Origin of the sequence: Marinomonas posidonica (genome assembly GCF_043643765.1) — a bacterium.
GTDB lineage: Bacteria > Pseudomonadota > Gammaproteobacteria > Pseudomonadales > Marinomonadaceae > Marinomonas > Marinomonas posidonica_A.
Window position 1 is genome coordinate 264,947 of record NZ_JBHZSP010000001.1, and the last position, 57,671, is coordinate 322,617.

A 57,671-nucleotide genomic window follows, 5' to 3' on the forward strand; every position below is an offset into this window, starting at 1 on the left:
ACCCTAACCCTCCCCTTGAAAAGGGGAGGGGATAAGAGATTTGGTTTGGTTGTCGCTGGTTTTTGTCTGAGGTTGCTTGACTAACCCCATCCTAGCCTTCCCCTTGAAGACATAAGGGGAAGGGATTGAAAAAAAATTCGGGCAAAGCAAAACCCTACCCTAGCCTTCCCCTTGGAAAGGGGAGGGAATTAAAACGGCATTGGCGCGACAAACGCGACCCAGGCTCCCGTAAAAGGATGGCGAAATTCCAGTCGATAGGCATGCAGTAATAATCTGGCGTCCGAGCTGGTATACTCAGGGTCGTAGAATTCGTCGCCTATGATGCTGTGACCTAGGCTTTGCATGTGGACGCGCAGTTGGTGTGAGCGGCCGGTGTGAGGGGTTAAGCGAACTCGAGTGGTGTTGTCTTGGTAATCGAGGATGTGCCAAAAGGTGATGGAGTCTTTGCTCCATTCGTCGGTGCAGACAATTTGTCGAGGGCGGTTGGGCCAATCACAGCGCAATGGTTTGCGTACTTCGCCGCGTTGGCCTTGAAGACGACCGCGCAGCAGGGCGCGGTATTCTTTTTTCACTTCTCGCTCACGAAAGTGGGCGTACATGCGCTTTTGGCATTCGTGAGTTTTGGCGACCAGAATCAAGCCGGAAGTGGCTTCGTCCAGTCGGTGAATGGCAAAGGCTTCGCCAAAGTGTTGTTCGGCACGATACAGGATAGAGTCCTGTTTGTCTGGGCCACGACCGGGCACAGACAAACAGTTCGCTGGTTTGTTTATGACGGCAAACCAGTCATCTTCGTACAGTATCTCCAACAAAGCGTTGTTGTCGATCACTGAGCTTATTCCGGTTTCGTCGTTAAGATGATGCGAATCGCGTCGAGGCGAATCTGGTGTTCATCAATTCGTACTAGACCTTCTTGCATGTTGTGTTCTAAGGCTTCGATGTCTTCGTCACGAATCAAGCTGTTGTAGGCTTTGAGTTCGCGCAGACGGTCGATTTCGTTTTCACAGCGATGCTGATAAGCGGTTTTAGCAGTGTGCACAATCGGACGCGCTTGGTCTTGGGCATTCAGCTGGTGCGCTTGTAATACTTCGATCAAGTCTTTACGTAATGCCGCAACCCATTGTTCGGCGACACGGTTCGGTACGCCTTTCAATTTTTCGGCCCATTTGTCTGCGGTAAACTGCTGATGTAGGAATTTGCCGTTGGAATCTGACAATTGCCACATAGGCGTCATAGGTAATGACTGTGCCAGTTTAAGACGAGGGTGCGCGGTGGCTTCAATCACGAACATACTTTCGATCAACACGGTACCTTCTGGAAGAGCGGCGATCGGTAAGATTGCGGACGTCAGTTTGCCGGAATCGAAGCCTTGGACTTCGTCCATTAACATGGTGATCAGCGGGTGTTCCCAGGTGGCAAAGGCCACATTTTCTCGTTGGCTGGCTTGGCGGCGATCCAACATCAGCATTTTACCTTCTTCTTCAATGCCAGGTAGTGCTTCCAGCATCATGTCGGTAGAAGGGCGGATAAACCAAGCGGCGGTGTCGGTATCGTCATTTTGGCAATCTGCGTAAATGTTAAAAGCATGAGTCACTTGTTCAATGTAGTGATGCAAGCCTTTGTTGGCTTGATGATTGATCTGATCAATCAACTGACGTGCTTGCTCAGGACGACAAGAACTCATTTCTAACAAACGGTTACGGCCTTCGTCCATTTGCTTGAGCAAGGCTTCGTGATAAACGTGTGCTTCTTGCAATAAATCACTGTCGTCATCTTGTCCGTGTAAGTAAGCGTGCAAACTGTCGCGGAAGGCTTCTTCGACTTTGTCGCCGGAACCTGTGGTACGGCAAAACGCATTGAGAGCATGGTGATACCAGTTAAACAGGCGTTCTTGAACACTGTTTTTTAAATAGGGAACGTGAATTTGTACGTCGTTTAATTGGCCTAAACGGTCCAAACGACCAATACGCTGTTCCAATAAATCTGGGTGTTCTGGTAAATCGTACATGACCAGATGATGGCTGAACTGGAAGTTCCGACCTTCACTGCCAATTTCTGAACACACGAGGATTTGCGCGCCGTCTTCGTCTGCGAAGTAAGCCGCTGCACGGTCACGATGGATCAGTGGCATTTGTTCGTGGAAGTCAGCACTTTGGAAACCAGCAAAGGTCAGTTGGTCGTTTAACCATTGTGCCATGTCGGCGCTATGACAGATGACTAAGACTTTGTCCGCCTGGCACTCAAGGAATTCTTTTAGCCAAATCCAACGTGGATCTTTTTCCCAATGACCATCAGCCACGTCGTGCTCTGGTTGCACGTGGTGGGAGGCGGAAGCAAACAATTCATTGTTTTCCAATGGGTAGGAATGTAGGTAGCGATTTGGGAATCCACCCACCGCAGCACGGGTATTACGGAACATTTCACGGCCTGTTCCATGACGGTCAATCAACCAGCTGATGGCTTCTTGAGCGGCTTCAATGTGTTGTGCACCTTGGCTTTTCTCAAGTTGGGTAAACCAGTCTTTGTTTTGCACTTCGCTTAGGTAGTGGCTAAATGCGGCATGCCAATCTTTGGCCGCTAGGCCATGATTTTCTTGGCTATATGGCAATAAGATTGCGGCCAATTCTGCTGCTTGTTTGAATTCCTGCTGTTGTGCTTGGTAACGTTCAAAACTGTGGTAATGATCTGGGTCCAAGAGCTGTAAGCGCGAAAAGTGTTCGCGTTCACCGGTTTGTTCTGGGGTGGCGCTGAGCAGCAGCAAGGATTCTGAATTGGCGGCTAAACGTGACACCACCTGATAGCCAATGCTCGGTGTTTCAGGGTGCCAAGCAAGGTGATGCGCCTCATCGACAATGACCATGTCCCATTCGGCATCGAGCATGTGTTGCGCGGCTTTCGGGTGTTGGCTCGCCCAATCGATCGGAGCAATGACGAACGGTTGTTGTTCAAACGGGTTGTCATCGCCCTCCATGAAGTCTTCGTAGACAGACTCGTTGATCAAGGAGAATGGTTGGTGGAAGCGACGCAGCATTTCCACTAGCCATTGATGTTGTAAATTGGTTGGCGTCAAAATTAAGGCGCGCTTACACAAGCCATTTAATAGGCGTTGATGAAGGATTAAACCTGCTTCTAAGGTTTTCCCCATGCCCACTTCGTCGCACAACAACGCGCGTGCTTTTGAACGATTGGCAATGTCGTGAGCTAGGTAAATCTGGTGCGGTAACAGTTCGGCCTTTAGGCCCATTAAACCGCGTACCGGAGATGCCGCGTTCGCTGCTTGATGTTCTAAGGTGTGACGACGCAGGTCAAACCACATGCGACGCGCAGGGGACAAGGCGAGCAGTGAATCGATTTCGTTTTTATCGTTACGCGGGAATTGAATAATGGACTCTTCTAACCAGTCATCTTGATCACTAATACGGTATTCGATCAAGCCATCGATCTCTTCGACTTCTAACACGGTGAAGGTGTCATCTTGGAAGTGAAGTTGGTCACCAATCGTCAGTGTGCGTCGCACAAGACTGGTTTGATCGTGTGAGTATTGACGGTCTGTTTCTGCATCAGGGAAGTGCAGAGTAAAAGATTTGGCTTGTTTTTCGACTATCATGCCAACGCCGAGATCAGGCTCGTTGCGGCTACTCCATCTTTGTCCAGTTTGGTACATGGTTATACGTTGTCCGGTTCTATTAAAGTTAAGCTACCTTGGCAGAGGTCCGTCAGGGCGGCTTGTTGCTCTGGCCAAGTTCGTTCAATGACAGCAAGATCGAGAATGATGCTGTCACTGTATGTTTTATCAGTGACTTCGATGTCGCTTTGTTCTAACCAGTACTCGACCTTGCCTAGTAAAGGGTAGGCGATTTTTAGCTGAACAGGGCGACGTGGGTAGATATTTTCATATTCGGTTTGGGTCAATGCTTCTTGAACCGCTTGGCTGTAAGCTCTGGCCAATCCACCGGCACCCAATTTGATGCCCCCAAAATAGCGTGTCACCACTAGAGTAATTTCACCAAAATCAGAGTGTTGCAAGACGTTTAACATGGGCTTTCCAGCCGTGCCTTTTGGCTCACCATCGTCGCTTTGATCCCATAGGTGAACGTTATTCGGTGCACCGGCGACAAAAGCCCAACAGTTGTGATTGGCATCCGGAAACTCGTTACGAATCTCGGCAATAAATTGCTTCGCCGCATCGCGACCTCGGGTACGACACACAGTGGTAATAAATTGGCTGTTTTTGATTTCCAATTCAAAGCGTTGTCTGTGTGTTGGGCTGAGATAATAATCCATGTAAACTTGCTTGCTTGTTGTTTTCGCTATAAAAAACGGTATTAAGGTAAGACCAATCAATGAATGATAGTCTAGTCTCTTCGCCGTCTCCATGACATGGTGCAAATGTCTTTATTTTGATTAGTAGGTTTATTTTTTTATGACAGATTGGCTTTGGCAATCCGTTTGGGCTTTTTCAGGCTTTTTCACAGGCACCTTGTTGGCGTCTATTATTGCGGCGCTTATTGTACAGGCTATGCGCCGTCAGTGGCAGCAGTCACATGCAAAAATTCAGCAACAAAATGAAGAATTACAACGACTTTTAGGCCAATCCAAGGATCAACTGCATTATTTGGAAAAAGAGTCTATTACCTTAGAGCAACAATTTGCGGCAGCGCAGCAAGTATGGCAAGAAAAAGAGGCGTTCTATCGGGAGCAGAAAAAGCAGAATGAGGTGGAGTTTAAGCAGCTGGCGCAAGATATTATGAGTCAGCAAGGCATGAAATTAGCGAAAGAAAACGAGCGTCAGTTGGGCTCTTTGTTGACGCCACTTGGCACTCAGATTCAGAAATTTCAGGAACGAGTGGAAAAAAGCTATGAAGCCGAAGCTCGTGAGCGTTTTTCTCTCGCCAAAGAAATTAAAAACCTGCAACAACTCAACCAGAAAATCAGTGACGACGCGGTGAATCTGACCCATGCTTTGAAAGGTCAGAATAAATTACAAGGTGGTTGGGGGGAGGTCATCTTAGAGCGTATTTTGGAACGCTCTGGGTTGGAAAAAGGCCGAGAATATCAGGTTCAGGCGTCTTATCAGACGGAAGACGGTCGTCGTTTACAGCCGGATGTAGTGATTCATTTGCCTGATAATAAACAAATCGTAGTGGATTCGAAGATGGTGTTGGTCAGTTATCTGGCTTACATGGAAGCCGAGGTAGAGGAAGAGCGTCAACGGGCCTTGAAGCAGCATTTGGACGCGGTGCGCCGTCATATGAAAGAGCTGAGTGCCAAGTCGTATCAAGATTTGCTGGGTGTGTCATCGTTGGATTTTGTGCTCTTGTTCATCCCTATCGAAGCGGCATTTGGTTTGGCATTGCAGGCGGACAACGGTCTATTTAGTGAAGCGTTTGAACATAATATCATCATTGTGGGGCCGTCTAATTTACTGGCGACTTTGCGTACAGTACAAAACATTTGGCGTAATGAAAAACAAAGCCAAAATGCCATTGAGATTGCTCGTCAGGCCGGTGCTATGTATGACAAGTTCTCTGGCTTTGTACAGGATATGGATGACATTGGTAATAAACTGGATGCGGTGAATCGCAGTCATGATGCGGCATTGAAAAAATTAAGCACGGGTCGGGGCAATTTGTTAGCCCGAGCGGAAAAGTTGAAGGTGATGGGGGCGAAAACCACAAAAGTCTTGCCGGAAGCGCACCTCAATCAGGCCTTAGAAAGTTCCGGTGATGAGGCGCGCAACGAGGACTAGATTACGCCTTCTTAGACGAATAAATCCAATGCACGCTGGCGTGTTGAATGTAGCTGGTGTTGCTAAGGATAAATAAAATTTGCTGGCTGGCCGCGGCTTGTTGTTCCGAGGTGAGTTTGTCGGCCAGAGCGATGATTTCGATATCGAGCTGTTTGTTTAGGTAATGCAAACGGGTATTGTCGATATCCAAGTAAGCTTTTTGCTCTCTCAATAAGTAACCTAAGTCCGCGAGAATTTGTTGTCTTGAGGGCAACTTTAAATGAGGCGGTTTGCCCGTTGTTTCTTTACGAAAACTGTCGGTTTGGATGGTATCGTCCGTGTCCACATGCACCATGACATCGGCCACTTGTGGATGAGCTTGTTTGATGGTGTAAGCCACAAGATCACCAAGATAATGGCCTTCACTCACTGTAGCGTGGCTGGGCACGTGGATGTGCATATCGAGGTAAATCTTTCCTGCCATGGAACGAGCGCGCATATCGTGCGGTGCCATGACATTTTTTAAACCATTTGCTGTCTCTTTGATTTGTGCCATCAGCTTTGGATCAGGGGCGGTGTCGACCAATTCGGCGAGGTTTTCCCAGATCATGCCAATGGCCATTTTGCCGATTAATAAGGCGACAAAAATGGACGCCGCCATATCAGCCCAAGGTAAGCCTAAATATATTCCCACCAAGCCTGCTAATACCGCGACAGAGGAGAGCGCATCACTGCGACTGTGCCATGCATTGGCGACCAGCATTTTGCTCTGAATCTGCTCACCAGCGTGTTTGGTGTAATGGAAAATGGCTTCTTTCACAACAATGGTTAGCAGAATAGCGGCCAGGCCATACCAGGTGAATTGTGCATTATGGCTGTCGTTCGTAATGGCGTCTAAGGCAATGCCAACGGCGACCAACATGAGGACAAATCCAAGTAACACGGTAGTGAGTGTTTCAAATCTTAGGTGGCCGTAAGGGTGGTTTTCATCCGGTCCACGGCGCGCGTTGGCTGAGGTAACGTAAACAAAAACGTCGGTGACTAGATCGGAGAGAGAGTGAATGCCGTCTGCGAGTAGGGCTTGTGACTGGGAAAAGTGCCCAGCGATAATTTTGGCGAAGCCCAATAAGGCATCCCAAACCGCGCCAACCAGAGTCACTTTTTTGGCTATCTTTTGTTCTTGCAGGAGTTTTGACATTTATCCACTCTAGGGTTTGAAAAAATGGTTTTTAAGGCGGCAATAGGTTGTGTTGTTATTGTGCTATTTAAGGTGCGATACCAGCTTATCTGGCTTGGCGAACTTTCTCCCCAAGCTTATCCACGATATCTGTGGAAAAGCCTAGGGAGGCCAGAGATTACTTGATCTCGAACCATAAACAGAACGACTCGAAAAACTCGCGCATGGTCAGTGACATCAGGGAAAAGTTAGCGTCCATGTCAGACAAACCGCCACCTTGAGAATCGTTGAAGGCGGCTTCTTTCAAGGCATCGTCAAATTTGATCTTACGTAAGGTCAGATCATCATGCAGAACAAAGCTCATTTTGTCAGTCCAGCGTAACGCCAAATTTTTTACCGACATGCCTTGTTCAAGGTGACGAGTCACGTCTTCGGAAAGTGGCTCTAAGGCTTTAAAGCGGATGCTGGCTTTGTCTTCAGAGCTGTCTTGGATTTCACATTCTTCGCCAGTTTCAAGACTCGCCGGTACTTCGTTTTTGGTCAGCCAATCGGTCATTAGGCTGGCTGGTGACACTTGCGCTTGTAGCGGTGTCATTGGGAAGCTGCCTAAGGTGGTTTGTAGGTGCTTGAAAAGCAATTCTGTCATGCTGGCATTGGTACTGTTGAGCACCACGATCTTGGCTTTAAGATCGATATAAGCCCAAATGTCAGAGCGTTTGGAAAAGGCTTTTGGACGCAGGGTGAAGACGAGTTCGTCTTTCATGTCGGCTTTTTCTTTGCGGCCCACTTTACGACCTTCGATTAACTCGATTTCCGCCACTTTGGCTTCCAGTTCTTCACGAACCACGGCGGATGGCAAGACTTTTTCTTCTTTGCCTGCACGGAACAGTAAGCAGCGATCACTGGCTAGACTCCATTGCTCACTGTTACGAATCAGTGGTAACCAGCCGAAAGAGAATTCTTCCTGCGAACCGCATTCTTGTAACGGAAATTCTGGTATTTTTTTAATTAGCTCATTGGTATCCAGTGACTCCGTGTCACTTAATTGGAATATTTGGGCATTTTTAAACCACATAGTTAATCTCTCACAGCTTCTTTAAAGTGTTTTCGACACACAGATAAGTAACGATCATTGCCGCCAATTTCTACCTGAGCCCCTTCTTTCACAGGAATTCCTTGCTCATTAACCCGTATTACCATAGTGGCTTTACTGCCACAATGACACACGGTTTTTAATTCAATCAGTTTATCAGACCACGCTAATAAAGCTTGGCTGCCTGCGAATAACTCGCCTTGAAAATCAGTGCGAATACCGAAGGCTAAAACCGGAATGCCCATTTTATCGACCACTTCGGACAAAGCATAAACTTGTTGTTTGGTTAAAAACTGAGCCTCATCAATTAGAATACAACTTAGACGCTGTTTGGCGCTTTCGTTTTTAATCAGTTCAGTGATGTTTGTTTTATTATCAAACAAGCTAGCTTGAGCGGAAATCCCAATGCGTGAAGCGATCTTGCCGGTTTCAAATCGGTCGTCAATGGAGGCGGTTAATAATAAAACCTGCATGCCTCTTTCTTGATAATTATGGGCAGATTGAAGCAGTACGGTGGATTTTCCTGCATTCATCGCTGAATAATAAAAATAGAGTTTTGCCATATAACGCTGTGTCGTTGCCAATTGTATAAAATGGGCCGGACAGTATAGCAAAACTCTAATATGAATGGCGGGTTTTCTATGAGGTGTCTATTTTGGGCTTTGCAGAGGACGTTTTTTCAGCTGTTTGGCGCCGTTTTGAATTTGTTGGAGTAACCATTCAGAGCGTTTTAATCCGCTCATTTCACACAGTTGATCGAGTGTGTTGATGGCTTCTTGTTCGATGACCAGCTCTAAACGCTTTAAGCCCAGTTTCTTTTCTTTTTGACGTTGTGCGCGTTTATTCAGTTTTAGCTGGTCTTTTCGGTTTAATGTGCTGGTTCTTGGTCGGCCTGGGGTTTTGCCAAACAGGTCGATAGTATTACGGTCGGTGGACGCTTTAGCCATGTTGTTTTCGGTTATGTCGAGTGGTTCTTGAAAGGGCACTGACCAACATGCTTATGCTCAGTGCCCATTAAATTTAGTTTTGTGCTGTTTGCTTCTCGGCTTGTTTTTGTGCCATCTGGTTGGTGGCAATAAAGTCCAACAGAATCTCAGACGCTTCCTTTGCGTAAGTGTCTTCTTCACTGGCTTCAATGTCATCAACAGATGCCACTGGCTCTAGCCCTAATGCTTTAAGGCGGCTGTTCTCACGATCCAAGTCACGTTGCTCATTTTCTTCGCGCTGATGAATACGAGTATTTTCATTAAGCGAGATGGTTTTGTATTTTTCCACCTGTTGCTTGAAATGGTCAATTTGATCATTAAGGGCAATGAAGTTGGGATCTTTTGCCATTCTTGCTTCATGACGAGGGGTCAAAATCGGCAAGTAAGCAGGCATGTTCCAATATACTGGGTAGCGTGTTTCATGGATTTTGTCCCAGGGTAGTGGGTTGTCCAATGCGCTCTCACCAACAGATTCTTTATCGATTAAAGAAGGGAAGGCAATGTCTGGCATGACGCCCTTGTGTTGCGTACTTTCGCCTGACACACGATAAAACTTAGCTTGGGTGATTTTAAGCTGACCTTTGTCTAGTTCTTGCAGTACTTGAACTGTGCCTTTACCAAAGGTCTGGTCGCCCAGAATAAGCGCTCGACCATAGTCTTGTAATGCTCCGGCGACGATCTCGGAGGCGGAAGCACTCATACGGTTAACCAATACCGCCATCGGCCCACTGTAGGTGATGCTTGGGTCAGAATCACCCAATGGGGTGACACGACCGCTTTGGTCGCGAATCTGTACGGTTGGTCCAGACGGAATGAATAAACCCGCTAAGGCGTTGGCTTCTTGTAACGAGCCACCACCATTGTTGCGTAGGTCTAAAATCAGCGCAGAAATGTCTTCTTTTTGCAGTTCTTCAATCAGCTTTTTGGTGTCTCGGGTGGAGCTTTTGTAGTCTTTCTCGCCCGCTTGAATAGCGGCAAAATCCGAGTAGAAAGTGGGGAGCGAAATGACTCCGACCTTGTAGGTTTCACCGCCGCGTTCGACTTCGACGATTTCTTTTTTGGCAGACTGATCTTCCAGTTTGACTTTTTTGCGCACGATGTCGATGACTTTACTGGTTTGTGTGTCCCCTTTGCTTGGGGTGATTTCCAGTCGCACTGTGGTATCGCGTTCGCCACGAATCATATCCACAACATCGTCAAGACGCATGCCGACTACATCAATCATAGGGCCATCTTCTTGACCAACGGCAATGATTCTATCATTCGGCGCTAATTCGCTTTGTGTGGCGGCTGGGCCACCAGGTACTAGGCGTACTACCTTGGTGTAATCATCGTCCATCTGTAAGACAGCACCAATGCCTTCTAGTGACAAGCTCATGTTGATGTTGAAGGTTTCCGAAGCTCGTGGTGCGAAATAGCTCGTGTGTGGGTCTAATGCCGCGGTCACAGCATTGGCAAAAGTTTGGAATACATCAACTGCGTTGGTTTGATCCACTTGCTTTAGTTGGTTCTTATAACGACGTTCTAGGACTGAGACAATTTTGTCTTCGTCTTCGCCATTCATTTTCAGAATCAAAGCACGGTTTTTCAAACGCTTACGCCAGTAATCGTCCAGTTCAGCTTGTGAGTTGGCCCAATGCTGATTGTCTGGGTCGGCGTTTAAGCTTTCATCAATGGTGTAATCAAAAGATTTGACCATGTCTGGTAAGTTGGCTTGTAGGCTTTTTACGCGATCTTCGAAACGTTTTAGGTACAGGTTGTAAATGGTGTAGGCCACTTGGGTATCACCATTACGAAGGGCGTCATCGAATTCATAGCGATACTTTTCTAGGTTATCAATGTCACTTTGTAAAAAGAAACTCTTGGTTGGATCCATGGCATCGATATAATAGTCGAATGCTTTTGTTGAAATGGTGTCGTCGATCTGAGGTCGGTTGTAGTGAATGCCTTCTAGCATTTCTACTAACTCTTTAGAAACTTTATCGTACTCGTGAGGAGGTTGTAACTCCTGATAGGCGGATACGGGGGTGACGGCAAAAGAATAGCCTGTAAGTAGGCAAAGTAGTAAGCGTTTTAGGTTCATCCGGTGTCGTATCTCTCTGTCTATTTTGTACATCATTGGTAAAATCATATTAGACACAGGGCGTTAAGGCTAGCCTAAGTGTTAAAAAGTCACTTTTAAAGCATTTTGCTTATGGAAAAATATGGAATATTCACAATTTAATGATTCATTGTTGTCCTTTCTTCAAGCGTCACCCACGCCTTTCCATGCGACAGATAGCATGCGTGCGGCTTTGCTTGCAGAAGGTTATGTTGAGCTAATTGAAGAAGATAATTGGGTTATTGAAGACAGTGGGAAGTATTTTGTTACTCGTAATGAGTCTTCCTTGATTGCGTTTACGACGCCAGTGTTGGACGTGAGTCAAACAGGCTGGCGGATGATTGGGGCGCATACGGATAGCCCATGTTTGAAATTGAAACCGAATGCGCATGTGGATCGCTTTGGTTATCATCAGCTCGGTGTTGAAGTATACGGCGGCGTATTACTGCATACTTGGCTGGATCGTGATTTGTCGATTGCCGGTCGTGTTACGGTAAAAACAGCAGCGGGCGATATTGTCAGTCGTTTGGTGGATTTTAAAGAACCGATCGCCGTAGTGCCGAATTTAGCCATTCACCTAAATCGCAAAGTGAATGAAGGCTTTTCGGTCAACCCGCAAGAGGAAATCTTACCTATCTTGTGTGGTGCCGATAACGAGTTCGACCTTCATCAATTGTTGATTGCTCAGCTGGGACAGCAGCATCCTGATTTGTCGGTTGCACAGGTGTTGGATTTTGAATTAAGCCTTTATGATACTCAGCCAGCGGCGTTGGTTGGTTTGCACAAAGAGTATATTTGCTCCGCCAGGCTGGATAATTTGTTGAGCTGTTACGTGGGGTTACAAGCCTTGTTAAGTTCTAGCAATGAGCGTCCTAGTCTGCTGATCTGTACCGATCACGAAGAGATAGGCAGTTTGTCGGCGTGTGGTGCCAATGGGCCTTTCTTGGACGATGTGTTAAGGCGTTTGTCGCCCAATCCTGAGCAATTTGTACAAGCCATCCAGCGCTCTATGTTGGTGTCGGCGGATAATGCTCATGCCTTGCACCCTAACTATGCAAACCGACACGATAACAACCATGCGCCAGCGATTAACAAAGGCGCGGTGATTAAGGTCAATGCGAATCAACGTTATGCGACCAACAGTGAAACAGCGAGTATTTATCGTGATGTTGCAGCACAAGAAAATTTCGATGTGCAAACCTTTGTTGTTCGCAGCGATATGGGGTGCGGCAGCACAATCGGACCGATTACCTCAGGTGAAATCGGTGTACCAACCATTGATATCGGTTTGCCAACCTTTGGTATGCACTCGATTCGAGAATTGGCTGGTAGTCATGATGCATTTGGTCTGTATAAGGTGCTGGCGCGCTTTACCAAACGGGATAAGTTGATGACCCGCTAAGACAGAGCATCACTAAGTCAGCCTGCTGAAAACAGCTGGTGGGACGAGCCATTAGGTCGGTGTCAGACAAGAAGCATAAAAAAACCACCACATAGAATGCGGTGGTTTTTTTTGAGCCAAATACAGGGCTTTAGTTTTGAGCAACCAACCATTTATCAAGTTGTTTGATCTTATCTTCTGTTAAGTCACCTGTTGCTTCTAACAGACTAAGTTGTTTTAGAACAAAGTTGTAACGGTATTGCTCATAAGTGTTTTGAGCATCGTACAGGTTGGATTGTGCTGCCAAAAGTTCGACTAAATTACGTGTACCAACATCGTAACCTGCCTGAGTCGCTTCTAAGGCACTGTTACGAGAGCGGATTAACTGTTGCTGAGCGGCAATTTGTGCTACTGCTGTCTGTAAATCAAGGTATAAACTACGAATGTTTAGCTCGATAGACTGCAAGGTGCTGGCTTTTTGTTCGATCGCAGACTCCGCTTCTGCTGACGCTTGGCGAACCGAAGCGTTAATGGCTCCACCACTGTATAATGGAATGCTGATGCCAAGAGAGACTGCAGTTGTATTAGTTGCGCCGCTATCAAGCGTACTGACACTGTAGTCATTGTCAGTGCGAGACAAAGAACCTGTGATAGCCACTGTTGGCGTACGACCATTAGCTTTTTGAATGCTGATATTATTTTCCGCACTGTCCACTGCTAGGTCTAAGATTTTCAGTTCTTTGTTGTCTTTTTGTGCTTTTGCGATCAAGGTATCAACGGTCATGTCAGGGTCTAAACGAATAGGGTAGTCTGCAGACAAGGTCGGAATACTGTTAATGACACGCCCTGTTCTTTGGTACAAGGCTTTTTGTGCATAGGCCACACTTGAGCGTGCACTTAACTCTGTAACTCGTACTGAATCGTATTCGGCTTGAGCATCTTGCAGGTCTGTGATTGAGGCTAAGCCTACTTCGTATTGTTTCTTAGCACGATCCAATTGACTTGCCGTACTTTTCACTAAAGCTTCGGTGGTTTGTAACGTAGACTGAGCAATAAGCAGATTGAAATATTCGTTCAGTGTGGTTAACGCCAGATCTTCTTCAGAATTTTCGTAGCTAACGCCGGCACTGAATGAGCTTATTTCGACCGCATCAACAGCATAGCCAAGTGCTGGAGAGTAGATAGGGTAATTCAATTCTAATGCCAGTGAGTTTGAATTATTGTCGTATTCGGTCGAAGGACTGTCTACATTGGTATAACCTAAGCTACCACTGAAACTGATTTGCGGGTAAAGATTACCCTTGGTGACCGTGACGCCTTCTTTTTGTGCTTGGTAGGTGGCTGCGGCAGCACGTAAGCCTGGATCATTTTGTTTTGCCAGTTTATAGACTTCGTAAATACTTTCGGCTTGAACGGCTGTACTGCTCAAAACAGCAGCCGTGATTAAAGATGAGATAATATGCTTTTTCATAGATTTCTGTAGGCTCATAGTATGAAATTTAGTTATAATACTAGCGTAACTTCTGACCTTGTGGCAGTGCCATTTTCGCTATATCTATTATGACTACTGACCATATCATAACGAAATGCTTTGAATAGGCTTCTAATGTGGAAACTTATTGCAAGCCACTGACTTCCTTGTCTTTCATAAGGCATTATTTTTTCACTTCGATTGTATAAGTGATGACTTTTTCTTGTTGCGGTGCCAGTTTGCCTTCGATAAGTAAGCCATTTGCAGAGTTTTTAGTGATTTGATTGGCTTTGATAATATCAACAATACCATTGGTGTTCTGCTGCAAGGAAAACTTCGCCATTCTTGTGTCATGATTTTTCACTGTCAGTTGCCAAACTTGGCGACTAGGTAATTGCTTAGAAGAGGCGTTAAGTAAGGTTAGATGACCACTGATGGCTAGGCTTTTATTGGTTATCACCTCTTGAGTTTGACCTGCGCGCATCTGATTAAGACTGACTTGATTCGCTGGAATTAAGAGTGGACCTTGCTGCCAGAAAGTTTTGTAAAGCCCCGGCATGCTGTCTTTCTTTAGGGTAAAAGAGTGTTGATTGTAGAAGTTAAGGGTAATAGAACCATCTTGTCCGCTGTGGGTGAACTGGGTCGCTTTGTGACGTTGATCTTGTATTTTCAAGGTATCGCTGGGTAGAGCGTATAAAGTGCTGGAATAGGGAGACAATTCGACCTGGTTGGCTAAGGGGAATACCACTTCATTGTCTTGATAACGTACTTGTGGTGCTGCTGAATCGAGCATCATAGTGGCTCGTTCTGTTTTGAATTGTGGGCTAGGTTGCTGGTGAGAGTAATGCAGCAAGCTAGCATCTAACACCAATGCTTGGTTGGATTGATTGGTAATTAAGGCTTGTTGAGTCAAGGTTACCTTATTGTCACTAAAAATTAGGTTCAGTTGCGGTGTCCACGATAGTAGATTTGTCTGGTAACTGATGGGCAGCTTGTTTGCATTTTGTACTGGTGCTTTATGGGATTCGAGTGGAATCAAGTAGAAATCACTCATTGGTAGGGTGACAGGTCGATTATTGAGACTTAGAGTAAAACTTTGCTTAGCTTGATTGACCTGAGTGAGTAAGCCGGTGTAGTTGAGGTCTCTGTGTTTATGCTCTACACGAATTTTTCTGTCCACTTGGTTGATCCATTGTCGTTGAGACGCATCGCCAAGGTATTTAATGGGACTGAACTCTGTGGCCAATGGTAAGACACTGCCAGTGACTGGAGGTAAGGTCAGAGTGTTGTTGTCTTCGACAATTTGGCTGTTTTGTAGGCCAATGACGGCTTTAATTGGCTCAGCCAGCACAGGCTGACACAAAGCGCTTAGTATTAAACTTGTCATCATTTGAGTGTGTGATTTATGCATAACTCAGCATCCTTCTCTTGTTTTAACATCTTATGATCGTGCCGTCTGCTTACCCATGTTAACCTAATAGCAACGAAATATTGTTGGAAATATAGGTCATTTGTGTGGATAAAACATTACTGATTATTGACGGTATGAATTTGATTAGACGACTGTATGCGGCGCTGGAAGCCGAGCAAGATGCGGTTCGTCGGGTTGAGCGTACCCAGAGTATTGCGATTGATGCGTTAAGTAAGTTAGCGCATCAATTTGAGCCTGATTATGCCGTTGTGGTGTTTGATTCAAACGGTAAAACTTGGCGGCATGAGGTTTATCCTGAATACAAATTGGGCCGCGTTCCTATGGATGACGCTTTATTGGAAGCGTTAGACGATTTTGCCCGAGTGTTCCGTTTTAATCGTTTTCCCTGTCTGCGCATGGAGGGGTGGGAAGCGGACGATTTGATTGCCACCTTGGCGGTTAAAGCTTCCCAGCACAAGGTGACCTCTTATATTGTCTCAACCGATAAGGGATTTACTCAATTATTGGGTGATGAGTGCATACTTCAGTATGACTATTTTGCCAAGTTGGGTTACAACAAAGCTTGGGTACCTGGTAAATATGGTGTTCAGGCAGAGCAATTGATGGATTATTGGGCCTTAGTGGGGGATACCACCAATCGTATTCCAGGGGTAAAAGGCATTGGCCCTAAAACGGCATTGAGCATTATTGCGGATGCCCCGACCATTGAAGACATTTATGCCAATCTGTCGCATTTTCCTGAACGTATTCAAAAGCTCCTCGCTGGTGGCTATGAACAGTGCTTGTTGTCGCGCTCTTTAGTGTCGTTAAAGACGGATGTGTCATTGGGGTTTTCTTTATCGAAACTCAAGTACCAACCAAAAAGTGAAGTTTAACGAACCGCTTGCTTGAGTTCGGTCAGACGACTATTCACCACGTCAAACAACTGGTTGATGATCTGGCTAGCGTCTTGAAACAAACTGTCTGGATCCCTCTGACTTAGCGTATCTTGCTCCACACTGTGTTTTATTTCTCGAATGAATTGCTGCAAAACGTGATTGCTGTTTGTGGGCAGTAATTGGCTTAATTTAGCATGATGTTCTGTGATTTTTTCTAAGGTAAAAATAAGTTGTAGCTTTTTATCTGAACTCAGTTCCTGCTTACTGGCGACTTGTACGCTTAGGGCGCGAATTTGACCTAGGGCTTCGGCCAACTCGGGTAGCGTTTTAACCAATTGCTGTGAGGTCTGACGTACTGCTTTCTGGCGGCTGGTGGTGAGAGCAAACTCATCCGCAAGATCCCACAAAGCTTCTAGTTGGCGGTTGATTAAGCTTGTATGCAGCTGGAAACTCTGGCTGCTTTGAATATTGTCTTTTTGTAATAGCTTTAGCCATTGCTTATGGGCATATTGAAGGCTGAGTTGTGTTGGATAACCGTATTTTTTTTCGAAACTCAGTATCGCTTCGTATTGAGTTTGAATGTCATTTTCAACCTGAGTTAATTTGTCTTTAAAGTCTAGGTTACCATTTAAAAAACCACTGTGCATGCCCCTGTGTTGTTGGGTCAGTTTGATCAGTTCAATAAAGTAATGGACGCCTTGAATGCCTTCTACCGTCCGCTTTTTTGCATGGTTTTCACTGTAAAAGTGTCTGATAAGTGCCAGACCGACAATCGTAAAGCTGGTAATAAAGAGCAGGATGATTACATTCATTACAAAGTTTCCTTTTGATCTAAGCGGGATGAAAGCCACTCCAGATATTTGACCATGTCCTTCGCATCTTGACTGGCCTTACTGTGTTGTTCACTAACGTTGCTAATACTTTTCAGTCGATCTGACATCTTGTTGTTGGTTTGTTGAAACTCACTAATGCCTTGCATAGATTGCTTGACTTCTCGTTGAGTGGACTGGGCCGCGTCGTAAATGGCGGAAAGGGCTGAATGTGCTTCTCCTGATCCTTGTGAGGCAAGATCAGCGAAGTTGATTAATTTTAAGCTGGTTTGTTCAGAGGCGTGCACTTGAGTGGCAATGGAGTTCACCATTAAGCCAATATCTTGAGCCGCTAGTTCGGTGTTAGCCGCCAGTTCTCTTACTTCGTTTGCGACAACGGCAAAGCCACGACCAGCTTCACCAGCTCGAGCAGATTCAATGGCGGCATTAAGGGACAATAAGTTAATCTTCGAGGTGATTTGTTCTATGGTGGCAACGAAACCTTTGATTTTCTCTGTGGTTTGAATAAGTTCCTGCATTTGGGCTTGGTTTTCTGAGACGGTGGCTTGCATGCTGGTAATTTGTTGACCGAGATTCGCCAGCGCGACTTGTCCATTCTCTGAATGATGGTGTGTTTGGTGTGCCATGTCTAACGTCGTTTGTATACGAGCCAAGATCTCATCAATGGCGTTACTCATTGCCGCACTTTCTTTTACTAAGGTATCCAGCGCCTGATGCTCTTCGACTGCTCCTTGAGCGACCATGTTAGACGAATTTTGTAACTCATTTGCTGTGTATTGGGTTTCTTGCGAGCAACTGTTGAGTAGATGTTGTTTACGATTAAGGTGGCGCAGCAGGTTATTAATCTGACTGGCAAGGTGGTTGAATTCTTTATCATTGTGGGACAGTTCTAACGTGTAGTTAGAGTCGAGAGTCTGCAAATGCCGGTTGAGTTCTTTGATGCGTTGCTGAGTTAAGTGGTTGGCAGACATAGCAAAGTACATCAACAAACTGGTGCTGATTAACGTGATTGTCTGAGCTTGTGGTTGCAGAAAAGATAAATACAGGGCAGAGATAGCCAACGCGCCGAGTAGAAACATAATCGTAAGGCGAGCGTAATAGGGAAGAGCGGTGATGAGTATGGTTCCTGGTTTCAGTAGCATGTTGGTCCCTCATTGTCATGATAGAGTGTTTATCGAAGCAATAAACAGACCAGCAAGGCTGAATGTGAATTCATTTAGTGCGAAATAAGGCTTCTATATGAAACATAAAGAGGCGCTGTGGCGGTTTTTAGTGCGAGTTTATGCGCTAATTTATTATGATTGAGAGTGAACCAAGCTTACTTTGTGCTCTTTGAAGGAGGTAGAGCCTCTGTAAATGAGTGATGAGACGCAGCTAAATGCGCTTTATTTTTGTGCGCGACTGGATCATGAGGGGCGATATTGAGCACACAAAAACCAATGGACTGGTTTGTACCCTCTTCACATAGCGAAATATCTGCTCAAGAACGGAAAAGATGATCGCAGCCCCTTACTCATCCTAGTCGAGATGCTTATAATAGGCCCATCTTTGTAGAAAGCGGATAATTGAGAACATTATGTCTGAGGTAAGAACACGTATTGCCCCGTCACCAACGGGTGATCCTCATGTTGGTACGGCCTATATTGCATTATTTAATATGGCGTTTGCACGCAAAATGGGCGGTAAGTTTATTTTGCGTATTGAAGACACCGACCAGACTCGTAGTACGCCTGAATCAGAAAAAATGATTCTCGATGCTTTGCGTTGGTTGGGATTGGATTGGGCAGAAGGTCCAGACGTTGGTGGTGAATACGGTCCTTATCGTCAAAGTGAACGTGGTGACATTTATGGTCAATACGCCCGTGAGCTGGTCGAAAAAGGCCACGCATTTTATGCTTTTGAAACACCGGAAGAGCTGGATCAAATGCGTACTGAGCAAAAAGAACAAGGTCTGCCGCAAAAATACGATGGGCGAGCACTGACACTGTCTGATGAAGAAGTGCAGGCCAAATTGGATGCTGGTGTGCCATACGTTATTCGTATGAAGGTACCAGAAGACGGCGTGTGTGTTGTACAAGACATGTTGCGTGGCACCATTGAAATTGACTGGGCTCAAGTGGACATGCAGGTGCTACTGAAAGCTGATGGTATGCCAACATATCACCTAGCGAATGTTGTGGATGATCATCTAATGAAGATCACTCACGTGATTCGTGGTGAGGAATGGATCAACTCTGCGCCTAAGCACATTTTGCTGTATCAATACTTCGGTTGGAACATGCCAACATTATGTCACATGCCTTTGTTGCGTAATCCTGATAAATCTAAGCTGTCAAAACGTAAAAACCCGACCAGCATTTTGTATTACCAACGTATGGGTTACATGGCGGAAGCCGTGATCAACTACCTGGGGCGTATGGGGTGGTCGATGCCAGATGAGCGTGAAAAATTCTCATTGGATGATATGATTGAGCATTTTGATATTCAGCGCGTTTCACTTGGTGGCCCTGTATTTGATGTGGAAAAGCTAAGCTGGTTGAATGGCATGTGGATACGCGAAGATCTGACTCCAGAAAGCTTTGCGCAGAAGTATGTAGAATGGGCTTTGAACCCTGAATACTTGATGAAAATCTTACCCTTGGTCATACCGCGAGTAGAGACTTTCTCGGACGTGGCGGATGTGGCGGGTTTCTTCTTGAAAGGTTTACTGCCACTGACCAAAGAAGACTTTGCTAGCATCAAGATGGAAGAGGAAACCCTTCGCAAAGCCATGCAGTTTGCTTTATGGCGTTTAGAGGCATTAAACAAGTGGGAAAAAGACAACATCTTTAACGAAATGAAATCGTTGGCGCAAGCGATGGAAATCAAGCCGAAAGATTTCTTCGCCCCTTTGTTTGTGGCCATTTCAGGCAGCACGGCTTCCGTATCGGTATTTGATGCTATGGCCATTTTGGGGTCGGACATTTCCCGAGCTCGTATGCGCACCGCAGTAAATGCACTTGGTGGACCCTCTAAGAAAGAAACTAAGCGTTGGGAGAAAGAATACGCCGCTTTATAGGCAGAAGGCGATTCCATTAAAGGGGGGCGAGATTAATATCATCGTCTTATTACTCTTAGAACGCAGCAAAAAAACCGGCCATTGGCCGGTTTTTTTGTTTCTATAGAAAATGTGAGATCAGTATTATTTCGTAGTGAAAACGCTGGTTTTACTGTCTAGGCTAGAGACTTGGTTATGGATGTCTCTGGTATTGCCTTCAATGCTGTTGATGAAGCTATTGTCACGTTGAAGCTGTTGCGCAATCTTATCCATTTCTTCACTCATATGAATAGCGGTTTTAGCGACTTCTTGAATAGATCGTGCCATTTCAATAGAAGAGGAAGAGCTGGTTTGTGCGTTTTGCTCGATTTCACGAATAGCCAGTTCGGCTTTTTCACTGAAATCTTCGATAGCATGTAGATTCTCTTGACCATTTTTCATGGTTTCAATGGCATTTTGAGTAGAAGACTGAATAGTGCTAACAATGTCCGTGATTTTCGCTGTGGCATCGACTGTTTTCTCTGCCAATGAGCGTACTTCATCAGCAACAACTGAGAACCCACGACCAGCTTCACCCGCACGAGCGGCCTCAATGGCAGCGTTCAAAGCGAGTAGATTCGTTTGGTTGGCAAGGTCATTGATCATCGCAATCACATTATCAATGTCTTTTGATAATTGACCAAGTTCGTTTAGCTGTTCGCTGGTTTTGTTCACTACTTGGATCGTTGTTGATAGGTTCGAAATCGCTCCATTGATAGTTTCAGCCCCTAATTTAGCCGACTCATAAGTATTTTGAGACTGTGAGCTTAAATCCTCTGTGGTATGAGAAATGCTCGAAATTGTCGTTGAGATTTCTTCTGTCGCTGCCGCAAGGGAGTTGGTTTGTTCGCTCACAGAACGGTTACTTTGGGCAATGTTTGTTACGGATGTGTTCAGCTCAGTGACCATGCCACTGACGTCTCGGGTCGTTGTGACAACATCGCCGATAACTGCCCCTAAGCCTGTGGTCATTTCATTGACTGAGCTACATAATGAATCAAATTCATCGTTACGTTTGTTATTCACCGTTAAGCGTGCCGTTAAGTCGCCACTTTTAACCTTACCTAAATCTGAGATGATTTGACTTAGGGTTTTCTTCACGTTGCTGCCAATACTTGCCATCATTAAAGCCGCAATGATCGCGACAGCAATACTGACAATGATGACACTAATGCTGGCTTGTTGTGAGCTTGTTGAGGCTTGTTGGCGCGCTTCCGTAACAGCTTGTTGCATGTAATTGGCGGCCGCTAAACGAGTCTCATTGAAGTTCTTTTTCGCTGAGCCGAAAGCGTCTTGCATTTGACTAAGGACTTGATTTTCTTGGTCAAAATTTCCCACGGCCGTGAAGTATTGGTTGATTACTTCACCAAAGCGTTCTTCAAGGCCAAAATTCGTAACGCGTTTATAGAATTTTTCATATCGTTCCATAAACACTTGTTTATTTTCTGTATTTGGCTCGAAGATGTAGTTTTTTTCTGCTTCACGTACTGGTAGGAACTCTTGTTTCACCAAGCTTAAGAATGAAATTTCTTCAGTAACCTTTTCACCTAAACTGGAGATAGTACCTTTTAAACCAGAGGTACCATTAAAGCCTACTTTTTGTTTCTGAATGACAAGTTGTTTTAAGGCGGTATTGTATAGATCCAAAGAAGAAGCAATTTGAGTTAGGTTGTCTTTGGCGCCTTTATCTTGAAGCAATTCAAGGTCTTTGTTCAGAATGACGGTGAAGTCTTCGTAATTGGTATCAAGTGTTGTGATAAAAGCATCAAAGCTTGAATCATCAATACTGGAAAGTGACTCGTATTCTTCCATTAAAATAATGGTGAGTGAGGAGAGATCTTTATCGACTGTCGTAAGTCGGTCAAATTGTGACGAGGATGTCTCTTGTACATTTAATCCCTGCAATGCGACGGCGGTAACTACCACAAAGCCAAGAACTGCTGCTATCAAGAGAGAGAGTAACTTGGTGCGAAAACTTAGATTTGCCAACATATGATATCCTGCATTTATTATTATTCATCAAACAGATATTTATCCTTAAAATCTTACGGTCCTGTCTAAACCATTTCAATTAAAGTCATCTAAATAGCTGTCTAACTATATTATTGCTTCCTTTATCGTTTTTGCAATCTTATTAAGGGCTTTATAAGGAATTTATCTCTTAAATATCATGCGGGCTGAGCCAAATGTCTGCTTGGTTTTGTCCAATATAAGTAATAGTGCCAGAATATCGTGCAACACCCGACGAGCTGAATTCAAATTTATACACACGTTTAATCATCAAATTACCCTGATGCCAGCAAGGCCACCATTTTATGCCGGCAATGCTTTGGTCTAGCAGTTGTAAGTTATAGGACTCACAATGTTGTTTCGCGGACAGCGTTGCGTGTTCTCGAATGGCGATGTTACGCCACCATGCATAAACAATGCTGGCGAATACAAGAACGATGATGATGTCGGTTAGCTGAAGATTCATAATAGTGGGTTCTTTAAATAGGAATGTCCAACATGATAACGAAATTATGGAATTAAGATAACCATAAGCTGGAATGGGCTTATTGGAAAGAAAAGGGTTTTGTTTTTACTGAATAACGGATGGCGTTTATGTCGCCTAGGTTTAAGCTTAAATCGGAAGCCTATCCTGATTATGACGGCCTAGATAGAAATAAATACGTGGCTACCTCCAAGCAGGAGAGAAAGGAGAGGTAGCCACGTTCTTTACGCAACGAAGAGCAAGTCGTATAATAACCTCATTGCTACTAAGTAAAATTTGGGCATTCGGGGCAGCGAATGTGTGGGAATCCAAATTGAGTCGTTTACTTAATATCAATGGCCAGTCAGTTGGTTATTATGCGGCCTCCACAGCTCTTTCAGCGTAAAGCTGGATAACCCACTGCTCAATACGTTCGTCAGTGAGTTCAAATTGTTGGTCTTCGTCAATGGCGAGACCAATGAAACTTTCTTTATTTTCAACACAAGCTCGTGATGCTTCAAATTCGTAACCTTCGGTTGACCATTGGCCAATGAACGTGGCTTTGGTTGGTAATAGCTTTTCATACAACCACCCCATCGCATCAACAAAATAATCACCGTAACCAAATTGGTCACCTAAGCCGTATAAGGCAACCGTGGTGTTCTCAAGAGAGAGTTCAGCAAGCTGATCTTCTATGTCTTCCCAGTCAGATTGGATACCGCCAAAGTCCCATGTAGGGATGCCAAGTATTAAGGTGGCGTAGTCTTGTAACTGGCTGACTTCAATGTCTTTGATATTGAAGATATCAACCTGTTCACCCAATTCTTCCCATTGTTTTGCAATCTTGTTTCCGACTTCTTCTGTGTTATTGGTGTCGGTACCGTAAATTAGGGCTATTGATGCTTGAGCCATTTTGTAATCTATTCCTATTTCTTAATGAATTTGGCCGTAATGATGACTACTGACGCCAAAATGTTTAATAAAAGCGGCTTCAAACTGATCTTCAGAAAAGCCACTTTCTGCCACGATGTGAGATTTAGCCGTTGGATCTTGTCTTAATCTCGCCGCAGCGTATTTTATCTTGCTTTGAGTGCAATAGCTTTCAATTGATTGTCCAACAATCAAATAGAAACCAATCATCAATGCTTCAGTATTCAAACCCGTTAAGGTGGCCAGTTTTTGGACCGTAATCTTGTCGTGTTCTGGTGCTTCAATCAGATTCTGGGCATGAAACAATTTACTCTGGCAATCTTCACAGCGAGAGAGGTGGCTGAGCATTTGTAATTGCTCAATCAAAGTAAAAATAACCGAATAAATATGACCTGCTAGGCTAATGGCGTGGCCGTTATGAGTTAAAACAGGTTCAATAGTTTGTTTTGTTTTGCTGGTCATTGGCAGACTAATGGTTGTGCCGTTATCCGATAGGGCTGTTTGCATAGAAGAAAAATGCTGGATGATTTGATCTTCCGTTTCACCTAATATAGAAGCCAATAAACTTGGGCTAATGCAAATTTGCAGTAGACTTTGTTGCTGGTCTTTTGTCATCTCGAAATGACCACTAATTGGGCTTGCTTGGTAGCGTATTTGTACGGATTGAATGTCTTCAACTGAACGAATGGCTTGAGTGCCAAGAAACGAAAAATACAATCCAGTCTGAGCTTCTTCTTGCAAGGTAACGTCTTGTTGAGCCTGTATGTGGTGGTTCAATAAGGTTAAGTTCGGCAGTAAAGACAATAGATGCTTATGACCAGATAAGACATCAGCAACAGGTTCTTTTACCTGCCCTTGGTTGTCGTAAATATCTTGCATGTGAATTTGCATCTCATCGTGCCTCTAACCTGATAATGGTTATCATTAAAGAGGTTTTTTTGAATGAATGCAAGTGATTCTCATTAAATATTTTATATAAATTTTCGCGACCTGATATTTTTCCTCCATAACCAACTTAGAAAGCTTTATACAGAGGGCTATTTTAAATAGTCAGCTCTATTAAGGCCGTATTTTTGCATCTTTTGGTTCAAGGTTCGTCTTGGGAGTTGCAGTTGCTCTAGCACTTGTTGGATATTACCTTCTTGCTGATTTAGGCTGGCTTCGATCAAACTGCGCTCATATTCTTGTACTTTGACGCTTAAGGGTAATGGCGTTAGTGTGTCGATCTGTTCCTGTGCTTGGTAGCCCGCCAAAATTTTAGCAATACTGGTGTTGGCTTCTAGGGCGTAGCGGAGGGCGACGTTCCTTAACTCTCGAACGTTTCCAGGCCAGCCATAGAGCGTCAGAGTCTCCAGATCAATGGGGCTGAGAGGCCGAAATTCGCCACCTCTTTCTTCAATGGCTTCTCGACAAAAATGTTCGAATAATAAGGGAATATCTGAACCCCTATGTCTGAGTTCGGGTAAGTGTATTTGCGATACATTTAAGCGAAAGAATAAGTCTTGTCGAAAGTCTGCTGTGTTTTGTAAGTCTTGTTTTGCGGCCGCGACCACTCGAAGATTAATACTGATAGTCTGGTTACTGCCAATGCGTTCGACTTGGTTCTCTTGTAACACTCGCAACAGTTTAATCTGCATAGCAAGGGGCATGCTTTCAATTTCATCGAGAAATAGGGTGCCGCCACTGGCTAATTCTAATTTGCCAATGCGTTGCTTGTGGGCACTGGTGAAGGCACCCGCTTCATGGCCGAAGAGTTCACTTTCAAATAGGTCAGCTGGGATTGCCGCACAGTTAATGGCGACAAAAGGTTTTTCTCGACGTGGGCTGGTGTCGTGTAATGCCTTCGCGACCAGTTCTTTACCGCACCCTGTTTTACCATAGACAATCACATGGGCGTCAATGTTGGCAAAGGTTTGAATTTGATGTCGTACTCGCACGATCTGTTCATCTTGGCCAATGATGGACTCTTCTAAGCCGTGCAGATCACCGAGATATTGGCTTTGATTCGCCATCTGTAACTGTGTTTTTCGAGCTTGTTTGGCTTTTTCAACAGTCTGGATTAAGCGATTTGGGTCGAATGGTTTTTCTAGGAAATCAAACGCTCCGTCGCGCAGGGCATTGACGGCTGTATCAATATCACCGTGTCCAGTGATTAAAATAAAGGGTAATGATGGATCTTGTGCAAGACATTGGTTCATTAACGTCAGGCCATCCATTGGTGACATGCGAATGTCACTGACCACAATACAAGCTTGTTCGGGTTGAAATTGATCGAGTAAGGTTTGGGCTTGGTGAAACTCTCTGACGTCATAATCAGAAAGCCTTAGCCATTGCGCCGTAGTCGAACGTACTATCTCGTCGTCATCGAGTAACCATATTTCAATTGAAAAAGTGTCGTTTTGCATTTTATGCCTTTAATAAACGTAATCGGAAAACCAATTCTGCCGCATCATTATAACTTGCTTGCAATTTACCGTTCATGTCTTTGGCTAGGTTGGCGCTGATTGCCATACCCAAGCCCAAGCCTTTGCCAATGGGTTTGGTGGTGAAAAAGGGTTCGAATATATGTGCTAGTTTGTCTTTCTCAATACCAGGACCATTGTCTTTAAACTGCATTTCTATATAGCGATCATCGGAACTCAATGAAATGTCGATGGCAGGTGTGATGTTGGCCTCAGCACACGCTTGGATAGTGTTGCTGATTAAATTTGAGAAGATCTGTTCGAGCCGGCTCGGCTCGGCTAAGACTAAGTCATTTCCATGGCTGTGTAATTGATGGGTGAGGTGGTGCGCTTCTTCACCTAGGTGATGAAGTGCGCTTTGAAAGCATTGATTAATAGATGTCGGTGTCAGTTGTTCTGGACGGCGATAAGCAAAAACCTTTAATTCGCTGGTGAGTTTTTGCATTCTCACCACCAGTGATTCCAGGTCAGAGACAACCTTTAGTGCTTGTTCTGAGTCTTGTCGTTTTAGCAGTAATTCGGCGGTATAGGTGAGTGTACGAATGCCTGTTAAGGGTTGATTCAACTCATGGGCGATGGCGGTAGACATCTGACCGATGGCTGCCAATTTTTCGGTTCGAAGAAGTTCTTTTTGTGCGGCTTGAAGGGCTTGGGTTCGTTCCAATACTCTGTCTTCCAGTCTAGCATTGGCTTCAAGTAAACTGAGTTCGGCTTTTTTACGTTTGCTGATGTTCAGTAGAGTGACCAGATAACCTAACGAGTGATCCCATTGCAAAGGGGAGACGGATAGTAACGCAGGAAACGTATTGCCATCATGCTTTTGTAGAATCACCTCTTGTTCGAGGAGGTCCTCATTGTTATGAATGTCACCGCTGCTCAGTGCACTTAGAAAGCGTCGCGCCGTTTGGTTTTCAGAGCGCTCCGGTAAAAACGTCATCAGATTGTGTGAGATAAGAAGGTGGTGTGCGCCAAAGTAACGTTTGCCCATTGGGTTAACAAAGGAAATGTGACCTTGGTTAGTGAGCAGCAGCAAGCCGACATGAGTGTTTTCGATGAGCACCCGTTGTTGTAAGACGCTGTTGGCTATGAGATGTTGGTTTTCTAACTTGGAAGCAATCTTCAGTGATCTTTCTCGTCGATACAGCCAGAATACAAAGAGTAAAGTGAAAAAGCCTAAGCTCACCCAAGCCATGTTATGCGCTGTTTTTTGTATGTTGTTTAAGCTCGAAAGATAATGAATTTGCCATTTTAAATCGTCCAGTAACACATCTTGTAATAAGTAGTGCTGATCGTTTAAACGATAGGTTTTGGCATTAGTGTGATCAAGAAATTGAATGGCTTTGGGGCTATTAAGCCAGTCGCTGGTGATGACGCGGTTAAGTTTGTTGGCGACAAACACCAGATCGTTTTGGTCTGTCATGACCACAAGATCATCCAGTAGGTTCCAACGTTCAATCAAATCATTGACATTGATTTTGACAGCAATGGCTCCGGACAGTTTGCCTGTTTGGCTGTAAACTGGTGCCAGAGCTAAATGTGCAGATTGGAACGCCGTTGGACTATAACCAGAAATAAGCAGGTATTCTCCCTGATATTCTTTTAAGGTGTCACTTAGATCAGCAAGATTAAAATAGTCTTCCAGCTTGAAGTTAAGAGATTGTTCGCTGGACAGCAGTTCCTCCCCTTTAGCGGATAGGATAAACCAGTCTTGGGTTTTAGAGACATGTGTTAAGTCTTCAAGTTGTCGCTGCATTTGTTGTTTTACAGTCTGCTCATTTGGGTCTTGCATGAAAGCCAGTAAGGTAGGATTGTCTGCTAAAGCATATGGGAGGATCTGATAATTTTTGAGTTCATTGCGTAGTTCAATGACATAGTCCAGCAGTCTGTCTTGGCCCTCGTTATGCTTTTCGATAATGAGAACCTGATAGGCTAACTTGTTTACGATGAAAAACAGCAATACCATGCTAGCCAGTCCTAGGCTGACAAACAACAGTCTGTGTTTTTGAAATAATGCGATCAAGAAAAGGCTCTATTTGTTTTGGCGGTGATTTTTACCAGCACCTATCTTACTCAGGTTACCGTCAGTCGCGTTAGATAAGTGCCAAACTGCGTAACAAAGTAACGCCAATGCTGGTGGTAATCAAGGACGCCAGTGTAGTGATAACAATGATATTCGCAGCAAGAGTGGAGTTGCCGTTCATCGCTCGCACCATGATATAACTGGCAGACGCACTGGGTGCGGAAGACATTAGGAAAAGAACCCCAAGTTCCATGTCTCGATAACCCAGTAGATAGCCACCGAATGTCAGTATCACAGGAATAAATATGAGTTTTCCGATAGAGGAAAGTACAGCGCCAAATAAATCCTTACGCATTGAACTAAAGCTTAATGATGCACCTGCACAGAGTAGTGCTAGCGGTAATGTCATTTGCGCAAAGTAGTCGCCGGCTTTGTGTAAGGTGGTCGGAAGGTGAAGTCCAAAAATGGAAAATACAAAGGCGGTAACAATGGCGATGATCAAGGGGTTTTTCATAATGCCCTTGAAGATGCCTTTTAAATTGGTATTGCCGCCAAGGCCGCGAGTTAAACCAATGACCGACAATATGTTGAATAGAACAGTGACGCCGCCCAAATATACTGATGCTACGGCGAATACAGCATCGCCATAGGCATTGACGCAGTATGCTAAACCTATGATGCCCATGTTAGAACGAAACGCCCCTTGAACCAGTACGGCACGCTCTGCTTTGTCTTTGATCCAGATCGGCATGATCAGTTCTAAGGCAAGGTAGGTGACAACCACAGCCAGCATGGCATAAATAACCAGTGAAAAGTCCGTTTCACTGGTTAAGCTGGTTTTTGAAATGCTGATAAAAAGTAGGGCGGGTAAGGTGACGTTGAACACCAGTTTAGACGCAGTATCGATAAAATTGTCATTGATGATGCGAACTCGATAGAGAATGATCCCCAATGCCAAGATTAAGAATATTGGCATAGTAATGGAAAACGAGAATGCCAATACGTCTAAAAAGTTGTTCAACTTATGTCCCTTTTACTGGTTGTTTTGGTGAGGCTTAGTCGTTGTTTTCGAAACGATAACCCGCACCATACACAGAGTGAATGACATTAAGTTCAGGTGCCACGGCAGAGATTTTCTTACGCAATTTCTTAATGTGACTGTCGATAGTACGGTCACTCACCACGCGACTGTCGGCGTAGATGCTCTTCATAATGAGGTCACGGCCAAAAACGCGTCCAGGCTCTTTGATTAGTAACTGAAGCAATTGAAACTCGACTGTAGTTAGGTCGATCAGTTCGCCTTTGTAAGTCGCACGTAGGCGATCCACATCAAGATCAAATCCATCTGTGCGAGGCGATTCTTCTTGGTCAAGTTCAACGCGACGCAAGTTAGCTTTTACACGAGCAACGATTTCACGAGGGCTGAAAGGCTTACAAACGTAATCGTCAGCGCCCATTTCAAGGCCGATAAGACGGTCAATTTCTTCAGCTTTCGCTGTGACCATAATGATTGGAACACCACTGAATTGACGTACTTGTTTACAGATTTCAACACCGTCTAGGCCTGGTAGCATGAGGTCAAGCAAAATCAGGTCAACCTGATTGTTTTTAATGTAATTTACCGCCACGTCGCCACGGTCAAGATGATGATGTTCGTAACCTGCTTGTTCTAGGTAAGCTCCCATCAACTCCGCTAATTTTGGTTCATCTTCAATAATCAGAATTTTGCTCATAATGTTACTCGTTCCATATCAGTTTAAAGGGAGTTCTATTTTTATGCCTAAACCGCCAATTGGAGAATGGTAGGCGTTAATTTTACCTTGATGGCCATTTACAATGTTGGTGCAAATAGCAAGACCTAAACCGCGCCCGCCAGTGGCTCTATTACGTGAATTTTCGATGCGATAGAATTGTTCGAAGATCCGTTCTTTTTCTTCTTCGCTTACGCCTGGCGCACTGTCTTCAAATAGGATAACGGCTTTCTTGCTTTGTTTCGATAGACTTACCTTCAATTTTCCTGGGGCATTTGTGTATTTTAGTGCGTTATTGATTAAATTTGAGAAAAGTTGGTGCAAACGATCGGCATCGCCTGTCAATGTAATGGGGGTATTTTCTAAATCTTCAAATTCAATGTCTAGTCCAGCTTCATTGAATGGCAAGGTCATGGCTTGCACAGCTTGCTCAACGATGTCGTTCAGTTCTAGTTCTTCCATATCATAATTTAGACTGCCCATATCGTGCATAGACAGCTGGTTTAGATCATCAATTAAACGAGTTATGTGTATGGTTTCATGTTGCAACGATGCCAAACTTTCTGGAGTTACTTTAATGATGCCATCTTGCATCGCCTCGATTTCACCGCGTAAAATTGCGACTGGTGTTCTGAGTTCGTGAGCCGTATCGGCTACCCAGCGTTTGCGAGCTTCACGGGTATTTTCTAAGGTGCAAGCTAAGTGGTTAAAGTCGCAACTTAGGTCCGCTAATTCGTCGGTACCTTTTACTTCAATACGTGTATCAAATTGCCCAGCGGCGAGTTTTTTGGTTGCCATGCGCATAGAACACAAAGGACGACTCAACCATTGTGCTAAAGGCCATGTGAGCAAGGCGGCAATAGCCAGCATGAAAGCAGAAATTAACAAGAAAGCTTCGCCTTGTTGTTTAACAAAACGCAGAGTTTGATCTTGAACCAGCTCACGTATGGATCTCAATCCCACATAACCAACCACTCTGTCATCGACTTTTACCGCGTGCGTTTCTGCGCTGGCAAAAGGTGTGGAACCGATGATAGGACGTTTCTGTAGATCAAACAGTAAAAAACGTTGGCGATAATATTGTGATGGATAAATAAGGTCCAAATTGGGGGTGCTTGGCGGCGGCACAAGGTCGCGTAGGTTTTCCAATTTGGCTTTATGCCACTCTCTTTCCATACGACTTTCTTGTACCAAGAAATACCAATCATCATAGTAGATGTATAGGTTGGCTGTACGGTTGGCCATTTGCTCTAGGAAATCTCGGTCTCGTTCTGTTGCATAGGAAACAAAGCCTCGATCGAAACTCCACTGAAACACTTGCCACATGGAAACAATCAATAAAATGTTACTAAGAACAAAAACGGCAAAGAGCTTGTGTCGAATCTTTAAGCCTTTAAATGCAGTCATGGTTGAGCTTGAATTCCTATTTATTATCCAGCAAAGCGTCGCAGGAAATGGGTGAAGACGATATGAGAACGGGTCTTATATCAAGCTAATATTTTATAAATACGCTAATCGTATGTTTACTATACAGTTTCTTAGCAAAACTTGGCTACTTGTCAGACGTGTAAATAATGAGGATTTCCATTCTGCCACTAGCTTTAGTATTATGCGCAAAAATTATTCTAATAGAGTTACGATAATGCCCAAATTACCTGCTGTTCGAGCAGTCATTTCCCTTTCTTTGATCGTGTTAAATACCTTGTTTTGTTTCTTGCCGGTGATGTTTTTGGCAATCCTGAAGTGTCTTTTACCAATCGCGTCGATTCGAGCCCGTTTGAATTTATTATTAGATCACATTGCGACCTTTTGGATTGGGGTAAATAACGTCAATCAACGTTATTTAGGTCGATCTCACATTACGGTGTCAGGGCAGCAAACCTTGCTCGAAAAAGACTGGTATATGCTAATTGCTAACCATCAATCATGGGTGGATATCTTGGTCTTACAGCGTTTGTTTAATCGTCGTATTCCCTTTATTAAATTCTTTCTAAAGAAAGAATTGATCTGGGTGCCTTTTATCGGGTTGGCATGGTGGGCATTAGAGTTTCCTTTTATGAAGCGCTATAGCCCGGCATTGTTAAAGAAGCGTCCGGATTTAAAAGGCAAAGACATTGAAGTAACAAAAAAAGCGTGTGAAAAATTTCAGCATTTTCCAGTGTCCATCATGAATTTCCTAGAAGGAACACGTTTCACCGCCGAGAAACATCAGCAACAAAACAGTCCGTTTAAGCATTTGTTGTCACCTAAAGCGGGTGGTTTGTCGTTTGCATTAAATGCAATGGATGGCAAGTTGCACCAATTAATTGATGTGACCATTGTTTATCCCAACGGAGCTCCGAGCTTTTTTCAGTATCTGTCAGGTAAGGTTAAAGAGATTAAGGTGCACGTTCGTACCATGCCAATCGATTTGAACTTACTGGGTGACTACCAGAATGATGCTGACTATCGGCACCATTTTCAGCAATGGGTTAATGCATTGTGGTTGCAAAAAGATAAGCAATTTGACGACTTGCTAACGCCTAGCAAGTCGTAAGTGATTCTGACTCGATGACCGATTAACCTCCATAGAGTGAGTGTTTTATCCTGTTATTGGAGTTCCTTCTTCTGGTGGTACGAGTTAGAATCTTTCTTTTAAATGGGTAATCAATAGGAATAAGTAATGGGCAGAGCCTTTCAGAATCGCAAAGAGTCCATGGCAAAAACTTCTGACCAAAAAGCCAAGGTTTACAGTAAATACGGCCGTGAAATTTATGTTTGTGCCAAGTCCGGTGGTATTGATCCAAATGGCAACCTTGCGTTGCGTTCATTGATTGATCGCGCGAAAAAAGATCAGGTGCCAACCCACGTTATCGATAAAGCAATTGATAAGGCCAAAGGTGGCGGCGGAGAAGATTTTGATACGGCGCGATATGAAGGCTTTGGTCCGGGCAACACCATGGTCATTGTGGACTGTCTTTCAGATAACCCAAACCGTACTTTCGGTGACGTGCGCACTTGCTTTAACAAGGTGAAGTGTAAGATTGGTGGTCAGGGCAGTGTGAGCCACATGTTTGACCACAGCGCCATCTTTGTCTTCAACGGTGATGATGAAGAAGCCGTGCTGGAAGCTTTGATGATGGCTGACGTAGATGTGACCGACATCGAATTGGAAGATGGTAAAGTCACCGTATTTGCGCCAAACACAGAATACGCTAAAGCAAAGAGCGCTTTAACAGATGCGTTTGGCGAGATTGAATTTGACGTCGACGAAATTCAATTCGTGGCGCAAAACATGACGGAAATCTCAGGCGAAGAGGTTGAGCAGTTCGATCGTTTCCTAGATTTGTTGAATGACTTAGACGATGTTCAGCGTGTTTATCATAACGCAGAATATTAACTGATTAGGCACCTTGCTTCTTTAGTGAGGTGCCAGTTTTTCCTGTATTGGCTGGAGACACCAATGGATCATCATGAAAATAAGGTGCCATCCCCGTGCGTCAATGTTTGTTTTCTAAATGAAGACGATGTATGTGTTGGTTGTTATCGTACTGGTCATGAAATTAGTCAATGGGGGCGAATGGACGTCGCGTCTCAGCAAGCGGTGATGGAAAAGGTGCGCGAGCGAGAAGCGGCCAGCCAATTTGTCAGTCAATCCTAACCACACTTTCTTAATGATTATTCCTGTTTGTTTTTCAACTCAATCCATTGCGACATATATTGCGTGCTCTTTAGGCTGTGATGTCTGAGCATTAAGCCTAAGAAATGTTGCTGGCGAAGTGGGTTTTTGAGCTGTATTTGCCGCGTCAATCGATTGATTAATTTGCTTTCCCATTCACTGGCTTGATAGCGAGCTTGTAAGATCTGCAAACCATTTTTCTGCATCAGTTGCCAGCTTTGTTGGTCTTCATAGAGTGACACGGCGGCTTGAATAAACTCATCCATATCATCTGTAATGATGCCGTTCCAAGGCCATTCACCATGCATGGATTCAGCGCCAGTAGGAGTGGTAATGCTCGGGGTTCCGACTTCCATGGCTTCGACTAATTTACCTTTAATACCTGCACCAAAGCGCAACGGTGCTAAGCAGATCCGAGCGTTTGCCATCACTTTTTTGGCGTCTTCTGCCCACCCTTTGATATGAAATCCTTGTTTAGGGTTATGCAGTTGGGTGGCTTTAGGGGGAGGGTAAGCACCGTAAATATGCAGTTCAGCATGTGGTAGCCTTTGACGTATCTTCGGCCAAATTTCTGTTTTTAATTGCAGTACCGCATCCCAATTTGGCGCGTGGCGAAAATTGCCTATGCTGATGAAGTGTTGGCGTTGGTCAAATGCAACGAGTTCTTCGACTTCAGTTGGTGTGTCCAGCATAAATGGCAAATGCATTAGGTGCGTCTCAGGTACATGAAACTTGTCTTTTAATAGCTGGGTTTCAAACTCCGAAATCATCAGAGTTAAATCACAACGGTGTATGGCAGCGATTTCTCGTATGCCTTGTTCGCTGTATAGATCGGTTAGTTGGAATTCACGTTGTGCTTTCAGTGCATTGTGTCGGGCTTGTCTGAGTGAATGCAGATCTTCTGTGTTTAGCACGCGCAGTGACTCTGGGCTGAATTTTTCTACACGCCAGCCAAATTGTTCTTCCATCATGAATCGATCGAAGATGACAATGTCTGGTTTTTTGTCAGCTATGTAGTGGTCAAAAGTGTCACTGTTGAGTTCGATTTGGTCTTGTTGGATGTTGAGTAGGCTGAGGTCGGCCATGTGGTCACTGAGTTGTGCAGGGCTAGCAAAGGTAATGTGCCACGCTTGATTGTAGAAGCTCTGCAGTAATTGCATCATGCGACTGCCTGCGGCAGAGGAGTTGGGTTCTGGCCAAACATAGCCAATCACTAATACTTGCACTTGAATCTCTTCAATGTCGACGGAGGAAGTTTTTGATTCTGTATTTAAACGAGAATCAGGACATATTGTTTCGGCTATTGTATCATGGCGGTCACATTTGTGTTGCCTGTCTCATTTGAAGGGATTGTCAGGCAAGACGTAAGCAAAACATGATGTTGAGAAAATACTATGATCATTAAACCAAAAATTCGTGGATTTATTTGTACAACGACTCATCCAGTGGGCTGTGAGCAAAATGTAAGAGAGCAGATTGCGCTTACAAAGAAAAATGGCGCTATTGAAAATGGCCCCAAAAAAGTACTCGTGATTGGTTCTTCTAGTGGTTATGGTCTTTCTTCACGTATTGCTGCAGCGTTTGGATCAGGCGCCGCCACTATTGGTGTGTTCTTTGAAAAACCAGGAACAGAGAAAAAGCCAGGCACAGCCGGTTGGTACAATGCAGCAGCATTCGATAAAGCAGCGAAAGAAGAAGGCCTGTATGCGAAAAGCATCAATGGCGATGCATTCTCTAACGAAGCCCGTGACAAAGTGATTGAGTTGATCAAGGAAGACCTTGGTCAAATTGATATGGTGGTTTACTCATTGGCGTCGCCAGTTCGTAAATTACCTGAAACAGGCGAAGTGGTTCGTTCTGTATTGAAGCCGATTGGTCAGCCATACCGTTCTACTGCCATTGATACCAACAAAGATGTTATAATTGAAGCGGAAATTGAGCCGGCAACCGAAGAAGAGATCGCAGCAACCACTACCGTAATGGGTGGTGAAGATTGGGAGTTGTGGATGTCTTCGCTTCAGGAAGCGGGCGTATTAGCAGAAGGTGTTCGCACTGTTGCTTATTCTTACATTGGTTCTGATATCACTTGGCCTATCTACTGGCATGGTGCTCTAGGTAAAGCGAAAGAAGATTTGGATCGTGCTTCTGCTGCCATCAACACACAATTGTCTGCATTGAAAGGCGGGGCAAATGTGGCGGTTCTTAAGTCTGTGGTCACTCAAGCGTCTTCCGCAATCCCAGTTATGCCATTGTATCTAGCGATGGTGTTCAAAGTGATGCGTGAAAAAGGTCTTCATGAAGGTTGTATGGATCAGATCTATCGTATGTTTGCAGAGCGTTTGTTTAATAACCATAACCCTGCAGAGCTTACAGATGATGCCAATCGTCTGCGTTTGGATGATTGGGAATTGCGAGATGACGTGCAGCAAGCTTGTCGTGACCTTTGGCCACAAGTGAATGATGAGAACTTATTTGCGAAAACGGATTACCAACTTTACAAAGACGAATTCTTGAAGTTGTTTGGTTTTGGTATCGACGGTGTGGATTATGAAGCGGATGTGAATCCGGTAGCGGATTTTGAGGTGATTACCCTGTAATCGACTCAAGCTATTGAGAGGCGTTCCGATAAAAGGAGTTCAGAGGTCATCTGAACTCCTTTTTTATTTTGGGTATATCTCTTATAGTGTGGTTATTGGATTTGCTTGGTAAGACTATGAAGCCTGTTTGTTATGTGTTGTGTGTCTTTTCTTCGGCTGTGTTGGCGCAAACAGTTGAGCGCCAGCCTGTGGAAATTATTTACGGCAACCAAGTGATCCGGGCTGAACATCAAGTCGTTCTCAGTTCAAAAGAGGAAGTGTCGATTATTCCGGTAGATAAAACCTCGCAAGAGCGTAAGCCAAATGTCGTGGTGTCTTCTAATGCTTCCGAAGCATCCTACTTAGAAGAGAATGCCATCGCTCAGCGTGAGCAAGAAATTTACGATGAGGTGAATCAACGAACCAAAGACGCACCCTTTACGGTTTTATTTACAGGGAATGTGCCGGAAGAAATTGAGGAAAGAAGGTTGCGTATGATGCCTGAAATCGGTCTCTTAAATGAGCGTGGTGACACCGTGTCAGCCGAAGATGTTAAGCCTGAAGTGGGCGACTTCTCGCCAATTGGACAAGGTGTTTCACCTATTCCTTCTGGAAAGTCAGGTGAATCGTTGCAAACTAAGCAGAAGAAATTAGAGGCTCTGATTGGTGGCTGAGGTTTCTTGCCAAATGGCCTGATCCCCAGTTAGTTCATCTGGAAAGGCTTTGTTATGCACAATGATACGAGTGGTCTGACCGGACTCAATTTTCTGTTTTACAAAACGAACAAAATCCTCTTTTTTAATCTGCTCTATGACATCAATCCATTCTTCTTTGGTTTTAAAGTTAGGTTCGGATTTGGCGATTTGAGGCCACTCTTTTAGGGCATTTTCACTTAGATTTTTTGCTTCTCGTATGGCGTTTGCCAGCATGGCATTTTTTGCCGCTTGGAAGGCTTCGTCCGTTAGGTTTTTTAACTTGATTTCCTGTTCATCTAAAAAGCGCTCAATGGCTCTGATTAGGGTTAAATTATCTTTGTTTGGGGATTGCACCAGCAAACCTAAAATGGGGGTGTTGCGGATGCTTAAATTTTGCGTGCCGACAATGTAGCCCATTTGTTTTTCTGTTCTCAGTTCTTGGTAGAATGCACTCTTTAATAATGTATTTAATAAGGTGAAATAGCACTTTTGAGCGATGGTGGTTGGGGATTCGTCCTGACCTTGATGGCTGGTGTCAATGAGGGTGTATAAAATGACGCTGTCATCACTGCTGGAGGCAAATGCTGCGTGAAGTTTTTGCTGTGGCAAAATGCGCTTGGTTTCTATTTTGACTGGGGTGTGTTCAATTAGGCGGCCAATAAAGCGCTGGTATAAAGTGTCAGCGAGTTTTTGGGAGTTTGCTTTGGTAATGTTGCCAGTACTGTAGCCTACTATGTTAAAGCGCTCTCTGGCCTGTTTGATGAAGCTTTCGTAATCGCTAAAGGATAAGTCCTGTAATGCTTGCTCTAGGGCGTCTGTGGTGTAGCTGTTTTTGGTGATGAGGGTGTTGAACGCTGTGTTCGCAATACGAAACGCTTGGCGATTTTGTTGATTCTTAAAATCTTTTGCTAATTGTTGTTTGGCTTGTTCGAACTTTTCTCGATTGGGGCGATAAAGAAAGAGTTGGTCGACTAGCCAGGTTAAGTATTCACCTTGTTTGTCAGAATAGCCGTTAGTGCGCAGGGTGACGCCATTGACGTGTGGATAAAAGCTGTAGCCCAAACCCGCAACATAGGGTGAGTAGGTGGCTTCACTGATGCTGGCATTAAATAATCGTGTCCATAATCGATTAGCGAGCATGTGTTTGGCGGTATCGCCGGCATGATCAAAGCGGATGGCTAAAAAATTCATCGCTGTTGGTTTGTTAAAGCTCGGATCAGATTTATGCCAGAAGCGGAAGCCTAGTTCTTCAAATACCACCGTCGGTTTGTCTTCCACTTCCTCTATAAGTTCAAGACTATTGGGAATGAAGAGGTTTTTTTGCGGAAGACTAACGAAAGTGCTTTTTACCGCTAAGGTCATCATGTCTAAAAAGGTTTGGCTAAAATGATGATTACTATATTGGGTTTGATACCAGGGTTCTTCCTGCCAATTAGAGGGTTCGGCAGCCCAGTCTTCGGGGAAGGTTTGTTGGCTGGCGATTTGTACCAGTAGATTATTCGGTGTTAGTTGTTTTAAAAGTGCTTGAACGTCTTCTTGTGCGGCGGTGTTCTCAATTCTGTAACTGCCAAGTAAATCGGTCATGTTGACCTTTAACATGCGGGATGAAAGTGAGCGGGCCAAACGAATGGGTGTGACATAGCTTTGGTTGTTAAACATCAAACGGCTGAGTTTTAGGCCTTCATCCAAGTACATGGGATTCACGGGTGAGGATTTAAGTAGGCTGATGGTGGCGAAAAAGTGTTTCGCGACATCGTTTATGTGTTTCATGCCCTTATTGGTCAGGTTGATATTGACCGTGAAAAAGGCGTTGTGACCGTAATCATTGCTCGTCGAGGCTGAGATGCTGGTGATGAGATCCTCTGATTTTAAGGTTGAGTAGAGAGACTGCTTGTTTTCGTTGCCCAAAATGTATGACAGGTAGCGCGTAGGTTGGGTTTTGTAATTCTGCCCTTGTGCTGGGATTTGGTAGTAAAAACGAATGCTGTTGCGATCAGATAGTGAGTGCACAAACTGAAGTTTTGGTGATGCTAAGTCGCTTTTGATTAGGTTTGGATAAGTCTGATCTTGGTAAGGTTTGCTTGGGTGTTGTGGAATATCAGAAAAATAGCGTTGTGCTAGGTCTGCCAATTGCTCATGGCCTAGATTTGCGACCAACACTAAAGCCATGTTTTCAGCATAATAATGTTGCTGATATAAATTCATTACCTGTTCTCTCAAAGATTGATTGGGGCGGTCTTTGAGTGTTTTTAAATTGCCTACCGTAAAGCGACTATAGGGGTGCTCTGAGTTGATGAGCGTTTTGAGCGCTTGGTTGTTGCGACGACTGTCTGTTTTGATTTTAGCTTTGTACTCTGCGTCAACGGCATTTTTTTCCCTCTGAGTGAGCGATTCGCTAAACAATGGGGTAATGAAGAATTGTGAAAACCTGTCGAGAGCGCCTTCATAGGCAGACGGTTTTACGTCAAAAAAGTAGTTGGTGTTGTCTGTGCTAGTGTAGGCGTTGTGTGTCCCGGCGTGGTTGTGTATGAAAGATTGATAATTGCCAGATTCTGGGTATTTTTCGGTGCCAAGAAACAGCATGTGTTCCAATAGGTGAGCAAGTCCGAGTTGTTGGTTTGGATCTTGGAAGCTGCCGATTTTGACAGAAAGTGACGCGGCAAACTTTTCGGCTTGCGGGTCGCTGACGAGAGTGACTTTGAGTCCATTGGGTAAGGTAATGAAGTGGTATTGACTCTGGTCGGTGCGACTTTTATGTGGCATCTCTTCTATTTCACCAATTAAGTGGTGCTTGGTGGTTAGGTCTGTGCCTTGATTTGTTGCTGGTGTGTTTATCTTGGTTGAGGTGGTTTCTTGTACCTGTGTGTTGTTCTTCGGCGTATCTGTACTGGCGTGCGACGATGGCTTAGGTTGTGCAGGTGAAGTGTTGCCCTCGGCAAGGATAGGCTTCGCTGCTTGAGCGGCATCAGCTTGTATTTCAGACGGAATGGTTTCTTGTGCTGAAAATAGAGCACAACTAAAAGAAAGGCCAAACAGGCAGCAAAGGATGGTTACGGCTTTAATCATGAGTTCAGATTAACTGATGCCGCTGAATGGATGCAATGGGGGAGTGCGCCCCCATTGCTGAAATTACGAATTATTTATTGCGCATTGATGGATTGACCATTAATTGTCAGGCTGTCTTTACCCATTAAGTACAGATAAAGCGGCATGATGTCGTTGGCCGTTGCGAGGGTTTGAGGGTCTTCATCCGGGTAAGCCGAAGCACGCATGGCGGTTCTAGTGGCGCCAGGGTTAATGGCGTTGGCGCGGATGTTAGGGTTGCTGTCACTCAGTTCACTGGCAAACAGACCCATCATGGCTTCGGTCGCAAATTTTGAGACGGCATAAGCGCCCCATTTAGGTTTCGCGGTACGACCCACTCCAGAAGACGTAAAGATAATGGAAGCCGCTGATGATTGCTCTAGTAACGGAAAAAGGGCTTGTGTCAGCATGAGTTGGCTCATGACATTGACGCGCATGACCTGTTCAAACAGAGTTGGGTCGTAGTGTTTCAGTTCGGCTCTGTCTCCTAATAAGCTGGCGTTGTGTAAAATGCCATCAAGCTGGCCGAACTCACTTTTTAAGGTGTTGGCTAGTTCTAAGTATTCATGCTCGGAAGTGCCATCCAGATTGAGCGGTACGATGGCGGCTTGTGGATATCCTTGGCGTTCAATTTCGTCATAAACCGCTTCTAGTTTTTTGGTTGTGCGGCCCAATAGAATAACCGTAGCGCCATGTTTAGCGTAAGCGAGGGAGGCGGCTTTTCCTATGCCGTCTCCTGCGCCTGTGACTAAAATGATTTTGCCTGATAGTAGTTGGCTTGGGGCTTGATAATCGAACATATCTCCTCCTTATGCCTTGTGTTAGGCGGTGGGTTTTTGGGTGTGCATTAAATAGTTAACAGACACGTCTTTATCAGTGAGCTTGTAGACTTTGGTTAGTGGGTTGTAGGTCATGCCTGTCATGTGCTGAACTTCTAATCCTGCCTCGCGCGCGAAGCTGTTTAATTCAGCTGGCTGAATAAATTTGGCGTAGTCATGTGTCCCTTTTGGTAGCATATTTAGAATGTATTCAGCGCCAATGATGGCGAACAAATAGGCTTTCGGGTTGCGATTGATGGTCGAGAAGAATACGTGACCACCAGGTTTGACTAGTCTCATACAGGCGCGAATGACCGACGCTGGGTCTGGGACGTGTTCAAGCATTTCTAAGCAAGTTACAACGTCGTATTGCTCAGTTTCGCGATCGGCAATTTCTTCTGCTGTGATGCGTTCATAATCAATGTCTAAGTTTGATTCTTCACGATGAAGTTTGGCTACTGCAAGCGGTGCTTCGCCCATGTCGATGCCTTTTACTTGAGCACCATGTTTAGCCATGGCTTCAGACAGAATGCCGCCACCGCAGCCGATGTCGATGACTTTTTTTCCTTCTAACCCAGTGCGTTCATTAATGTAGTTGGTGCGCAGTGGGTTGATGTCGTGTAAAGGTTTGAATTCATTTTCTGTGTCCCACCAACGGCTGGCCAGTGCTTCAAATTTGGCAACTTCATCAAGATCGACGTTGGTTTGTTGAGTATTCGTTGTCATGGATATGCCTTATATACATTGGATGATTGATACGTCCGGTGGGTTGGACTCAGGTTGTTGTGGCGGTCAAGGGTGCGAAAAAAAGACCGCCTGTGGTCATTAAGATAAGTATAGCGTTAAGACTTTATAGAGACCAATAACAATTCTTATTTTGCACTTTTCATGGGCAAGATTTTGACCCCGGACAAAGAATTTTACGGAGCAAATTTGCAGTGAGATCATAATTACACGAATAGGCAACAAAACATCTTGCTGGAAGGGGTGTTATTTATTTCCTTGTGGTATAATGCGGCGCTTATAAAAAAGATATTAGGAAGCCCTTCGGGCTTACGAGGCATAAGGATCGATTGTATCTATGGGTGAATTAGCCAAAGAAATTATTCCCGTCAGTATCGAGAATGAACTTAAAGGGTCTTATCTCGATTACGCGATGAGTGTTATCGTGGGTCGCGCATTACCAGATGTACGAGATGGGTTGAAACCTGTTCACCGTCGCGTTCTATTTGCGATGAATGAACTTAAAAATGATTGGAATAAACCGTATAAAAAATCAGCGCGTATCGTTGGTGACGTAATCGGTAAATATCACCCGCATGGTGACTCTGCAGTTTACGATACGATAGTCCGTATGGCGCAACCATTTTCCATGCGCTACACCCTAGTCGATGGCCAAGGTAACTTTGGTTCGGTTGATGGTGATAGTGCCGCAGCGATGCGTTACACCGAGATCCGTATGGAGAAGATTTCTCATCATCTTCTCATGGACTTGGAAAAGGAAACGGTCGACTTTGTACCTAACTACGACGGTACAGAGTTCATGCCTGAAGTCTTGCCGGCTCGCGTGCCTGGACTTTTGGTCAATGGCTCAGCGGGTATTGCCGTTGGTATGGCCACTAATATCCCACCACACAATTTAGGTGAAGTGATCGATGGTTGCTTGGCTGTCATTGACAATAATGATATCTCAATTGATGAGTTGATCGAACATATCCCAGGACCTGATTTTCCAACAGGGGCCTTTATTAATGGCCGTGCTGGCATCATTGAAGCCTATAAAACAGGTCGTGGCCGTATTTATATGCGTGCTCGCCATCATTTTGAAGACATGGAGAAAGGCAATCGCCAAGCCATCGTCTTTACTGAAATTCCTTACCAGTTAAATAAAGCCAAAGTGATTGAGAAGATTGCAGAGCTGGTAAAAGAAAAGAAAATTGAAGGCATTAGCGAATTGCGCGATGAGTCTGACAAAGACGGTATGCGCATCGTGATTGAATTGCGCCGTGGTGAGAACCCAGACGTAGTCGTAAACAATATCTTTACTCAAACTCAATTGCAGTCTGTATTCGGGATGAATATGGTGGCCTTGGTTGATGGTCGTCCACAGCTGCTTAACTTGAAACAGATTTTAGAATGTTTCGTTAAGCATCGCCGTGAAGTAGTGACTCGTCGAACTATTTTTGAATTGCGTAAAGCGCGTGAACGTGGCCATATCTTAGAAGGTTTGGCGGTAGCGTTAGCGAATATCGATCGCGTGATCGAATTGATCCGAAACTCACCTACTTCCGCAGAAGCCAAAGAGAAGTTGGTTGCCGAGTCATGGCAACCAGGTAACGTCATGGCAATGCTTGAGCGAGCTGGTTCGGATGCGTGTCGTCCTGATGACTTGGCGCCAGAGTTTGGTTTTGTTGATGGTACTTACCATTTGTCACCTGAGCAGGCACAAGCCATTCTGGATTTGCGTTTGCACCGTTTGACTGGTCTAGAACATGAAAAATTAATGGACGAATACCGTGCATTAATTGATTTGATCGGTGAGTTGCTGGAAATTCTATCTAACCCAGATCGCTTGATGGAAGTGATTCGTGAAGAATTGGAAGACGTGCGTGAAATGTTCGGTGACGCTCGTCGTACTGAAATCCTCACGTCTCGCCAAGATCTGACCATTGCGGATTTGATTGATGAAGCGCCTATGGTGGTGACCATCTCGGATACGGGTTATGCCAAGTCACAACCGCTTGAGGAATATAAAGCTCAGCGTCGTGGTGGTCGTGGTAAGTCTGCATCGGCAATGAAAGAAGAAGATCACATTAATCACCTATTGGTAACCAGTAGTCATGACACTGTGATGCTGTTTACCAACTTCGGTAAAGTATACTGGTTGCGTGTGTTTGAAATTCCGGTGGCCAGTCGTTCTTCGAAAGGTCGTCCGATTGTGAATTTGTTGCCATTGGCCGAAGGCGAACATGTTTCTGCGCTATTGCCATTAACCGCACCTGAAAAATCCGATTCTGATGAAGAAGAGGAAGTACAAGAGGCAAGCAGCTATATCTTTATGGCAACGGCTAACGGTACGGTGAAGAAAACGGCGATGGAGCACTTTGCTCGTCCACGTTCTACTGGTCTGATTGCGCTGAATTTAGACGAAACAGACGCTTTAGTTGGTGTAGCGCAAACGACGGGTGAGAACGACATTATGTTGGTTTCGAGCTCAGGTAAAACCATTCGTTTCTCTGAGAGTGATGTGCGCCCAATGGGCCGTACGGCTGCTGGTGTTCGTGGTATCCGCCTAGGTGAAGATGCGAAAGTCGTGTCTCTTATCGTTCCGCAAGAAGGTACTGCTGTGCTGATGGCTTGTGAGAATGGTTACGGGAAACGTACTTTGGTTGAAGACTTCCCAGTGTATGGCCGTGGTGGGCAAGGGGTTATCGGTATCCAAGTCTCTGATCGTAATGGTCCAGTGGTTGGTGCGACTCAGGTAGAGGAAACCGATGAAATCATGTTGATCACGGATCAGGGGACGTTGGTTCGAACTCGTGTTAGTGAGGTGTCTTGTCAAGGGCGTAATACCCAAGGTGTGACATTGATTCGTTTAACCAATGACGAACACCTAGTGGGTGTCGTTCGTGTTGAAGAAGACGAAGAAACTGATGACGAGGATGATGAACTACAGGCACCTGAGGCCGATAATCAAGCCGCGGCGGCAGAAGAGCCCGACGCAGCAGAAGATTAAGTAGTAATAAAGCGGCGCACTTGATGCGTCGCTTTTGTTTAGATTGGATCCTGATTTTTAGAGGTAAACACGGGATGAGTCGAGTATACAATTTTTGTTCTGGTCCAGCGGCACTTCCAGAAGCGGTATTGAAGAAAGCCCAAGCTGAGTTGTTGGATTGGCATGGTGCTGGTGTTTCCGTTATGGAAATGAGTCACCGTAGTGCAGAGTTTATGTCAATCCTAGCGTCAGCTAAAGCGCGTCTAAAGCGCTTGCTAGAGATCGGCGATGGCTACGAAATATTGTTTGTGCAGGGCGGCGCGTCTACTCTGTTTGCTCAAATTCCAGCGAACTTGGCGAATGGATATGATTCGGCTTGTTATTTAGATACTGGTGCTTGGTCGACGAAAGCGATTAATGAAGCCAAGAAGTACACTAATGTTAAGGTCGTGGGCTCCTCTAAAGCAGATAATTACACGTATGTGCCGAAATGGTCTGATGTTGCATTGGATGAAAGCGCTGCGTATTTACACCTTTGCCCGAACGAAACCATTGGTGGTTTAGAATTTGCGGATTTGCCTGAAACGGATTTGCCGATTGTGGCAGATTTGTCGTCAACTATCTTGTCTCGCAAGATTGATGTCAATAAATACGGTGTTATTTACGCTGGCGCACAGAAAAACGTTGGTCCTGCAGGTATTGTGATTTGCATTATCCGCAAAGACTTGCTTGCTCGCAGTGATGATTCTTTGCCATCGATTTGGAATTTTGCCAATTTGGCGAAACATGACTCAATGGTTAATACGCCGCCGACTTTCGCTATTTATTTAGCTGACTTGGTATTTGAGTGGTTGGAAGAGCAGGGTGGTGTCGCAGCAATGGAAGCGGTTAACCAGGCGAAAGCGAAAGCCTTGTATGATTTCATTGATCAAAGCGCATTTTATGCGAACCCAATCGCGCCAGAAAATCGCTCACGTATGAATGTGCCGTTTACCTTGGCAGATGAATCGTTAGAAGCCACTTTTTTGGCAGAGTCTGAGGCCGCTGGCTTGCGTACTTTGGCTGGTCACCGTTCTGTTGGTGGTATGCGTGCCAGTATTTACAACGCTATGCCAATGGAAGGTGTTCAAGCCTTGATTGATTTCATGAAAGCCTTTGAAAAACGTTACGGGTAATTTATGTCTAATTCAAAAACTGCTGTGCCAGACACCTTGCCGCTATTGCGAGATCGCATTGATAGTATCGACTCACAAATTCAGTCCCTGATTAATGAGCGTGCCCGCTGTGCTGAAAAAGTGGCTGAAGTGAAGTTGGCTGAGCAGGGCGATGAAGCTGTTGTTTTCTACCGACCTGAGCGTGAAGCTCAGGTATTGCGACGTGTTATGGAGCGCAATGAAGGACCGCTTGGCAATGAGGAAATGGCGAAAATTTTCCGTCAGGTTATGTCTTCATGTTTGGCTTTAGAAAAACCCATGCGCATTGCCTTTTTAGGGCCTGAAGGTACTTTTACTCAGCAGGCTGCATTGAAGCATTTTGGTAAGTCCATTATCAGTGCGCCGATGGCGGCAATTGATGAAGTGTTTCGTGAAGTGGAATCCGGTGCGGCTAACTATGGTGTGGTGCCGGTTGAAAATTCTACTGAAGGTGTGGTGAACCACACTTTGGATACCTTCCGAGATTCGCAATTAAAAATTTGCGGTGAGGTGGAAGAGCGAATTCATCATCATTTGTTGTTGAGCCCTAATGTAAGTGCGGATGATGTGACACACATTTATTCTCATCAGCAATCTTTGGCTCAGTGTCGTGCTTGGTTGGATCGCTATTGGCCGCATGTGGAACGTGTGGCGGTTAGTTCTAACGCTGAAGCGGCACGTTTGGCTGCGGAGGCGGGGCGAAGTGGGCGAGCTATTGCGGCGATCGCCGGTGAAGTGGCATGTGAATTATACGATTTGGTGAAGGTGTCGGCTAACATTGAAGATCGCCCTGACAACACGACTCGCTTTTTGATTGTGGGCACGCAGGATGTGCCAGCAAGTGGTAAAGATAAAACGTCATTACTGATCAGTGCGAAGAATGAGCCGGGTGCTCTGTATCGTTTGTTGGAAGCGTTTGAGCGTCATGGTGTCGACATGACTCGCCTAGAAACGCGTCCATCTTTGATGAGTCGTTGGGGTTACATCTTTTACATTGACTTTGTTGGGCATTATCAAGATCCAGAATGTCAGGCTGTCATTGAGGAGCTGCGAGATCGTGCTTCTGAAGTAAAAGTGCTGGGCTCTTATCCTGTGGCGGTGCTGTAATTAGCGATGAGTGAATCTACATTGTCAGAAAATCGATTGAAGCACGACCAATTTTCCTTTGGAAAAGTCATGATTGTTGGCTTGGGCATGATTGGTGGTTCTTTTGCGAAAGCGCTAAAAGAAAGAGGCTTGGCAGAACTTTATGCCGTTGATCGCCGTGAAGGTGAGTTGGCCTTGGGGGTCTCAACTGGGGTCATTGATTATCCAGCCGAATTGAGTGAGCAATACATTGCTCAGATGGATGTCATTGTATTGGCTACGCCGGTGCGTGCCATGGCCTCTGTGTTGGCTGATATTAAACCGTACCTTGCTGAACATACTTTGTTGACCGATGTTGGTTCAACGAAAGGCAGTGTGGTGGAGGCTGCGGTGTCTGTATTTGGTCATATGCCGGCTAACTTTATTCCCGGTCACCCGATTGCTGGTGCGGAGAAAAGTGGTGTATTGGCCGCTAATTCTCAATTGTTTGAAAAGCACATGGCAATTGTAACGCCTGTTGCCGATAGTGACCCTGTGCTAGTGGATCGTTTGCATCGATTGTGGCGCGCGATTGGTGCAGACGTTGTGAGTATGGATGTTGAGCACCATGATCATGTGTTGGCATCGTCTAGTCACTTACCTCATTTGTTGGCCTATACCTTAGTTGATGCTCTAGCCAACAGTGATCGTAGTCAGGATGTCTTTAAGTTTGCGGCTGGTGGTTTTCGTGATTTTACCCGAATTGCTTCCAGTGATCCTGTGATGTGGCGCGATGTGTTTTTAGCCAACAAAGAGGCGACCTTAGCCACGCTTGACCAGTTTACGGCGCGTTTGGCGGATATGCGTGAGGCCATTGAACAGGGTGATGGCGCGAGTATGTTTGGTGTTTTTACTCGAGCAAAGTCTGCTCGAGATCATTTCTTAAGGTTGCTTGAACAGCGTACTATTGCGCCGCAAAAAGATACCAGTTCAGTTTCTGTGTCAGTTTTACCTGCGTCTGTTATAAAAGGTGAAATTTCTTTGCCTGGTGACAAATCCTTGTCACATATTGCGATTACTATGGCTGCGCTTTCAAAAGGTGTGAGTCAATTAACGAATGTTTGTCTCGATAACAGCGTTCGAGTCACGATTCAGGCATTACGTGATATGGGTGTGGTCATTGAGGCTCTGTCAGGCAGTTCATTGCGGGTGCATGGTGTTGGCTTACGAGGCCTGAGAGCGCCAATAGCGCCGATTAATTTGCATCAGTCTGAATTAAGTTTGTATGTGTTGTTACCTGTGTTGGCTGGGCAGTCTTTTCAGGTTTCTGTCACGGCAGACGATCCTCTTTTAAATCGCGTTCGAACGGATGTGTTTGATCTAATAAGGTCAATGGGGGCTGACTTAGCATTTGAGCGTGAAGACTGTTTGCCGGTTAAAATGACGCCTGCTGTGCCTAAAATTTTGTCTTTCAGTTTGGACGGGGCGTCGCAAAAATTAATTGTCAGTGCCTTCATGGCGTGTTTGTTTGCAGAACAAGATGCGAGTTTGACGCATACGCCGCAAGACGTCACTCAAATGGAAGTTTTATTACAACGCTTTGGTGTGCTTGTTACACGTTCTGAAACGGCAATATCGGTTGTATCGGGTGAGCTGATCTCAACGGATGTTGAGATAGTTGCGGATATGTACAGCTCTGCTTGGATGGTGTTATTGGCCAGTTTGTTGCCTGGTTCTGAGCTGGTGATAACGAATTTAGGCTTAGATGCCAGAGCGTTTGCATATTTTGCTTTGCTTAAGCAGATTGGGGCCGATATTGAGATGCCTGCTAAAGGTGTCTCCGGTTTATATGAAGGGCGAGTCGTGGTGCGCTTTGCTGAGTTGTCAGCGTTTCAGTTGTCAGCTGAGCAGACAAATCAGTTAAGGACCCTAATGCCGTTGCTTTGTGTGGCGGCGGCTTATGCTAAAGGTCAATCTCGAATGGATGGTATTGGGCAACTGCCTTATTACCATGAAGACAGAGTCTTAGCCCTGATCGATGCGTTTGGTTTGGTGCAAGTGAATGCTCAGATTGAAAGTGGTTGTTTGGGCATTGATGGCGGTGTTCCACACGGTGGGGAATTGGACTGCGCGGGTGATCAATATTTGGCGCTTGCTATGTTGGCGCTGGGAGTAAGAAGCAAAACGATTACTCAAATAGAAGATTGCCAAACATTATTAGAAGAATTTAGTGAGTTAGACGCGCAGGCTAAGCAATTAGGTTTACATTGCTCAGTGGCGCAATAGTTTTTAAGAGGAATAGTTATGATTAACCAAGGCCCAGTTATTACGATTGATGGTCCAAGTGGTGCAGGTAAAGGCACAGTAAGTCAATTGGTAGCAGAAAAGCTGGGATGGCATTTGTTAGACAGTGGTGCTTTGTATCGACTTTTAGCGTTGGCAGTGTCACACCACGGTATGTCTGAAAATGATGTGGAAACACTAAAGGTGTTGGCTGAGCATTTGGATATTCAGTTCCAGCAGTCGGCTGAAGGCAAGGTTGAAATTGTGCTTGAGGGTGAGGTGGTCACTCAGGCAATCCGTACGGAAGAAGTGGGCAACGCGGCATCAAAATTAGCGGCGATTCCAGAAGTGCGTCAGGGTTTATTGCTTCGTCAACGAGCGTTCGCACAAGCGCCAGGTTTGGTGGCGGATGGTCGTGATATGGGGACGGTTGTTTTTCCTTCTGCGCAAATTAAAATCTTTTTGACGGCGTCCGCTGAAGAGCGCGCACAAAGACGTCTTCTGCAATTGCAGCAAAAAGGTGAAACTGTTAATCTAGAGACATTAGTTAAAACGATTAAAGAGCGTGACGAGCGTGATGCAAATCGTGTGATCGCGCCACTTGTCCCTGCGGCCGGTGCGCTTGTAATCGATAGTACTGACTTAACCATAGAACAAGTTGTTGAAATCATCCTTGCTGAAACAGCCAAGGCGGGTTTTGTATAGCTTGTTCTTTTTCGCATGTGTTCTTTTTTGTGCGTTAAGTGTGCTAAAATAGTTTAAATGTTAACCAAGTCGATGTGGGGGCCAGTAAACCTGTATCGCAAATTTTATAAAAATTGACCCACATCTTGCTGGCAGTGTGGTTAAGACTTAGTTCAACTAGGTCGATTATATAGGAAATACAATGACTCAAAGCTTCGCAGAACTGTTTGAAGAAAGCCTACAAAGCGTTGAAATGGCGCCAGGCTCAATTGTTACTGGTATCATTGTTGATATCGACAATGAATGGGTAACTGTTCATGCAGGTCTTAAATCTGAAGGCGTAATTCCTCGTTCTCAGTTCCTAACGGAAAGTGGTGAGTTCAACTTAAACATCGGTGACGAAGTTAAAGTTGCACTTGACGCTGTTGAAGATGGTTTCGGTGAGACTAAATTGTCTCGTGAAAAAGCTAAGCGTGCAGAGACTTGGTCTGTGCTTGAAAAAGCTTACGAAGAAAATGCCATCGTTAACGGTGTGATTAACGGTAAGGTCAAAGGTGGCTTCACTGTTGATATCGCTAACATCCGTGCTTTCTTGCCTGGTTCTTTGGTAGATGTTCGCCCAATCCGCGACACGTCTCATTTGGAAGGTGTGGATCTAGAGTTCAAACTTATCAAGCTTGATCAAAAACGTAACAACGTTGTTGTTTCTCGTCGTGCCGTTATGGAAGCGACTAACAGCGCTGAACGTGAAACATTACTTGCTTCTCTTGAAGAAGGTCAAGAAGTTAAAGGTATCGTTAAGAACCTTACTGACTACGGTGCATTCGTTGATCTTGGTGGTGTTGATGGTCTTCTACACATCACTGACATGGCTTGGAAGCGCATTAAGCACCCAAGCGAAATCATTGCTGTTGGCGATGAGATCGATGTTAAAGTTCTTAAGTTCGACCGTGAGCGTAACCGTGTATCACTAGGTCTTAAGCAGTTGGGTGAAGATCCATGGGTAGCAATCAAAGCCCGTTACCCAGAAAACACTAAAGTAACGGCTAAAGTTACTAACTTGACTGACTACGGTTGTTTCGCCGAGTTGGAAGAGGGTGTTGAAGGTCTTGTTCACGTTTCTGAAATGGACTGGACTAACAAGAACATCCACCCATCTAAAGTTGTCCAAATTGGCGACGAAGTTGAGGTTATGGTTCTTGATATCGACGAAGAACGTCGTCGTATCTCTTTGGGTATCAAGCAGTGCACAATGAACCCATGGGAAGAATTTGCTACTTCTTTCAACAAAGGCGACAAGATCTCTGGTGCCATCAAGTCTATCACTGACTTCGGTGTGTTCATCGGTCTTGACGGCGGCATTGACGGTCTAGTTCACCTTTCTGACCTATCTTGGGATGAAGCTGGTGAAGAAGCAGTTCGTCAATACAAGAAAGGCGATATGCTAGAAACAGTTGTATTGTCTATCGATGCTGAGCGCGAGCGTATCTCTCTAGGTGTTAAACAACTAGAAGAAGATCCTTTCCTAGCTTACGTTGCTGAAAACGACAAAGGCACTATCGTAAACGGTACTGTTTCTGAAGTTGATGCTAAAGGTGCTGTTGTGACACTTTCTGAAGGTGTTGAAGCGACTCTTAAAGTATCTGAAATCAGCCGTGAACGTGTTGAAGATGCAACAACTGCTCTTAAAGAAGGTGACTCTGTAGAAGCGGCGATCATCAATGTTGATCGTAAAGCTCGTACTATCACGCTTTCTATCAAGCAGAAAGATGCTACTGAAGAAAAAGCGGCGATGAAGTCTCACTCTGAGAAGCAACAAGTTGAAGCAAATGGTCCAACCACTATCGGTGATTTGATCAAAGCACAATTGGAAGGCCAAGAGTAATTTTTACTCTTTCGTCTTGATGAAAAAGCGAGCCTCTGGCTCGCTTTTTTTATGCGTATTTTTTGATGGATAATCTTGACAATAAAACTATACACAGAACATGTGGATAACCATGGGTATAGCTAACCTAAGGTCAGTTTAGTGAGTCTAAAAGTGCTTTTATGTCCTCTTCATCCCAATCCTCTTTTTCAATTAAGCTTTTTAACGTATTGTTTTTCTTAGTTTTACTTAAGTTTTCTTGGAATTTTGCATAATGGAAATCTTTGATTAGCTTTTCATCTTCTTTTGATCGATAAATGTTCGCTGTAGGCTCGTCAGGGATTGGATCTTGACGGACATTCTTCGCGTTATTTGGGTCAAGTTGGTTGATTTTCTTATAAGTATTTAAAAATTGTTTTTTGATCATACTTAACCTCACTTTACTTGTTCAATTTCGATGATTTCGAAATATTGATCCTTTGCTTGCCATCTAATGTTTAAATCCCACAGGCTGATGCCGTGTTCTCGATCGATTTGATTGGCTAAATAAGAGGGTCTTGGGTCTTGTTCTATGATTTGTGTAATTAAAGTATATAGGTCTTTTTCTAAGTTGGCTGAAAAAGTGGCACATTGCTGTTGTGCTTTTACTGTAAATACGACGGGTTTAGGTTGGCTTCTTTCTGTCGTTGGCGTAAATGAACTGGTCGCTTGAGGAAGGCAATCTGAATAGGGTAAGTAGGGTTTTATGTCTAGGATGGGGGTACCATCCAGTAGATCAGCACCATGAAGATCAATCAAAATGCGTTTATCTTGTTGGTGGATTTTGCCTATTTTGACTACCGATAATCCAATAGGGTTTGGGCGATGGGTTGACCTTGTGGCAAAGACGCCCATTTTGCTTTTTCCGCCTAATCTGGGTGGGCGAACTTTGGCTTTCCAGCCTTCGCTGATGCAGGCGTGAAACACGAACTGCACCCATATGTGTGAATAGGCTTCGATGCCGTCTAGTGTATCGATTCTGTTATAGGGTGGCAGCAATTCAAGTTGCGCGGTCGCCATGGTAACGAGCCCGGGTTGTCTAGGAATGCCAAATTTTTCTTGGTAACACGAGTGGACAATGCCAATGCTGGTAAATTGGAAGGCGTCAGTTGAGGGCACGTTTGGATCCTTTCATGTAAAACTGCACGGGACGAATAAATATATTGTGATAGTATACTGTTTCGCATAGAGGTATTTGACTGATTTTGTTGTCAGATGCGTATTTTTTATTATTTAGTTTGAGATGAAAAATGTCTTTAGAATCGTATATGAATCAAATTGGACAGCAGGCACGGGCGGCGTCACGCTTGCTTGCTAAGGCGTCAACGGAACAAAAAAACATGGCTCTTTTTGCCATGGCTGAAGCGTTGGAAGCTGCTCGCCCCAAGTTGATCGAAGAAAATGCGAAAGACATGAAGAACGGAGCAGAAAAGGGTTTAGATTCCGCAATGTTGGATCGCTTGTTGCTTACCGATGTGCGCATTGACGGTATGATTGAAGGTCTAAAGCAAGTGGCCTCACTGTCAGATCCTGTGGGTGAAATTTCCAATATGGCGTATCTGCCTTCTGGTATTCAGCGAGGTCAAATGCGAGTGCCACTCGGTGTGGTCGGCATTATTTATGAGTCTCGTCCAAATGTGACCATTGATGCGGCCAGTTTATGTTTGAAATCTGGCAATGCAACGATTCTGCGTGGTGGTTCAGAAGCCTTTTATTCTAACCAGATGATTGCGGCTGCCATTTCAACTGGATTAGAGAAAGTTGGCTTGCCAGCAACGGCAGTGCAGGTGATCAATACCACCGATCGGACTGCGGTGGGTAAGTTGATTACCATGCCAGAGTTTGTCGATGTCATTGTGCCTCGTGGTGGCAAAGGCTTGATCGAACGCATTAGTACTGATGCTCGTGTTCCTGTGATTAAACACCTTGATGGTAATTGCCATGTTTATGTGGATGACGAGGCGGACTTTGATAAGGCTTATAAGATTGTTATCAATGCTAAAACTCGTCGTTATGGTGTGTGTAATGCGATGGAGTCTTTGTTATTGCATAAGGACGTTGCCGCGGATTTCTTTCCTCGTATTCTGGCAACCTTTGAAGAAAAGGGCGTGGAATTATTCGGCTGTCCTGTGACGCAAGCTCTGTCTGATAAGGTCGGTGTGGCTACGGAAGAAGATTGGTACACGGAATACACAGCGCCTAAACTATCGATCAAAGTCGTTGAGGATATGGATGAGGCGATTGCTCATATCAATAAATACGGTTCTCATCACACGGATGCTATTGTGACTCAGAACTACACAAAAAGCCGGGCTTTCATGACGGAAGTCGATTCCTCATCGGTTATGGTGAATGCTTCAACTGCTTTTGCGGATGGTTTTGAGTATGGTTTTGGTGCTGAAATTGGTATTTCAACCGATAAAATTCATGCCCGAGGACCAGTTGGTTTGATTGGTTTAACCAGTCAAAAATACATCGTGTTAGGCGATGGTCATACCCGTGACAATTGATTCAAGCACCGCTCTTAAGAAAAAAGGCGTGGCTATTATGGGGGGGACGTTTGATCCTATTCATAATGGTCATTTGCGCACCGCAGTGGATATCTTAGACGGTTATCATTATGCCAGTTTAAGGCTAATTCCATGTTTTCAGCCCGTGCACAAAAGACAGCCTAGCATTACCCCTCAGCAGCGTTTAGACATGGTCAAGCTGGCCATTAGTAGTCATGATGACTTGTTGGTCGATGATCGGGAAATAACCCGTGAAGGGCCCAGTTATACGGCGGATACCTTGCGGGATATTCGTGCTGAAATTGGTCCAGATGAGCCTTTAGTAATGGTATTGGGCATGGATAGTTTTTTGTCTTTACCTACTTGGCATAATTGGCAAGACCTAATCAAATTTTCGCACTTGTTTGTGGTGTCTCGTCCAGGCTGGGAGCCAGATTTGATTTCTGAGTTAAGTCGCTTTAGTGAAAACTATCGTGCCGCCTCGCCGCATGAGTTACAATGCAAGCCGTCAGGGCTAGTCTGGTTTGAAACCTTAACGCCATTGGGAATTTCTTCTAGCATGATTCGATCATTAGCGAGAAAGGATAAATCCATAGCGTATTTATTGCCCGAGCCCGTGCAGAACTACATAGAAAAAAATCAATTATACCGATAGGAAAATGTAAATATATGAGTCAAATTAATCTCACAGCGGATCAAATCTTAGCCTTTGCTGTCGAAGCGTTAGAAGATGTCAAGGGTGACAAGATCACTGTGTTGAATGTAGCGGATCATACAGACATGATGGACTACATGGTCATTTGTACCGGTACTTCGAAAAGACATGTTCACTCATTGGGTCAGAATGTGTTCGAATTTCTAAAACAAAAGGGTCTACAGCCTTTAGGTACGGAAGGTCGCGATATGGGAAGTGATTGGGTGCTAGTGGATTTACATGATGTTGTTGTGCATGTAATGACAGAAGAAGCTCGTACTTTCTACGATCTAGAAAAGTTATGGGATATTAAGCCAGAAGAAAGATAAGGCTTCGTTAGATGCGTGTGCGATTGATTGCTGTCGGAAACAAAATGCCCAAATGGGTAGTCCAGGGTTATGAGGACTATGCTAAGCGTCTTCCGAAAGATTTTGCGTTAGAAACCGTGGAGATTCCAATGTCGCCACGAGGCAAAAATACTGACATAGCGAAAGCCATTCGCAAAGAAGGTGATGCCATGCTGGATGCGATTCCAGCTGGCGACAAGGTCATCGCAATGGAGGTTTTGGGTAAAGAGTGGTCAACTGAACAGTTGGCAGACCAAACCGGACAATGGCGCATGGATGGCTATAACGTCTCTTTGTTGGTTGGTGGGCCAGATGGTTTGGACTCAAGGTGTACCGCACGAGCAGACCAAGTCTGGTCTCTATCTCGTCTAACCCTTCCTCACCCTATGGTGAGAATCATATTGGCTGAGCAAATATATCGAGCTTGGACTTTAATGAATAATCATCCGTATCACAGGTAGGTGTCGTAGGTGAGTCGTCAACATCAGAAATTTCGTAACTATCGTCAGGAACAACGCCTCACCCAGCATAGGGTGATTGCGGCTGCGATTTTTGTCATAGTCTTAGTCTGTATTTTGATGGCTCGCCTATTTTACCTTCAGGTCATCGAATACGATTTGTATCAAACCAAAGCCGATGATAACCGCGTTATGCTGGTGACAGATCCGCCACCTCGTGGCTTAATCTATGATCGTAATGGTTTGGTGCTGGCGGATAATCGTCCTATTCACAGTTTGACGGTGACACCGGAACGGGTTGAAGATGTTGCTGAGTTGAGAAAAGAGCTGTCCAATATCATCGATATTTCTGATAGCGAATGGGAAAACTTTGATTCTCGCTTGAAAGAATATCGTCGTCCATATCAATCCATTACCTTAAAATCCCAATTAACGGACGAAGAATGGGCACGTGTTTCAGTTGATCTCTATCGCTTGGATGGTGTGCAGGTTGAGGCGCAGTTAACCCGCTATTATCCATATGGGGAAGCCTTTGCTCATGCAATAGGGTATGTGGGGCGAATTACGGCCAATGATTTAAAACGTGTTGATCAACAAGCTTATCAGGGGGCTTTGTTTATCGGGAAGACTGGCATAGAAGGTTTCTATGAGAAAGAGCTGTTTGGTGAAGCCGGTTTTAGTAAAGTTGAAGTAAATGCCCGTGGTCGTATCATGTCTCAATTGGAGCGTCAGTCTCCTGTACCAGGTAAAGATCTGCATTTGTATTTGGATGCTCGTCTGCAGCAATATGCCTATGACTTATTAGGGGACTATAAAGGTTCTGTCGTCGCAATTGACCCTCAAACCGGTGGTATTCTTGCCTTGGTGTCTAAACCAGGCTTTGATCCTAATTTATTCGTTCGTGGGATTTCTGTTGCGGATTATTCTGAACTTAGGCAGTCTAAAAAACTGCCTTTGTTTAACCGTGCGTTACGTGGAGGCTATCCTCCTGCCTCAACTATTAAGCCTTTCATGGCGCTGGCAGGCCTAGATTATGGCTTCGCTTCTTGGACTGAGCGGTATTTTGCCAAAGGATATTATCAGATTAATCCAGATGGTCGTCGTTACCGAGATTGGAAGCGGACAGGTCATGGTTGGATTAACTTAGAGCGCTCCATTATTGAATCAGTTGATACCTATTATTATCAGTTAGCCAATAAGATGGGGATCACCCCCATTCACAATTTTCTTTCTCGTTTTGGCTTTGGTCGCAGTACCTTATTGGATTTGAATGGCGATAGCTCGGGATTGTTACCTTCTAATGAGTGGAAAAAAGCTAAGTATAAAGAGCCTTGGTATCCGGGAGACTCTGTTAACGTAGGGATTGGTCAGGGGTTTATGGTAGCAACGCCAATGCAAATAGCCTCAGCTACGTCAGCTCTTGCCAGTAGAGGTCGTTATTTTTATCCGCGTATGGCGGATAAAATTGGTAACGAGTCGGCTCAGTTTGAAGGCGACTTGGGAGGGGAACACGACATAATTCTCAAGGATCAGGGTAATTGGGAGCGAATGGTAAACGCCATGCGCAAAGTCATCACAGATTCCTTGGGAACAGCAAGACGACTGCAGGGAACCAAATATGATATCGCTGGTAAAACAGGGACGGGACAGGTGTTCAGTCTTCAAGAAGACGAAGAATACGATTCTGAAAAACTCGATAAGCGTCTTCATGATCATGCATTATTTATTGGTTTTGCGCCTGCGAAAGCACCAAAAATTTCGGTCTTTGCTATTTTTGAAAATGGTGGCAGTAGTTCCAAACCCGCTGATTTGAGTAAAAAACTGTTCGATGCTTACCTCTATGATAAGTACCCACCGCACTATGATTATTTAAAAGGGAAAGGCAATGAGTGAAAGTTTGTATCGTCGCGTGCTGACCTTTGCCAATGCTAGGCTTTGGCAGTTAGTTCATATCGACATTTTGCTGATTGGTTCCTTGATGTTATTGATTGGTGGCGGTTTGTTTGTGTTGTATTCCGCTTCAGGTCAAAATGTTGCCATGGTGGAACGACAAGTTTTTCGTTTTGCTGTTGGCTTGATGGTGTGTTTGGTATTGGCGCAATTACCGCCTAAATACATGCGCCGTGCTTCACCAGCTTTATACATCTTTATTACCTTGTTGTTGATTGGTGTGTTGATGTTTGGGGTCGGAGCAAAAGGGGC

At 44.7% G+C, this 57,671-nt stretch carries 48 protein-coding genes (1 of these 48 cut by a window edge); 21 read left to right on the forward strand and 27 right to left on the reverse strand.

The genetic code is table 11. The features are described 5' to 3' along the window. Positions 1-188: 188 nt before the first annotated feature. Genes ACHUFM_RS01350 through ACHUFM_RS01360 form a run of 3 tightly spaced genes read right to left on the reverse strand, consistent with a single transcriptional unit; the run spans position 189 to position 4,281 of the window. A complete protein-coding gene (locus tag ACHUFM_RS01350; RefSeq protein ID WP_394178825.1) occupies positions 189-827 on the reverse strand; it encodes an RluA family pseudouridine synthase in 639 nt (212 codons plus the stop codon). 5 nt (positions 828-832) lie between these two features. Beyond that, positions 833-3,661 carry an RNA polymerase-associated protein RapA gene (gene rapA, locus ACHUFM_RS01355; RefSeq protein ID WP_394178827.1) on the reverse strand — a complete coding sequence of 943 codons (2,829 nt, stop codon included), beginning with the start codon at positions 3,659-3,661 and terminating at the stop codon, positions 833-835. A gap of 2 nt (positions 3,662-3,663) precedes the next feature. Further along, positions 3,664-4,281 (reverse strand): YigZ family protein, encoded by a 618-nt coding sequence (locus tag ACHUFM_RS01360; protein ID WP_394178829.1) that lies wholly within the window; start codon positions 4,279-4,281, stop codon positions 3,664-3,666. Between the two features lie 139 nt (positions 4,282-4,420). Here ACHUFM_RS01360 and ACHUFM_RS01365 point away from each other — a divergent pair, with 139 nt between their 5' ends. Then, positions 4,421-5,746, forward strand: a complete 1,326-nt coding sequence (locus tag ACHUFM_RS01365; RefSeq protein WP_394178831.1) for a DNA recombination protein RmuC — start codon at positions 4,421-4,423, stop codon at positions 5,744-5,746. A 1-nt stretch (position 5,747) separates the two neighbouring features. Here the strand turns inward: ACHUFM_RS01365 and ACHUFM_RS01370 are convergent, their stop codons facing one another. The 5 genes from ACHUFM_RS01370 to ACHUFM_RS01390 all read right to left on the reverse strand — a co-directional run bounded on the left by ACHUFM_RS01370 (position 5,748) and on the right by ACHUFM_RS01390 (position 11,100). Next, positions 5,748-6,923 carry a cation diffusion facilitator family transporter gene (locus tag ACHUFM_RS01370; RefSeq protein WP_394178833.1) on the reverse strand — a complete coding sequence of 392 codons (1,176 nt, stop codon included), beginning with the start codon at positions 6,921-6,923 and terminating at the stop codon, positions 5,748-5,750. Positions 6,924-7,080: 157 nt separating this feature from the next. Further along, entirely contained in the window at positions 7,081-7,977 is an 897-nt protein-coding gene (locus tag ACHUFM_RS01375; RefSeq protein ID WP_063331834.1) for a recombination-associated protein RdgC, read from the reverse strand. A 2-nt stretch (positions 7,978-7,979) separates the two neighbouring features. Beyond that, positions 7,980-8,558, reverse strand: coding sequence for a thymidine kinase (locus tag ACHUFM_RS01380; protein WP_394178835.1), 579 nt, complete (start codon positions 8,556-8,558; stop codon positions 7,980-7,982). Between the two features lie 87 nt (positions 8,559-8,645). Next, a complete protein-coding gene (ybfE, locus tag ACHUFM_RS01385; RefSeq protein WP_394178837.1) occupies positions 8,646-8,942 on the reverse strand; it encodes a LexA regulated protein in 297 nt (98 codons plus the stop codon). A gap of 73 nt (positions 8,943-9,015) precedes the next feature. After that, positions 9,016-11,100, reverse strand: a complete 2,085-nt coding sequence (locus ACHUFM_RS01390) for a carboxy terminal-processing peptidase (RefSeq protein ID WP_394178839.1) — start codon at positions 11,098-11,100, stop codon at positions 9,016-9,018. An 85-nt stretch (positions 11,101-11,185) separates the two neighbouring features. Between ACHUFM_RS01390 and ACHUFM_RS01395 the strand changes: the two genes are divergently transcribed. After that, positions 11,186-12,484, forward strand: coding sequence for a M18 family aminopeptidase (locus tag ACHUFM_RS01395; protein WP_394178841.1), 1,299 nt, complete (start codon positions 11,186-11,188; stop codon positions 12,482-12,484). A gap of 130 nt (positions 12,485-12,614) precedes the next feature. Here ACHUFM_RS01395 and ACHUFM_RS01400 read toward each other — a convergent pair whose 3' ends face one another. Both ACHUFM_RS01400 and ACHUFM_RS01405 read right to left on the reverse strand, forming a co-directional pair. Beyond that, positions 12,615-13,934: a TolC family outer membrane protein gene (locus ACHUFM_RS01400; protein ID WP_394178843.1), complete on the reverse strand. Its 1,320-nt coding sequence runs from the start codon at positions 13,932-13,934 to the stop codon at positions 12,615-12,617. Positions 13,935-14,118: 184 nt separating this feature from the next. After that, positions 14,119-15,345 (reverse strand): hypothetical protein, encoded by a 1,227-nt coding sequence (locus ACHUFM_RS01405; RefSeq protein WP_394178845.1) that lies wholly within the window; start codon positions 15,343-15,345, stop codon positions 14,119-14,121. A gap of 104 nt (positions 15,346-15,449) precedes the next feature. Here ACHUFM_RS01405 and ACHUFM_RS01410 point away from each other — a divergent pair, with 104 nt between their 5' ends. Continuing rightward, positions 15,450-16,241 (forward strand): 5'-3' exonuclease H3TH domain-containing protein, encoded by a 792-nt coding sequence (locus ACHUFM_RS01410; RefSeq protein WP_394178847.1) that lies wholly within the window; start codon positions 15,450-15,452, stop codon positions 16,239-16,241. Here ACHUFM_RS01410 and ACHUFM_RS01415 read toward each other — a convergent pair. Next, entirely contained in the window at positions 16,238-17,056 is an 819-nt protein-coding gene (locus ACHUFM_RS01415) for a hypothetical protein (RefSeq protein WP_394178849.1), read from the reverse strand. The genes ACHUFM_RS01410 and ACHUFM_RS01415 overlap by 4 nt on opposite strands. After that, positions 17,056-18,216, reverse strand: a complete 1,161-nt coding sequence (locus ACHUFM_RS01420) for a methyl-accepting chemotaxis protein (RefSeq protein WP_394178851.1) — start codon at positions 18,214-18,216, stop codon at positions 17,056-17,058. Before ACHUFM_RS01420 ends, ACHUFM_RS01415 begins: the two co-directional genes overlap by 1 nt. Positions 18,217-18,650: 434 nt before the next feature. Here ACHUFM_RS01420 and gltX point away from each other — a divergent pair, with 434 nt between their 5' ends. After that, on the forward strand, positions 18,651-20,132 hold the full coding sequence (gene gltX / locus ACHUFM_RS01425) for a glutamate--tRNA ligase (protein WP_394178853.1): 1,482 nt from the start codon (positions 18,651-18,653) through the stop codon (positions 20,130-20,132). A 123-nt stretch (positions 20,133-20,255) separates the two neighbouring features. Here gltX and ACHUFM_RS01430 read toward each other — a convergent pair whose 3' ends face one another. From ACHUFM_RS01430 to ACHUFM_RS01470, 9 genes are all read right to left on the reverse strand, one after another. After that, a complete protein-coding gene (locus ACHUFM_RS01430) occupies positions 20,256-22,142 on the reverse strand; it encodes a methyl-accepting chemotaxis protein (RefSeq protein WP_394178855.1) in 1,887 nt (628 codons plus the stop codon). Between the two features lie 169 nt (positions 22,143-22,311). Then, positions 22,312-22,626: a DUF3301 domain-containing protein gene (locus ACHUFM_RS01435; protein ID WP_063331845.1), complete on the reverse strand. Its 315-nt coding sequence runs from the start codon at positions 22,624-22,626 to the stop codon at positions 22,312-22,314. 372 nt (positions 22,627-22,998) lie between these two features. Continuing rightward, positions 22,999-23,535, reverse strand: a complete 537-nt coding sequence (locus ACHUFM_RS01440; RefSeq protein ID WP_394178857.1) for a flavodoxin — start codon at positions 23,533-23,535, stop codon at positions 22,999-23,001. 21 nt (positions 23,536-23,556) lie between these two features. Next, complete coding sequence (locus ACHUFM_RS01445; RefSeq protein WP_394178859.1) at positions 23,557-24,444, reverse strand: AraC family transcriptional regulator; 888 nt, start codon at positions 24,442-24,444, stop codon at positions 23,557-23,559. A 146-nt stretch (positions 24,445-24,590) separates the two neighbouring features. Further along, positions 24,591-25,958 (reverse strand): sigma-54-dependent transcriptional regulator, encoded by a 1,368-nt coding sequence (locus ACHUFM_RS01450; protein WP_394178861.1) that lies wholly within the window; start codon positions 25,956-25,958, stop codon positions 24,591-24,593. 1 nt (position 25,959) lies between these two features. Continuing rightward, positions 25,960-28,035 carry an ATP-binding protein gene (locus tag ACHUFM_RS01455; protein ID WP_394178863.1) on the reverse strand — a complete coding sequence of 692 codons (2,076 nt, stop codon included), beginning with the start codon at positions 28,033-28,035 and terminating at the stop codon, positions 25,960-25,962. A 70-nt stretch (positions 28,036-28,105) separates the two neighbouring features. After that, the gene (locus ACHUFM_RS01460) at positions 28,106-29,056 is read right to left on the reverse strand and encodes an AEC family transporter (RefSeq protein ID WP_394178865.1); all 951 of its coding nucleotides are present in this window, start codon (positions 29,054-29,056) and stop codon (positions 28,106-28,108) included. 34 nt (positions 29,057-29,090) lie between these two features. Then, a complete protein-coding gene (locus tag ACHUFM_RS01465; RefSeq protein ID WP_063331850.1) occupies positions 29,091-29,768 on the reverse strand; it encodes a response regulator in 678 nt (225 codons plus the stop codon). 18 nt (positions 29,769-29,786) lie between these two features. Continuing rightward, the gene (locus ACHUFM_RS01470; RefSeq protein ID WP_394178867.1) at positions 29,787-31,193 is read right to left on the reverse strand and encodes an ATP-binding protein; all 1,407 of its coding nucleotides are present in this window, start codon (positions 31,191-31,193) and stop codon (positions 29,787-29,789) included. Positions 31,194-31,428: 235 nt separating this feature from the next. Between ACHUFM_RS01470 and ACHUFM_RS01475 the strand changes: the two genes are divergently transcribed. From ACHUFM_RS01475 to ACHUFM_RS01485, 3 genes are all read left to right on the forward strand, one after another. Continuing rightward, positions 31,429-32,322: an acyltransferase gene (locus ACHUFM_RS01475; protein ID WP_394178869.1), complete on the forward strand. Its 894-nt coding sequence runs from the start codon at positions 31,429-31,431 to the stop codon at positions 32,320-32,322. Positions 32,323-32,448: 126 nt separating this feature from the next. Next, positions 32,449-33,165, forward strand: a complete 717-nt coding sequence (locus ACHUFM_RS01480; protein WP_394178871.1) for a YebC/PmpR family DNA-binding transcriptional regulator — start codon at positions 32,449-32,451, stop codon at positions 33,163-33,165. Positions 33,166-33,228: 63 nt separating this feature from the next. Beyond that, positions 33,229-33,426 carry a DUF1289 domain-containing protein gene (locus ACHUFM_RS01485; RefSeq protein WP_113874949.1) on the forward strand — a complete coding sequence of 66 codons (198 nt, stop codon included), beginning with the start codon at positions 33,229-33,231 and terminating at the stop codon, positions 33,424-33,426. A gap of 17 nt (positions 33,427-33,443) precedes the next feature. Here the strand turns inward: ACHUFM_RS01485 and ACHUFM_RS01490 are convergent, their stop codons facing one another. Next, positions 33,444-34,670, reverse strand: a complete 1,227-nt coding sequence (locus ACHUFM_RS01490) for a glycosyltransferase (protein ID WP_394178873.1) — start codon at positions 34,668-34,670, stop codon at positions 33,444-33,446. Between the two features lie 168 nt (positions 34,671-34,838). Between ACHUFM_RS01490 and fabV the strand changes: the two genes are divergently transcribed. Next, positions 34,839-36,041 (forward strand): enoyl-ACP reductase FabV, encoded by a 1,203-nt coding sequence (fabV, locus tag ACHUFM_RS01495; protein ID WP_394178875.1) that lies wholly within the window; start codon positions 34,839-34,841, stop codon positions 36,039-36,041. 116 nt (positions 36,042-36,157) lie between these two features. Then, positions 36,158-36,694: a hypothetical protein gene (locus tag ACHUFM_RS01500; RefSeq protein ID WP_394178877.1), complete on the forward strand. Its 537-nt coding sequence runs from the start codon at positions 36,158-36,160 to the stop codon at positions 36,692-36,694. On the opposite strand, the gene ACHUFM_RS01505 is transcribed toward ACHUFM_RS01500, so the two are convergent. The 3 genes from ACHUFM_RS01505 to ubiG all read right to left on the reverse strand — a co-directional run bounded on the left by ACHUFM_RS01505 (position 36,671) and on the right by ubiG (position 41,343). Further along, entirely contained in the window at positions 36,671-39,781 is a 3,111-nt protein-coding gene (locus ACHUFM_RS01505) for an insulinase family protein (protein ID WP_394178879.1), read from the reverse strand. The two genes, ACHUFM_RS01500 and ACHUFM_RS01505, sit on opposite strands and share 24 nt — an antisense overlap. Positions 39,782-39,855: 74 nt before the next feature. Beyond that, a complete protein-coding gene (locus tag ACHUFM_RS01510; protein ID WP_394178881.1) occupies positions 39,856-40,599 on the reverse strand; it encodes a YciK family oxidoreductase in 744 nt (247 codons plus the stop codon). 21 nt (positions 40,600-40,620) lie between these two features. Next, positions 40,621-41,343: a bifunctional 2-polyprenyl-6-hydroxyphenol methylase/3-demethylubiquinol 3-O-methyltransferase UbiG gene (gene ubiG, locus ACHUFM_RS01515; protein WP_394178883.1), complete on the reverse strand. Its 723-nt coding sequence runs from the start codon at positions 41,341-41,343 to the stop codon at positions 40,621-40,623. A 355-nt stretch (positions 41,344-41,698) separates the two neighbouring features. Between ubiG and gyrA the strand changes: the two genes are divergently transcribed. From gyrA to rpsA, 6 genes are all read left to right on the forward strand, one after another. Beyond that, complete coding sequence (gene gyrA, locus ACHUFM_RS01520; RefSeq protein WP_394178885.1) at positions 41,699-44,353, forward strand: DNA gyrase subunit A; 2,655 nt, start codon at positions 41,699-41,701, stop codon at positions 44,351-44,353. Positions 44,354-44,427: 74 nt separating this feature from the next. After that, positions 44,428-45,507: a 3-phosphoserine/phosphohydroxythreonine transaminase gene (serC, locus tag ACHUFM_RS01525; protein ID WP_394178887.1), complete on the forward strand. Its 1,080-nt coding sequence runs from the start codon at positions 44,428-44,430 to the stop codon at positions 45,505-45,507. A 3-nt stretch (positions 45,508-45,510) separates the two neighbouring features. After that, positions 45,511-46,632 (forward strand): prephenate dehydratase, encoded by a 1,122-nt coding sequence (gene pheA / locus ACHUFM_RS01530; protein ID WP_394178889.1) that lies wholly within the window; start codon positions 45,511-45,513, stop codon positions 46,630-46,632. A gap of 6 nt (positions 46,633-46,638) precedes the next feature. Next, on the forward strand, positions 46,639-48,876 hold the full coding sequence (locus ACHUFM_RS01535; protein ID WP_394178891.1) for a prephenate dehydrogenase/arogenate dehydrogenase family protein: 2,238 nt from the start codon (positions 46,639-46,641) through the stop codon (positions 48,874-48,876). Between the two features lie 18 nt (positions 48,877-48,894). Beyond that, positions 48,895-49,578, forward strand: coding sequence for a (d)CMP kinase (gene cmk, locus ACHUFM_RS01540; RefSeq protein WP_113874939.1), 684 nt, complete (start codon positions 48,895-48,897; stop codon positions 49,576-49,578). Positions 49,579-49,759: 181 nt separating this feature from the next. Continuing rightward, the gene (rpsA, locus tag ACHUFM_RS01545) at positions 49,760-51,442 is read left to right on the forward strand and encodes a 30S ribosomal protein S1 (RefSeq protein ID WP_063331864.1); all 1,683 of its coding nucleotides are present in this window, start codon (positions 49,760-49,762) and stop codon (positions 51,440-51,442) included. A gap of 133 nt (positions 51,443-51,575) precedes the next feature. Here rpsA and ACHUFM_RS01550 read toward each other — a convergent pair whose 3' ends face one another. Together ACHUFM_RS01550 and tsaA are read right to left on the reverse strand one after the other, a co-directional pair. After that, a complete protein-coding gene (locus tag ACHUFM_RS01550; RefSeq protein WP_394178893.1) occupies positions 51,576-51,848 on the reverse strand; it encodes a hypothetical protein in 273 nt (90 codons plus the stop codon). An 8-nt stretch (positions 51,849-51,856) separates the two neighbouring features. Further along, entirely contained in the window at positions 51,857-52,579 is a 723-nt protein-coding gene (gene tsaA / locus ACHUFM_RS01555; protein ID WP_394178895.1) for a tRNA (N6-threonylcarbamoyladenosine(37)-N6)-methyltransferase TrmO, read from the reverse strand. Between the two features lie 131 nt (positions 52,580-52,710). Here tsaA and ACHUFM_RS01560 point away from each other — a divergent pair, with 131 nt between their 5' ends. The 6 genes in view from ACHUFM_RS01560 to rodA are tightly spaced (at most 14 nt apart) and all read left to right on the forward strand, a layout consistent with a single transcriptional unit that may run on beyond the window. Further along, positions 52,711-53,970, forward strand: coding sequence for a glutamate-5-semialdehyde dehydrogenase (locus ACHUFM_RS01560; protein WP_394178897.1), 1,260 nt, complete (start codon positions 52,711-52,713; stop codon positions 53,968-53,970). Then, positions 53,960-54,625 carry a nicotinate-nucleotide adenylyltransferase gene (nadD, locus tag ACHUFM_RS01565; RefSeq protein WP_394178899.1) on the forward strand — a complete coding sequence of 222 codons (666 nt, stop codon included), beginning with the start codon at positions 53,960-53,962 and terminating at the stop codon, positions 54,623-54,625. The genes ACHUFM_RS01560 and nadD overlap by 11 nt, the downstream gene beginning before the upstream one ends. Positions 54,626-54,639: 14 nt before the next feature. After that, entirely contained in the window at positions 54,640-54,993 is a 354-nt protein-coding gene (rsfS, locus tag ACHUFM_RS01570) for a ribosome silencing factor (RefSeq protein WP_013795743.1), read from the forward strand. Positions 54,994-55,004: 11 nt separating this feature from the next. Beyond that, entirely contained in the window at positions 55,005-55,472 is a 468-nt protein-coding gene (rlmH, locus tag ACHUFM_RS01575) for a 23S rRNA (pseudouridine(1915)-N(3))-methyltransferase RlmH (RefSeq protein WP_394178902.1), read from the forward strand. A 9-nt stretch (positions 55,473-55,481) separates the two neighbouring features. Continuing rightward, entirely contained in the window at positions 55,482-57,362 is a 1,881-nt protein-coding gene (mrdA, locus tag ACHUFM_RS01580) for a penicillin-binding protein 2 (protein WP_394178904.1), read from the forward strand. Further along, positions 57,355-57,671 carry the beginning of a rod shape-determining protein RodA gene (rodA, locus tag ACHUFM_RS01585; protein WP_394178906.1) on the forward strand. Its footprint extends 805 nt past the window's final position, so only the first 317 of its 1,122 coding nucleotides appear in the window; its start codon is at positions 57,355-57,357; its stop codon lies off the right edge, out of view. The genes mrdA and rodA overlap by 8 nt, the downstream gene beginning before the upstream one ends.

Bases quoted from the DNA above. Each gene is read 5' to 3' on its own strand.
- fabV (WP_394178875.1), top strand. From the start codon at position 34,839: ATGATCATTAAACCAAAAATTCGTGGATTTATTTGTACAACGACTCAT.
- serC (WP_394178887.1), top strand. From the start codon at position 44,428: ATGAGTCGAGTATACAATTTTTGTTCTGGTCCAGCGGCACTTCCAGAA.
- ACHUFM_RS01375 (WP_063331834.1), bottom strand. From the start codon at position 7,977: ATGTGGTTTAAAAATGCCCAAATATTCCAATTAAGTGACACGGAGTCA.
- ACHUFM_RS01405 (WP_394178845.1), bottom strand. From the start codon at position 15,345: ATGCATAAATCACACACTCAAATGATGACAAGTTTAATACTAAGCGCT.
- ACHUFM_RS01370 (WP_394178833.1), bottom strand. From the start codon at position 6,923: ATGTCAAAACTCCTGCAAGAACAAAAGATAGCCAAAAAAGTGACTCTG.
- ACHUFM_RS01415 (WP_394178849.1), bottom strand. From the start codon at position 17,056: ATGAATGTAATCATCCTGCTCTTTATTACCAGCTTTACGATTGTCGGT.
- ACHUFM_RS01500 (WP_394178877.1), top strand. From the start codon at position 36,158: ATGAAGCCTGTTTGTTATGTGTTGTGTGTCTTTTCTTCGGCTGTGTTG.
- ACHUFM_RS01475 (WP_394178869.1), top strand. From the start codon at position 31,429: ATGCCCAAATTACCTGCTGTTCGAGCAGTCATTTCCCTTTCTTTGATC.
- ybfE (WP_394178837.1), bottom strand. From the start codon at position 8,942: ATGGCTAAAGCGTCCACCGACCGTAATACTATCGACCTGTTTGGCAAA.
- ACHUFM_RS01400 (WP_394178843.1), bottom strand. From the start codon at position 13,934: ATGAAAAAGCATATTATCTCATCTTTAATCACGGCTGCTGTTTTGAGC.
- ACHUFM_RS01480 (WP_394178871.1), top strand. From the start codon at position 32,449: ATGGGCAGAGCCTTTCAGAATCGCAAAGAGTCCATGGCAAAAACTTCT.
- gltX (WP_394178853.1), top strand. From the start codon at position 18,651: ATGTCTGAGGTAAGAACACGTATTGCCCCGTCACCAACGGGTGATCCT.
- ACHUFM_RS01485 (WP_113874949.1), top strand. From the start codon at position 33,229: ATGGATCATCATGAAAATAAGGTGCCATCCCCGTGCGTCAATGTTTGT.
- rapA (WP_394178827.1), bottom strand. From the start codon at position 3,661: ATGTACCAAACTGGACAAAGATGGAGTAGCCGCAACGAGCCTGATCTC.
- ACHUFM_RS01470 (WP_394178867.1), bottom strand. From the start codon at position 31,193: ATGACTGCATTTAAAGGCTTAAAGATTCGACACAAGCTCTTTGCCGTT.
- pheA (WP_394178889.1), top strand. From the start codon at position 45,511: ATGTCTAATTCAAAAACTGCTGTGCCAGACACCTTGCCGCTATTGCGA.
- ACHUFM_RS01450 (WP_394178861.1), bottom strand. From the start codon at position 25,958: ATGCAAAACGACACTTTTTCAATTGAAATATGGTTACTCGATGACGAC.
- ACHUFM_RS01560 (WP_394178897.1), top strand. From the start codon at position 52,711: ATGTCTTTAGAATCGTATATGAATCAAATTGGACAGCAGGCACGGGCG.
- rpsA (WP_063331864.1), top strand. From the start codon at position 49,760: ATGACTCAAAGCTTCGCAGAACTGTTTGAAGAAAGCCTACAAAGCGTT.
- ACHUFM_RS01395 (WP_394178841.1), top strand. From the start codon at position 11,186: ATGGAATATTCACAATTTAATGATTCATTGTTGTCCTTTCTTCAAGCG.
- ACHUFM_RS01535 (WP_394178891.1), top strand. From the start codon at position 46,639: ATGAGTGAATCTACATTGTCAGAAAATCGATTGAAGCACGACCAATTT.
- ACHUFM_RS01440 (WP_394178857.1), bottom strand. From the start codon at position 23,535: ATGGCTCAAGCATCAATAGCCCTAATTTACGGTACCGACACCAATAAC.
- ACHUFM_RS01445 (WP_394178859.1), bottom strand. From the start codon at position 24,444: ATGCAAATTCACATGCAAGATATTTACGACAACCAAGGGCAGGTAAAA.
- gyrA (WP_394178885.1), top strand. From the start codon at position 41,699: ATGGGTGAATTAGCCAAAGAAATTATTCCCGTCAGTATCGAGAATGAA.
- ACHUFM_RS01360 (WP_394178829.1), bottom strand. From the start codon at position 4,281: ATGGATTATTATCTCAGCCCAACACACAGACAACGCTTTGAATTGGAA.
- ACHUFM_RS01435 (WP_063331845.1), bottom strand. From the start codon at position 22,626: ATGAATCTTCAGCTAACCGACATCATCATCGTTCTTGTATTCGCCAGC.
- rlmH (WP_394178902.1), top strand. From the start codon at position 55,005: ATGCGTGTGCGATTGATTGCTGTCGGAAACAAAATGCCCAAATGGGTA.
- ACHUFM_RS01430 (WP_394178855.1), bottom strand. From the start codon at position 22,142: ATGTTGGCAAATCTAAGTTTTCGCACCAAGTTACTCTCTCTCTTGATA.
- ACHUFM_RS01390 (WP_394178839.1), bottom strand. From the start codon at position 11,100: ATGATGTACAAAATAGACAGAGAGATACGACACCGGATGAACCTAAAA.
- ACHUFM_RS01380 (WP_394178835.1), bottom strand. From the start codon at position 8,558: ATGGCAAAACTCTATTTTTATTATTCAGCGATGAATGCAGGAAAATCC.
- ACHUFM_RS01465 (WP_063331850.1), bottom strand. From the start codon at position 29,768: ATGAGCAAAATTCTGATTATTGAAGATGAACCAAAATTAGCGGAGTTG.
- ACHUFM_RS01550 (WP_394178893.1), bottom strand. From the start codon at position 51,848: ATGATCAAAAAACAATTTTTAAATACTTATAAGAAAATCAACCAACTT.
- ACHUFM_RS01505 (WP_394178879.1), bottom strand. From the start codon at position 39,781: ATGATTAAAGCCGTAACCATCCTTTGCTGCCTGTTTGGCCTTTCTTTT.
- ACHUFM_RS01365 (WP_394178831.1), top strand. From the start codon at position 4,421: ATGACAGATTGGCTTTGGCAATCCGTTTGGGCTTTTTCAGGCTTTTTC.
- ACHUFM_RS01510 (WP_394178881.1), bottom strand. From the start codon at position 40,599: ATGTTCGATTATCAAGCCCCAAGCCAACTACTATCAGGCAAAATCATT.
- ACHUFM_RS01420 (WP_394178851.1), bottom strand. From the start codon at position 18,216: ATGCTACTGAAACCAGGAACCATACTCATCACCGCTCTTCCCTATTAC.
- cmk (WP_113874939.1), top strand. From the start codon at position 48,895: ATGATTAACCAAGGCCCAGTTATTACGATTGATGGTCCAAGTGGTGCA.
- ubiG (WP_394178883.1), bottom strand. From the start codon at position 41,343: ATGACAACGAATACTCAACAAACCAACGTCGATCTTGATGAAGTTGCC.
- rsfS (WP_013795743.1), top strand. From the start codon at position 54,640: ATGAGTCAAATTAATCTCACAGCGGATCAAATCTTAGCCTTTGCTGTC.